This window comes from Natrinema ejinorense (assembly GCF_002494345.1).
Lineage (GTDB): Archaea > Halobacteriota > Halobacteria > Halobacteriales > Natrialbaceae > Natrinema > Natrinema longum.
Genome location: NZ_NXNI01000001.1, coordinates 3,690,021 through 3,746,260, shown reverse-complemented (window position 1 = coordinate 3,746,260; position 56,240 = coordinate 3,690,021). Strand labels below are relative to the sequence as shown.

Here is a 56,240-nt window from a genome sequence, read left to right as displayed (position 1 = left end):
GCAGCAGGACGCGTTCCGTCTCGATCGGGTTCGGATACTCCTCGGTATCCATGTATCGCAGGGCAAGTTCGTCGATATGTGCTCGAGCACCCGCGGTCGTTATCTCGTCGACTTCCCCGATCACCGAGAGATGCCGATAGGGGTCGTCCGGGTCGGTCATACTGACGCCGACGCCGGAGTTGTGCTGAGCGTTTCGCTCCTTCTGGCGGCCGCGTTCGGTGTTGACAAGGAGCCGGTTCTCGTCGGCGTCGTAGTCGATCCATACCGGCGTAACGTGGGGGAGCCCCTCCTCGGTTAACGTCGCGACGTGGGCGAACGTCTTCTTTTCGAACAGGTCGTGGAACTCTTCGGGTATCGATGCCATGTCCATCGTTCACTAGCCCCATTGATGTATCTACTGCCAAACGATAGTAGCAACTGAAACGATTCACACACAGATCGCAACGCTGTCGTGCGATCAGGTGTGCAATGACTTTCAGTTGCTACTAGACTGCTGACTACGATCGTACGGAAACGGAGACGATGCGGTCTCGGCCGATCGAGGGACAGCGACCGCCGATAGTGCCGAACGCCTCGTCGACCACGCATATGTCGGCTGACAGCTTATGCACATCGGCTGCGACTCCACCAGTATGACTGCACAGGAGCCGTCGACTCGCAGGCGAATGCTGACGCTAACAGGGACAGCGGTCTCGACCGCCCTCATTGCCGGCTGTGGCGGTCCGGGCGGCGGAAACGGTGGGACCGAAGAAGACAACGAAACCGAAGCCGAAGAGGGGACCGGCAACGGTCAGGATATGGAAAACGAGACCAACGAGACCGGAATGAACGAGACCAACGAAACCGGAACGAACGCGACTAACGAGACCGGAATGAACGAGACCAACGAAACCAACGAATCCGAGTGATTCGATCGGCCACTCACGGCTGTTCGCTCACGACTCGAGGCGAGGGCGAGGCGCTGGTGGGCCACATCGTGCTGGTCAGTGAAGCCGTCCGCGACGCGTATTTCGGCGTTCCTGACACCGGTAGGGGCCCCATCCGTTCGTCGTCACGCACTCGTCCGTCTCTACCGACGCGGTAATTTCGATTCACAACCGTTACTGGCGGTCAGTCCCTCTCGTGGACAATGACCGACGGACTCGAGGCGGACATCGAAGGAACGGACGTGATCGCACAGCGGCGAGACGAGTTGGCCGCTCGCGTCCGGACACACGCCGGCGAGATCGCGCGGGAACTCGCCGTCTTGCAGGGCGGCGACTACGGACAGGAAACGTTCAGTACCGACGGCGGGAGCTGGACGCTCAAGTACGAGGGCGGCGACGTCCAGTATCTCAAGTTCGACCCGAAATCCGGGTCGGAGACGTACGTCGTCTCGAGCAAACAGCCACCCGAACCCGACGCGCTCGAACGGGCACTGGACGACTACGGGGCGTTCGTCGCGGCCTACAACGAGTACGTCCGGTCGTTCGACGGAGTCCTCGAGGGCGTCACCGACGAGTTCCCCGCGGTCGAATCGACGGCCGAACTGGTCGCCGAACGGGATCGGATCGTCGACCGCATCCGCGACGTCGGCAACGCGATCGCGAGCCAGCTGCACCGGTACGACGGCGAGTACGGCACCTACGCGACGACGGTTTCGGGGACCCGCTGGGAGCTGAAGTGGGACGGTGACGTCGCCTCCTACCTGCGAGTCGGCGGCTCCGACGGGATCTACCTTCTTTCGCAGTACGGCCCGCCACCGGCCCCCGAGGTTCGACGGCTCGCCGAGGACGTCCCCGCGTTCGTCGCTGCGTTCAACGAGTACGTCGAGGACCTCGAGGCCGACCTCGAGACGATCGAGTTCGACGACTAGTCCATAGCTGCGGGCTGCCAGCGGTGTGTAACTCGGTGTACCGGTTCCCAGAGACGGCGAACACGGATCGCTGTCACCGACTCGGGGAGTGTACGGTGTCGTTTCGACCGTTTAGTACCCCGTCCGACTCCGTTACGGCCCCGACTCGATGGCTCGAGGGGGATCCGGATCGGTACCCACCGGAGGGGAGCGTTCTATATCGGAACTAGCAGCCGTTTTGTACCGTCTGTGCCTACGGGAAGGTGGCGACGGCGCTCGCCTGGACCACCTATGAACGGCCCTCCGAACAGAACTGACGATGGAACCGTCCACGACCGTATCGCCGGCACCGACGGGAACGACCCGGCGGACCCGGCGGCGTTCGATGCCATCGTCGTTCGCTACGAGTCCGGCAACGATCGCTGTACGTTCGTCCCCCACAACGGAACAACCGAGGAGAAACTAAACGCCTGGCTGACCGTGGATTTCGAGGCCGTCGTCGATCTCGACGATGTCCGCTGATGACAGCTGCGAGGCGTTCTCGGTACGATCTCGACCGGCGGCGACGGGAGCCCGGTGAACGACGCGCGAGAGAACAGGGCCAGAAGTCAGACGTCGACGTACTGGTCGACCCACTTCTGGCGGCGCTGCAGCGCGCGTCGGCCTTTCGGCGTCAGCGCGTAGTAGTTCGTCCGCCGATCGAGCGCGCCCTTCTCGACGAATTCTTTCTCGACGAGCGTGTCGAGGTTCGGATACAGCCGACCGTGGGTGACCGGCTGGTCGATATAGCTATTGATGTCGTCGAGAATGTCCTGCCCTGACGGCCGGTCTTTCCCTGCGATCACGTACAACAAGTCACGCTGGAAGCCAGTTAGCTGATCCATGGATCACCCTCTGAATGACGACCTTCACTACGCCGTGGCTTTGTTATAGGGCTGGTACGGGCACCTCGCAACCGGAACGCACCGCATAGGAGACGGCCGGTGGCGTCCCACGGCAGTCGACGTGTGAGAACGGACGAGCGGTCGTGTTTCCGAGAGTGCCGACGGAATCCACGCTCGAGACCGTGTATGACGCGGCGTTTTTGACGTTCACCCCCGTACCGACCGCTATGCCAACCGACCCACTCGCCTGGGAGACCGGCGGGCGCCGAGTAGCCTACACCTGTCCGGGATTCGACGTCGTTAACGAGTCCGTTCGACTCCCCGATGGGACCGAATCGGAGTTCGACTACCTCTCGGAGCCCGCGAGCGTCTGTATCCTACCGTTTACGCCCGACGGAACCGTCGTCTGTATCGAGGAATGGCGACAAGCCGTCTCACGGATCAGCCGCGGGCTCCCCGTCGGCGGGGTCGAACCGGACGACGAGGATCTCGAGGCCTCGGCACGCCGGGAACTCGCCGAGGAGACCGGTTACGAAGCCGACGAACTCGAGCCACTGGTGACCGTCGAGCCGGCAAACGGGATCGCCGACGCCGTCTTGCATTTCTTCGTCGCTCGTGGCTGCCGGCCGACCGCCGAACAGCAACTCGATCACAACGAGAGCATTCGGGTGACCGAGCGCTCGCTCGCGGACCTGACCGACGCGGTGGCCGACGGCGAGATCCGCGACGGCCGGACGGTCCTCGCCCTCTCGTACTATCGGTTGTTCGAGGAGTCGAGCGGCTCGGACGGCGGCTATAGTAGCCACTGAAACGAGTGACACACTGACCGCAACGCCGTCACGCAGTCAGGTCTGCAGTGACTTTCAGTGGCTACTAGAGACGGATCGTTGAAACGCCCCACTCGTCTCGGTCAGCCGAGCGCCGTCGTTTCGTTTTTGTTCGCCGTTTCGTTCATCGTTTCGTTCGCCGTTTCGTTCGCCGTTTCGTTCGCCGTTTCGTTCGCCGTTTCATTCATCGGTTCGTTCGCCGTTTCGTTACCTGGCGATGGCCGGGGCAGTTCCTGGATGTCCTCGGATTCACCGATCGTAACGGTGTCGGCAGAAACGTTGTCGATCGTCATCGACCCAGCCGAGAGCAACGGAATCGTCTCGCCCGTGGTCGTCTGGGTCTCGTTTTCGGTCGTCAGGGTTTCGTTCTCGGTCTCGTTTTCGGCCGTCTGGGCACCGTCTCCCTGACTCTCGAGGCTGCCGATCGTCATCGACTCGACCGTGATCTCGTCGACGTCGAACTGTTCGACGGTTAGCTCCTCGACCTCCTGCATGCTGGCGTTCTGACCGGCGGTTTCGTTCGTGCCGCCGCCGTCACCGTCGCCGCCGAACAGCCCGCCGATGAAGTCGGAGATGCCGGAGAGGACTCCCCCGCCGTCGTCTTCGACGGTCAGATCGTTGATCGTCAGCCGATCGGTCGTCATCGACTCGATCGTCATGTTCTGGACGGTGAGGTTGTCGGACTCGGCTTCGACCAGCTGGGCGACGCCGGCGGTCGACGACTCGTTTTCGCCAGCGTCCTCGCCTTCGGCGGCGGTTTCGTTGCCACCGGTCATGCCGTTCCCATCCTCGAGTTCCTCGATGGAAACGTTCTCGAGTGCTAGCGTCTCGAGGGAAACATCCGACAGCAGTACTCCGGAGGCTTGGTCGCCCGCGGATTCGTTCCCTGCGGACTGATTGCCCCCGTTGGATTCGCTCTCGTTTAGTTGCTGTCGGAGCTCCTCACCGCCCTGTCCCTCCAGTTGCTGGACGGTGAGTTCGTCGATCGTCGCGTTCTCGATCGTCACGTTCTCGAGTTCGAGCGTGCCGACCTGTACGTTCTCGAGCGTTGCGCTCGTGTCGCTCATGTCTCCGGCGTCGTCGTCCGCGGCCGTGGTCGCGCCACCGACGAGGGCGGGACCCCCCGCGAGAACGACCAACAGCGCGACGAACGCGACACCGAGTGTTCGCGATTGTGAAACCATACGGGCCGACGTACAGCCGTTGTCGGGCTAAAACGGGCCGACTGTTACGAGATTGTGCGTCCTCAAGAACGTGTTTTCTCGGGAAAAAAGAGTTTACGAGCGTTGAATCGATCGTTGATGGGGAAATCAACGTCGCGTCCGCTCCTCGAACGCCTGGCCCATGGCGGGCGGAGACATCGGTTACCCCGGATGATCACTTGAGGCGGAGTTCCCTCGTCTCGACGGCATCGCAGGTCGGGCAGACGAACTGGTATCGGACCCGACTGCCCGATGCAGTGACGCGCCAACCGCCGTCCGTGTCGACGTACCCACACGCCGGGCAGCGAAGCTCCGAGTCGTCGAACTTCTCTCGAAGTCGCTCGAACGGTGATCTCTGCACTGACATGTGTTATTATACACCATGATACTATATAACACTCTAGCCTGCTCGTCGACGGGTACCTGTCGTCCAATCATAACCGTTCTTAGGCAGCCGTCCGTAGGAACAACCATGGACGATGTCGACACGAAACGTGGTGGCACCATCGGGGACGCTTCGGGGGCGGTCCGGGCCCTCGAGCACGTCGTCGATCCGGTCGTGGCGGTTTCCGGGGGGACGATCACGTACGCGAACGAAGCCGCCCAGGACGCGTTCGAACTCGGCGACGCTGATCGGGATGCGGCAACCGCACTCGGCACGCACTGGGACCGGCTCCACACGATGATCGACGAAACGACGGTCGGTACCGCCCGGCAGGTCGACTTCGACGACGGCGGACGCGTCCGGATTCATCGGGGGGCAAACGGCGCAACGATCACGTTCGATGGCGGCGTGGCCGGTTCCGGGAGCGATACCGACGAGTCGCCCGCACCGACGAGCGTAAGCGATCGGCTAGTCAAAGATCGCGCGCTCGAGGAGGCACCCGTCGGGATCACTATTTCCGACCCGGACCTCGAGGACAATCCGCTCGTGTACGTCAACGCCGCCTACGAGGAGATGACCGGCTACGACTTCGACGAGGTCGTGGGCCGGAACTGTCGGTTCCTGCAGGGACCGGACTCCGAGGAGGAGGCCATCGCCGAGATGGCAGCGGCAATCGACGAGGATCGGCCGGTTACCGTCGAACTCAAGAACTACCGCAAGGACGGCACCGAATTCTGGAACGAGGTGACGATCGCCCCCGTTCGGGACGAAGACGGTCGCGTGACCAACTACGTCGGGTTCCAGAACGAGGTTACCGCACGCAAGGAAGCCGAAATCGCCCTCGAGCAACGGACCGATGAACTCGAGTACATCCTCGACCGCGTCGAAGGGTTGATCCAGGACGTCACCTCCGTCGTCGCCGGCTCCACCGACCGTTCGGAACTCGAGGCCGAAGTCTGTGCCCGGATCGCCGCCGAAGAGGCCTACGAGGGCGCCTGGATCGGCGAACACAACCCTGCGACCGGCGCGATAGACGTCCGCTCGAGCGCGGGCGTCTCACCCGAGGGGCTGCCGGCCGACGGGGATCACCCGGTCGCACGGACGCTGTCGACGAACGACCGCACCGTCGAAACGGTCGAGGGGACGACTCACGCTGCGTTTCCGCTGTCGTACAACGGGATCGAGTACGGCGTGTTGACGGTCTGTATGGATCGCAGCCGTCCAGTCGACGACCGGGAGACCGTCATCCTCTCCGCGCTCGCCCGCGCTGTCGCCAGCGGAGTCAACGCCCGTGAAACGAGCCGAATGCTCGCAACGGACGCGGTCGTCGCCGTCGAACTCGACCTGACGGATCGCACCCTACCACCGGTTGCGCTTTCGGCCGACGCCGACTGTCGGCTGGAGTACCGCCGCTCGGTCCACCGAACCGGCGACGAGACGGCGTCGCTGTTTACCGTCACCGGCGCGAGCGCCGACGAGATCGTCGCTGCCGTCGACGGACTGTCCGACGTCGACTGCAGCATCGTCGTCGAGCGCGACGAGGAGTGTCTGATCGAACTGACCGGTGCCGACGACTTCGTCGGCTGGCTCTCCGAGCGCGGCGTCCGCACGGAAGCCATCGAGAGCGAGAGCGGCCGAGCGCGCATCACCCTGGAGATCCCCCGCTCGGCGGACGTTCGCTCGGTCGTCGAGGCGATCGAAGATCGGTACGCGGGAACCGACGTCCTCTCGTTCCGGCAGCGCGAGCGCGACCCCGAAACCCGCCAGGAGTTCGCCGCTCGCCTCGAAGCGGCGCTGACCGACCGCCAGTTCGGCGCGTTACAGCGAGCCTATCTCGGCGGCTACTTCGAGTGGCCCCGACCGACGACCGGTGAGGAGCTCGCCCAGTCGATGGGCGTCTCGCGGCCGACCTTCCACGAGCACCTGCGGACGGCCGAGGCGAAACTGTGTCAGGCATTCCTGGGGGACGCCTGATCCGTCGCTCGACGACGTTCACGGGTCGAGACCTGTAGTCACGGCTTAGCCACGGGAACGGTTTCGGACGGTCACCGGTGTTTATATATCTCGTTGTGGGAGCGATTCGGTATGCTCACGCTCGCAACTCCGCTTCAGGCCGGCGGCGGACTTCTGTACTGGGCGATCATCTTTTTCGTCCTCGCAATCGTTGCCGCTGCCGTGGGTGCCCGTGGCGTCGCCGGTATCTCGATGGAGATCGCGCGGATCTTCGTGTTGATCTTTATCATCCTCGCGGTGGTCGCACTCCTCCTGTAGCCGGCACCGTCCGGAGTACGGTCGTGGAGTGCCATGCTGGGGACGACATTGACCAGTGGACGACGGGACGTGGCCGACGGGTCGGCGTGAGCGATGACGGTTACGCTTTTGCAGTTCTTGCCGGACTCAGCCGGAGGTACCCCAGAATTAACTGCCGTCTCATCCCGCGGTATTTCGAGTGACCGGAGCGCCGCTCGTACAACCGGTTTCGGTTACGTGGGGTTGGGAACGACTAACAGCCTGGAGGTCGTAGATAAGAACGAGCGTTTACCATGACTGAACTCGGCGGATTTCAAGACAGGGTCGCCCGCATCGATCTCTCGGATGGGGAGGTCGCCTACGAGTCGATCGACGACGAGGACGCGAAGAAGTATATCGGTGCGCGGGGGCTGGGGGTAAAGTACGTTTTCGACCAGGGGCCGGACGTCGATCCGCTCGAACCCGACAACCTGCTCGCGTTCATGAACGGGCCGCTGTCGGGCACACAGGTCACCATGAGCGGCCGGATCGCCGTCTGTACGAAGTCGCCGTTGACCGGCACCGTCACCGACAGCCACCACGGCGGCTGGTCGGGAGCCCGACTCAAGTGGGCTGGCTTCGACGGCCTCTGCTTCGAAGGGCAGGCCGACGACCCGGTCTACGCCGTCGTCGAGGACGGCGAGGTCGAACTTCGGGACGCATCCCACCTCTGGGGGAACGGCTTTCACGAGACGCGGGACGCGATCGAAAACGAAGTCGAGGGCTCCTACGGGAAGAATCTCAGCATCATGGGGATCGGCCCCGGCGGCGAGAACGGGGTCAAATACGCCTGCATCATGAACGAGGACGATCGCGCCTCCGGCCGGGGCGGGACCGGCTGTGTGATGGGGTCGAAGAACCTCAAAGCGGTCGTCGTCAAATCCACGACGAAGATGCCGAAGCCGGCCGATCCGGAGACATTCAAGGAGGGGCACCAGCAGGCGATGCAGGCCATCACGGAGTCGGAGGTCACCGCACCCAACGAGGGCGGACTCTCGATGTACGGCACGAACGTCCTGATGAACATCGGCGAAGAGATGGACGGCCTCCCGACGAAGAACGGGAAATACACGTCGACGAAGAGCATGCGCGAGGCCGAAGGCGTCGACATCGACGCCGAGCGCGTCTCCGGTGAGAACGTCCGCGAGAACATCCTCGTCGACGAGCCGACCTGTCACTCCTGTCCGGTCGCCTGCAAGAAGGAAGTCGAAGTGACGGCGATGCACAAAGGCGAGGAGATGAACGTCCGGACCGAGTCCTACGAGTACGAATCGGCCTACGCCCTCGGCCCCAACTCCGGCCACACCGACCGCGACAAGATCGCCCTCATGCTCGAGCGCTGTAACGACATGGGCCTCGACACCATCGACGCGGGCAACATGATGGCGATGGCCATGGAGATGACCGAGGAGGGCAAACTCGAGGGCGTCGGCGAACTCGAGTGGGGCGACACCGAGACGATGATCGACATGATCGAGCGGATCGCCCGCCGCGAGGACGAGTTCGCGGATCTGCTGGCCGAGGGGCCACGCCGGGTCGCCGACCGGAAAGACGCCCACGAGAACTCGCTTGCGGTCAAAGGCCAGACGATCGCCGCCTACGACCCGCGCTGTATGAAAGGCATGGGCATCGGCTACGCCACTTCGAACCGCGGTGCCTGTCACCTGCGTGGGTACACGCCCGCCGCGGAAATCCTCGGCGTTCCCGAGAAGGTCGACCCCTACGAGTACGAGGGCAAGGGCGAACTCACCGCCCAGTTCCAGGACCTCCACGCCATCAGCGACTCGTTCGACATCTGCAAGTTCAACGCCTTCGCCGAAGGCATCGAGGAGTACGTCCTGCAGTACAACGGCATGACCGGCCGCGACGTCACCGAGGAAGAGCTCCTCGAGGCCGGCGAACGCGTCTACAACCTCGAGCGATACTACAACAACCTCAACGGCTTCGACGGGGCTGACGACTCGCTGCCAGCGCGGTTCCTCGAGGACGGCATCCGCGGCCAGGGTGCCAGCGAGGGAGAGTACTGCGAACTCGACGAGATGAAGGCGGAGTACTACGAGCACCGCGGCTGGGTCGACGGCGTCGTCCCAGACGAGAAACTCGACGACCTCGGAATCGATATCGGGCCGGGCACGGGCGTCAGTGCCGACGATGGTGCTGCACCAGCACCCAGCGACGACTGATCGACGGTACTGAACGCCGATCGCGGAATACCGGGTTCCGCCAGGCCGATCGGTACCACTGCCGACCGATCCGCTCGCCGTGTGGCCATCGCTCTCCGTGAAACCCAGAACTACTTACGTCGGGAGAGTCGTTATTCTACTAACCGAAATAGGCGCCGTCCGTGGCGCAGTTGGGACTCCCCGTTCGATTCGGACGAGTGGAGCCCCACGCCTGCTGCAGAATCGACTCCGGCACAGTTTCCGGCACATTCCTGCAGTCAACGCGTGGAAGGGCACACCCACAACGTGATCGATACGTACTCACGTTTCGAGATGCCCCCCAGTAGCCGTTCTGGCTACACACTGTCCACAGGACTGCTATGATCGGCCCCAGCTATGGAAATTGAAATTGCAACGATTGGCGGTTACGAGGAAGTCGGCCGACAGATGACGGCTGTCCGCGCCGGTGACGACATCGTGATCTTCGACATGGGACTGAACCTGTCGAAGGTCCTGATCCACGACAACATCCGAACCGAAGGCATGCACAGCCTCGACCTGATCGATATGGGAGCCATTCCCGACGACCGGGTCATGAGCGACCTCGAAGGTGACGTCAAAGCGATCGTCCCCACTCACGGCCACCTCGACCACATCGGTGCGATCAGCAAACTCGCACACCGATACGACGCACCCATCGTCGCGACGCCGTTCACCCTCGAACTGGTCAAGGGCGAACTCGAGGAGGAGGGGAAGTTCAATACCGAAAACGAGCTCGTCGCGATGGACGCCGGCGAAACGATGTCGATCGGCGACTCCGGCGCAGTCGAACTCGAGTTCGTCAACGTCACCCACTCGATTATCCAGGCAATCAACCCGGTCCTCCACACGCCCGAAGGCGCGGTCGTCTACGGACTCGACAAACGGATGGACCACACGCCCGTCATCGGCGACCCGATCGATATGGAGCGCTTCCGCGAGATCGGCCGCGAGGGAGAGGGCGTCCTCTGTTACATCGAGGACTGTACCAACGCCAACAAGAAGGGCCGAACGCCGTCCGAAAACGTCGCCCGCGAACACCTCCGGGACGTCCTCTACAGCATGGAGGACTACGACGGCGGCATCGTCGCCACCACCTTCTCAAGTCACATCGCCCGCGTGAAATCGCTGATCGAATTCGCTCGCGATATCGATCGTACACCGATCCTCCTCGGCCGCTCGATGGAAACCTACTCCGGTACCGCAAAACAGATCGGGGTCGACTTCCCCTCCGACGTCGAAATGGTCGGCTACCGTCAATCCATCGAACAGACCTTCGAGCGAATCATGAACGAAGGGAAAGAGAACTTCCTCCCCGTCGTCACCGGCCATCAAGGTGAGCCTCGAGCAACGCTCACACGGATGGGTCGTGGCGAAACGCCCTACGAACTCGAGGACGGTGACAAGGTCGTCTTCTCCGCTCGCGTCATTCCGGAACCGACCAACGAGGGCCAGCGCTACCAGGCCGAAAAGCTACTCCGCATGCAGGGAGCGCGGATCTACGACGATGTCCACGTCTCCGGTCACCTCTGTCAGGAGGGCCACTACGAGATGCTCGATGCACTGCAACCCGAGCACGTCATCCCAGCCCACCAGAACATGAGCGGCTTTTCGGGATACGTCGATCTGGCAACCAATCAGGGGTACAAGCTTGGACGAGATCTCCACGTGACTTCGAACGGAAACGTCATCCAGTTAGTATAGACCGATCCGGTTGCGGTTATTTTACCTCTTGAAGACCTCGTAGTAGCAACCGGTGTGTCGCTGTCTCGAAACAAATACGAAAACCCACACAGCAGTTGCTGTGTGGGTTGAAATGAATGGAAGCGGCGAATCGAATTTCCCAGAGGGTCGCCCACTCCAGTACTCACCGAAACGTAGGCGAGCTTATCTTCCGTGTTCGGGATGGGTACGGGAGGTACCTCGCCACTGTGGCCGCTGTAATGCCGATCGGCGGAATCGAACCGCCGTCAGACCACGATCGGTCGACCGTATTGGTCGATATGAGTGGTGGCGGCGAAACGAGTTTCCCAGAGGGTCGCCCACTCCAGTACTCACCGTAACGCAGGCGAGCTTATCTTCCGTGTTCGGGATGGGTACGGGAGGTACCTCGCCGCTGTGGCCGCCGTAACGCCGATCAACGGAATCGAACCGTCGTCATTCCAATATCGGTCGGTGTGTCCAAGACCGTAGTATACGTGTAGTCCAGTTTGCGTCCGGACCCGTTCTCGCGTCACGGATCCAATGCGATGTAGTATGAATGTGTGGCTTGATCAGTTAGTGCTCGCGGGCTCAACACCTCGTTGCCTTGGTGCGTACACCCCGAGTCTATCGAACTCGTCTTCTACGAGTGATCTCAATGGTATCTCTTTTTCAGGTGGGTTTCGAGCTTAGATGCGTTCAGCTCTTACCCCGTGGTGCGTCGCTGCCCAGCACGTGCCCTTCCGGACAGCTGGTACACGAGTGGCACCCAATCGTAGTTCCTCTCGTACTATACGATCGTTCCCGTCAGATACCGTAACACCCCCAATAGATAGCAGCCGACCTGTCTCACGACGGTCTAAACCCAGCTCACGACCTCCTTTAATAGGCGAACAACCTCACCCTTGCCCGCTTCTGCACGGGCAGGATGGAGGGAACCGACATCGAGGTAGCAAGCCACCCGGTCGATATGTGCTCTTGCGGGTGACGACTCTGTTATCCCTAAGGTAGCTTTTCTGTCAGCAATTGGCCGCATCAAGCAGCCTAATTGGTTCGCTAGACCACGCTTTCGCGTCAGCGTCCGTCGTTGTGCCGGACACTGTCAGACTTCCATATGCTCTTGCGCTCTTTTCCGCGTCTCCGACGCGGATGAGGAAATCTTGGGGCGCGCCCGATATCTTTTCAGGCGCGTACCGCCCCAGTCAAACTGCCCGGCTACCAGTGTCCTCCGCCAGGAGTGAGAGTCGCAGTCACCATCGGGTAGTATTTCAATGCTGGCTCGGTGGCCCGCTAGCGCGGGTACCTGTGTAATGCCTCCTACCTATGCTGCACAATGGCGACCACGTCTCAGTGACAGCCTGCAGTAAAGCTCTATAGGGTCTTCGCTTCCCCTTGGGGGTCTCCAGACTCCGCACTGGAACGTACAGTTCACCGGGCCCAACGTTGGGACAGTGGCGCTCTCGTTGATCCATTCATGCAAGCCGCTACTGAAGCGGCAAGGTACTACGCTACCTTAAGAGGGTCATAGTTACCCCCGCCGTTAACAGGTCCTTCGTCCCCTTGTACGGGGTGTTCAGATACCTGCACTGGGCAGGATTCAGTGACCGTACGAGTCCTTGCGGATTTGCGGTCACCTATGTTGTTACTAGACAGTCGGAGCGCCCGAGTCACTGCGACCTGCCTCTTCGCGAGGCAGGCATCCCTTATTGCGAACGTACGGGACTAACTTGCCGAATTCCCTAACGTCGGTTGATCCCGACAGACCTTGGCTTTCGCCGCCATGAGTACCTGTGTCGGATCTCGGTACGGACAGTGTGCTCGCTTTTTCACGGGCTCTGGGTAGACCTGACTTGCGCGATCCTGCCATTCGAACGCTTCGTGCCATTACGGCTTCCACGCTCTTCGACAGTTCGACCGGGCGAAAGCCCGGCTCAGGCGGCCCCAAAGCGTCAGCTTTGAGTGCACACTGGCATAGGAATATTAACCTATTTCCCTGTTGTCTGCTTCGACTTACGGGCAGACTTAGGACCGGCTAACCCTCAGCTGATCAGCATTGCTGAGGAACCCTTACTCGTTCGGCCGTCGGGGTTCTAACCCGACTAACGCTGCTACTATGACCAGGATTTTCGTTACTGAACGGTCCACACGAGTTCTCACCCGTGCTTCCACCCGAACAGAACGCCAACCTACAAGATTGCGGTGTGAGCCGCACTGCTAGGTCTCGGTGGTAGACTTGAGCCCCGATCATTTTGGGCGCCTCAAACCTCGGCCGGTAAGCTGTTACGCTTTTCTTAGAGGGTAGCTGCTTCTAAGCTCACCTCCCGGCTGTCTAGGGCTTGAGACCACCTTCGATCGCACTTAGTCTACACTTGGGGACCTTAACCCAGCTCTGGGTTGTCTCCCTCACGGTACACAGGCTTACCCCGTGCACCGGACTCCCTGCGTCAAACGGCGTTCGTAGGTTCGGAGTTGGACAGGGGGGCGCACTCCTCTCGGAGTGCGGTCCCCCAATCCGTCGCTCTACCCCACGAACTACCTCGGCAGAGGTCATGCTTCGACATGTTTCGGTTGGAACCAGCTGTTTCCGGACTCGATGGGCCTTTCACCCCTACACAAAGGTCACGAGAGGGTATTGTAGGACACCAACTCTAACAGACTTCCACGTGCCTTTCGGCACGCTTCATCTTGCCCTTGCGTAGATCGTCCGGTTTCGGGTCGTGCCCGTTTGACTCCCCGCGCTTGAACACGGCGGCCCTCGCACAAAGTGCTGCGGCCATGTCGGTTTCCCTACGCCTTCCTCGATAATCGAGTTAGACTCGTCAAACAGGCACACTCCCTGGTTCGTTTTTCAAAACGTACGACAGAACACCGGCTTCCCAAACTTCCTACTGGAGGCTCGCGCCTCGTTCGTTTTGTCCGGGACCTTGTGTGCCCTGTCGCTCCATCGCCAACTGATTTCACGCCCTATTGCACCTCCCTTCGTGGGGTGCTTTTCAGCGTTCGCTCACGCTACTTGTTCGCTATCGGTCTTGAGGAGTGTTTAGTCTTCGCGGTCGATGCCCGCGATATTCACGAGGGATATCCAACCCCCGGTACTCTGGAACTGACTCGTTCCGTACTACTCGACGATACGGGACTGTCACCCTGTTTCGTGCTCTATTCCAAGAGACTTCGCGTCGCAGTTCGGGAAGTGATCGTCAGTCCGAACACCACATTGCCCGTAAGGGCTTCGGTTTGGACTGTGTCGCGTTTATTCGCCATTACTAACGACATCGCGTTTGCTTTCTTTTCCTGTCGATACTAAGATGTTTCAATTCTCGACGTTCCCCATTGCGCGAAGCAATTGCGGTGGGGATTCCCATTCGGAGATCCTGAGTTCTTCGCCTCCGTGCGGCTCCCTCAGGCTTATCGCAGCTTGGCACGTCCTTCATCAGCTCTCAAGCCGAGCGATCCACCAGCTGGCACAGTAGCCACGTTCATCGGATCGGCAGTCGTAACCAGAAGTTACGACCACGTAGTGACCCGGGAACGGGTCCAGTGGACGCCTGGACTACACGTACACACGGTCTCATCTGCATGCCGTAGACGCGGCATGCATTAACCCTTCCCACCCGCGTTTACACGAGGTGGTGCATCGGTTCGTTGTTCGGATTAGATCGAAGTCGTTTGCCCCACTTAAGGGGCACGATTCGATCGGCCTCCGAGACATGGACCCACAGGGATTCGAACCCTGGGCATCCTCCTTGCAAAGGAGGCACTCTACCACTGAGCTATGGGCCCACTCCCGTCGCGCCGTCAGGCGCGACAGGAATGTAAAGCGTTAACCTTGGTAGTTCAAAGGTGCCCGATCGGCCAGACGCTGGTCGATCGAACGCGGACTGCAAAGGTGGGCTGGGGCGACGCCCCAGTCCCGGTCTGTGGAGGTGATCCAGCCGCAGATTCCCCTACGGCTACCTTGTTACGACTTAAGCCCCCTTGCGGAGCCCAGATTCGACCGACGTTCCGTCGGCCTCATCCGGACCCCACTCGGGTGCTTTGACGGGCGGTGTGTGCAAGGAGCAGGGACGTATTCACCGCGCCCTTCTGAGGCGCGATTACTACCGAATCCAGCTTCATGAGGGCGAGTTTCAGCCCTCAATCCGAACTACGACCAAGTTTCGGAGATTAGCGTCCCCTTTCGGGGTTGCATCCCACTGTCTTGGCCATTGTAGCCCGCGTGTCGCCCAGCACATTCGGGGCATACTGACCTACCGTTGCCCATTCCTTCCTCCAGTTTGGCACTGGCAGTCTCCCTAATGTACCCAACCACCACAAGGGTGTTGCTGGCAATTAGGGACGTGGGTCTCGCTCGTTGCCTGACTTAACAGGACGCCTCACGGTACGAGCTGACGGCGGCCATGCACCTCCTCTCAATGGCTCCAGTAAGATCATCAATCTGACCTTCACTGCACATTGTCGATGCTGGTGAGATGTCCGGCGTTGAGTCCAATTAAACCGCAGGCTCCTCCGGTTGTAGTGCTCCCCCGCCAATTCCTTTAAGTTTCATCCTTGCGGACGTACTTCCCAGGCGGTCTGCTTCACGGCTTCCCTACGGCACAACACAGGCTCGTAGCCTGTGTCACACCTAGCAGACATCGTTTACAGCTCGGACTACCCGGGTATCTAATCCGGTTCGTGACCCGAGCTTTCGTCCCTCACCGTCGGATCCGTCTTTCCAGAGCGCTTTCGCCACCGGTGGTCCGTCCAGGATTACGGGATTTCACTCCTACCCCGGACGTACCCTCTGGATCTTCCGGTCCCAAGCCACACAGTTTTCACCGGACGCCTGCGCGTTAAGCGCGCAGATTTCCCGACGAACTTGCGTGGCCAGCTACGGACGCTTTAGGCCCAATAATAGCGGTCATCACTCGTGCTGCCGGTATTACCGCGGCGGCTGGCACCGGTCTTGCCCAGCACTTATTCTGCGACCACCTTACGGTCGCAAAAAGCGAGGACTATATGCCCTCGCACTCGGAGTCCCCTTATCGCACTCGCGTGCAGTGTAAAGGTTTCGCGCCTGCTGCGCCCCGTAGGGCCCGGTATCTTGTCTCAGATACCGTCTCCGGGCTCTTGCTCTCACAACCCGTACCGATTATGGGCACGGTGGGCCGTTACCCCACCGTCTACCTAATCGGCCGCAGCCACATCCTATAGCGCCTGAACGTTTCCGGTTCACGCCACTCCAGGCGTCGAACCGTATTGGCTATTAGCCTCAGTTTCCCGAGGTTATCGCCATCTATAGGGTAGTTTGGCCACGTGTTACTGAGCTATCTGCTACGAGTCTAAACTCGTGCAACTAGCATGGCTAAATCGGACTCCAATAGCAATGACCTCCGGCAGGATCAACCGGAATGCTATATTACTCCCCGTGAGGGGAGGGTCTGTTGGCGGTGAATGTTAGTACACACTCACACATAATGGGTCCACGTTCGATGACACAACGATCGCCGACCGATCGGGCGTCACCGAACTACCAAGGCTAACATCAGATCCCATCTGTACGGCGGACCGCAGGGGTGGAATCCTCATCTCTTGCGGATGTAATCGTACGCCGTCCGGGGTACATAACCCCTTTGGGTTCGATCCATCCGGGATGACGGAACGAGTTGAACGTCCCGTCGATCACACGTTCTTCGTGTTCACATCCGAATGCCCTCGTACATATAAGGGCGTCGGATCGATCCCGCGCCGAAAACCGCATCCGGCGGCGGGATGTACGATCACAACTGAACGCCCAGGCACGTATAAGGGCTCCGGATCGTCGTGGACGGTTTCTCCGGCCACGAACACATCCATAGTGGAGCCCTCGAGTACGGATAAGGCCGTCGGATCGAACCGACGGATTGTCCGAGAGCGGATGTGATGCCTACCTCCGTGCCGGGTTGCGGCCGGAGGGAACGTGGCGGGTGCGCCACGTCGTTCGCATTACAATCGAATGCCCGGTTCACATATAAGGCCGTCGAACGAGACTCGTATCGGAACCCGATACCATGGCACGGTTTTCCACGAGATAATCGTCGCGATGACAGTAATAAACGCAGCCGCTGCTCGAGCGATTCGGCTCGGCGGCGAGAGAATGTTACGCGGGCGGAGGTCGGCCGGTCATCCCACCCTCGAAGGTACGGTCGAGCCGGATGATACCCGCGTGGTGTCGCACTCGAGCGCGCACGCGCAAGAAGGCTTCGTGTTAGACGAGTGAGAGCGACGGGAGACGCATCGATGCCGATAAACCATGTGCGTCGTAAGGGGAACACGAATGGTCCGGGACCCGTTCGCTTCGGAGTCGACGACGTCCGCGGAGGAGATCTGCGCTGCGTTGGACGATCCCGACTGCCGTGAGATTATTCGCAATCTCGAGGAACCCATGACTGCTGCCGAGCTATCGAAGCAGTGTGAGATCCCCCAGTCGACGCTGTACCGTAAACTCGAGTTGTTGACCGAAGCGACGCTGCTCGAGGAGTCGACGGAGATTCGACAGGACGGGCATCACGCGAGCAAGTACTCGGTCGCGTTCGACGAGATTACGCTCGGGTTAGACGAGGACCGATCGCTGTCTGTCCAGATCGAGCGGCCGGCCCGGACTGCCGACGAACGGCTCGCAGAGCTGTGGTCGGAGGTACGAAAGGAAACATGAACGCGCTTCCAGCCGGTCCGACGGGGATGACACTCGCGCTGACGATCGTCAAGACCCTCGTGCTCGTGGTGGGTGGGTTTATCACGTATTTCGCGTTCAAGGCGTATCGTCGAACCCGACAGCGATCACTGGGCTATCTCGCGGCCGGCTTCGGTCTGGTCACGCTCGGGTTAGTACTCGCCGGTATGTTGTACGAACTGCTCGACGTCCTCCTCATAACGGGAATTTTACTCGAAAGTCTGCTCGTTTTGGCCGGCTTCCTCGTGATCGCATATTCGCTGTACGTTCAGTAAGCGGTCAGTGTCACCGTCTTTCGAACGGCTGCCTCGAGGGTGAATCGACACGAACAGCACGGACGCGTGTACGCGGGAAAGAGTGGGTCTAGGTGCCGTCAGGTTCGAAGGCGTACAGGCCTGTGAGGACCCCGCCGCGTGTAGCCGAGAAAATTACCAGGCGGACCAGGCGCTGCTCTGTTCGTCGTAGGCGTAGACGCGCTTGATGTCCTTCGCGAAGGCAGCATCCCCCTCCATATCGAAGCGATCCCGTCGGTAGCCGTCGGCGTCGCCGCGGACGACGAAGGCGTCGATCTCGAACTCGTCGTCGCCGAAGGAGTCGACGGCACCGACCTCGAACTCGTAGTCGCCGGGAACGTGGACCGTGATGCTCCGGCTGTCCTCCCGTGACCCGTCCTGTGGATGGACGGTCACGTTGACCCCGACGTTGTCGACCTCGCGGGTCCAGACGGTCTCGACCTCGTCGGCAGACGCTTCCTCGACTCGTTTTTGCCCGCCGAGTTCGAGACTCGTCACGCGAACCGTCGAGAGGACTTCCTCGGTCTCGAGGATGAACTCGTCGCCGACCTCGATGGTCTCGTCCTCGGGCGTGGTGACGTTCGCCGTGAACGATTCCCCGCCCTGGGAGACGACGACGTCGAGCGTGACTTCGCTCTCGCGTTCGGGGTGGATCTTGTGGACGTGACTACACTCGCTGCATCGAACGGTGAGGGTACCGCCGCCGTCCGTGAGTACCTCGTGGACCGTCTCGAGGTCCGGCGAGCACGAAGGACAGGGCGTCGGAACCCGATCCGGTAGTTCGCTCATACCCCCTGTACACGCTACGCACCTAAAAGCCGATTGAACCCGTCCTACTCCCGGTCAGATAACGACTGCTGGGTCGAACGCCCTGGAAATCAGTTCGTCCCTATAGCCGACACGGAAGAGAACACTAGTCTCGTTCCAACCGTCGACTGCAGGCGTGGACCGCCACTAGTTCCCCTGAATCGCGTCGATGACCATCGCCGCTGCAACGATGGGCTCTTTCGGGACGGTGCTGGCGTCGTCGATGGTGATCTCGTAGCGGTCCCGCAGCGAGAACTGCCCGTCGATGGAGCCGACGTGAGCGCCCTCTTGATCCGTGATTTCGTACTTGTGCGGGATCCAGCCGCCGAACGGAACGATGTTCCGGGCCAGCGTCACCATCGCACCACGGGAGTTGATTTCGGCCAGTTTCGCCTCCGTGGTCGCATCGCGAATCTTCCAGGTGTCCTGAAGCAGCGAGTAGTCGTTATCCAGAATAACGAGATTCTCGCCGGTCTCGGCGTCTGAAAGCACGTAGTTCCCTGCGACATCGATGATGCCGCCGGCTTTCACCGTGAACACCTCGTTGCCGTCGGCGTCGACGAACGGAAACTCCTCTTTCATCTTGAGCATCTTCTGTTTGCCCCTGAGAACGACGTTCCCGTCGACGTCGAGCGCTTTGTACTTGTTCCGAACGAGTCCCTGCTCGACAGTGTATCGGTCGTCCGTGAGCTCTATCCCCCGAATGTCGTATCCCTTCGTTCCGCTCATCGGTCCGAACTCACACTATCACCACTTGAAACCACTAGGTTCCCACACATACGGTGAAGATTTAATCGATCGACACAGACGGAATTTCCCCTCGAGATAGACACAAAACGGAGCCGAACCTTCGGGCGCTCCCAACCGATCAGGAACCGTCCGGCTGGGGAAGTTCGACGGGATCGCCGTCGGCGAGGACGGTCGGCTCCCGAACGATCCCGTCGAGGTGGATCGGCGCTTCCGTCTCGCCGCCGATGCCCGCGTTGTCGCCGATCGCGATGTGGACGGTACCACCGGCCTTCTCGTCGAGGAGGACCGAGCCGACGAGTTCGGTGACCGCCACGTTCGTCCCGATACCGAGTTCCGCGAGGTTGTACGCGGCGTCCCCGACCGCTTCGGCAGCGTTCTCGACCGTTTCGCGGATCTCGTCGTCGGAAATGTGCGTGACGAGGCCGTCCTCGACCTCGAACGTGAGCCGGTGGCCCTCCTCGAGCAGCCCGTGGGGACGCATCGTCCCGTCGACGACGAACGTTCCGTCCGCGGTCGTGGGACTGATGAATACCTCGCCGGCCGGGAGGTTCGACATTTGACCGGGTTCGTGGACGATACCGGTGTCCGAGAACCAGTCCCGTCCGCCAACGTCGAAGGTAATATCAGTTCCAGCGTCGGTGATGACGCGAATCTCGTCGGCGTCGGCGACCTGCTCGCGGACCGCTTCGCAGTGGGCCGCGATGGACTCGTAATCGGCGTCGAGGCCGGTCGTGAAGACGTCCTCGGTGATGCCGGGCAGCGTCGCAACCCGCGCGCCCGCCTCGTTGGCTTCGGTTCGGGCCCGAGTGTGGCTCAGGCTCTTGGTCGTCGGCGCGAGCACCACGTCGGCCCCGGCCATCGCAGCTGCAACCGGTGCCGGCGGCTCGCTACCGTGGGTCTCCCCCGGCGGATAGCGGACGAGCACGGCGTCGTCGGTGATCTCGGTCGCCACCTCGTAGATCGCCTCCCCGATGGGTTCGCGCTCGTCGTCGGTAACGACCGCACACGACTCTCCCGCCTCCAGACCCAGACACTGACGAACCGCTGTCTCGGCCGCGTCTCGAAGTGCTACCATACGTGCGTGTGTGGTGAGCGAGCCGATATGTCTTGCCTTCGGTCCCGCGGAGGGGTTCTCGGCCGGCCTCGAAGCAGGGAACCCGCTCGAGTGAAGGGACGAACGAATACCGCGATCGGTCTCGAGAGCGACCTGAACTCCGATCCGAGTAACAATCGGCTGCGAGGGCTCGAAACGATTATCCCGCTCGGTGGTTCACTCCCGAGTATATGCTACAGGTCGCCATCAACGGCTACGGCACGATCGGCAAGCGCGTCGCGGACGCCGTCCGGCAACAGCCCGACATGGAGGTACTGGGAGTTGCGAAGACGCGGCCGAACTTCGAGGCCGAAACAGCGATCGAGAAGGGCTTTGCCCTCTATGCGGCCGTCGAAGAACGCGAGGAACTGTTCGCCGAGGCCGGCCTCGAGATCGCGGGGCCGGTCGAGGACCTGGTGGCCGACGCGGACGTCGTCGTCGACGCCACGCCGTCGGGGATCGGCGCGCAGAACAAGGAACTCTACGAGGAGTACGACACGCCCGCGCTCTATCAGGGCGGCGAGGACGCCGACCTCACCGACGTGAGCTTCAACGCGCGCTCGAACTTCGAGGACGCCGTCGACGCAGACCACGTGCGCGTCGTCTCCTGTAACACGACCGGACTCTCTCGCGTCATCGCACCGCTCCGGGAGGCCTACGGCGTCGAGAAGGTCCGCGCGACGCTCGTCCGTCGCGGTGGCGACCCCGGCCAGACCTCGCGTGGGCCGATCAACGACATCCTCCCGAATCCGGTGACGATTCCCTCCCACCACGGTCCCGACGTCGAGACCATCTTCACCGATCTCGATATCGATACGCTCGGCATGAAGGTGCCCGCGACGCTGATGCACATGCACAGCCTCAACGTCACGTTGGAGGAGGAAGTCGACGCGGCCGACGTCCGCGAACTGTTCGCCGACGAGTCGCGCCTGTTCCTGATCCCCGAGCGGATGGACATCGACGGCAGCGGCAAACTCAAGGAGTACGCGCTGGACGCGGGCCGACCGCGCGGCGACATCTGGGAGAACTGCATCTGGGAGGAATCCGTCTCGACCGTCGGCCGGGACTGTTACCTGTTCCAGGGCATTCACCAGGAGAGCGACGTCGTCCCGGAGAACGTCGATGCCGTTCGTGCCGTGACCGGCGCTGCCGACGCCGAGGAAAGCATCGAAACGACCAACGAGACGCTCGGGATCGGGTTCTAGACGCGCTTCCGTCTCTCTCGCTCGAGTCGACTCGAGCGAGTGACTGTCCCGGACGACGATCCCCACGCCGGCCGACGATCGGCTCCCGGTCGTATAGCAGCGACAGAAAGTTTTTCCCACCCGCCACCCTACACCCGTCCATGCGCCGAGACGACCGCGACGAACCCTTCGACGACCTGTTTCGCGAGATCGAACGAATGATGAACGAGATGATGAACGGAGCCGATGCCAACGTCGATTTCAACTCCTCGAGTGCGGTCGATAACGGGTTCGGCATGGACACCCACGTCGACATCCACGAGACCGACGACGAGGTCCGCGTTGTCGCCGACCTCCCTGGCGTCGAAAAGGACAACATCGAACTCGAGTGCGACGGCGATACCCTGACGATTTCCGCGGAGAGCGACCACCGCCAGTACGACGAACGCGTCTCGCTGCCGACCCGCGTCAACGAACACAGCGCATCGGCGACCTACAACAACGGCGTCCTCGAAGTCGTCTTCGATCGGGCCGAACAGTCCTCCGATATCAGTCTCGAGTAATCGGACAGTCGCGGTCGAACCGATTCGTTTTCGGTCTTCTCATACGGACAACTGGACGTCAGTGCCGACGCAACCGCGAACTGCCCTGTGGTTGCGCCGGTAGAAGGGTACAACAGACCGTCTCAGTCCCCAACGGTGCGGGTCGCGGCCGCAAGTCGGTCGTAAAAGTCCGGTTCGTACTTCGTTTCCTCGTCGATCGTCGGTCGCGCGTTCGTCTCGTTGACCACTAGCCGGTCGTCCGTCTCGAGTACGTCCACGCCCAGAAACGGGATCTCGAGTTCGGCAGCGACCGATTCGGCGAGCTCGCGCCACGCGTCGGGGAGGTCGACGCCGGTCGCGTCCGCGCCGCGGTGGACGTTGTGCTTCCACTGGCCCTCGCTCACCGCCTCGTCGGGCAATCTGCGCTCGACCGCGCCGACGTACTCGCCCTCGAGTATCATCACCCGATAATCGGTCGCGTTCGGGAGATACTCCTGGACGAGAAAGGACTGGTCGCCGGTCGCCCGGTAGTCGTGGACCAGCGAGAGGTAGTCACAGATCCCCAGAAAGGAATCCAGATCGTGAGCCTTCGCGACCCCCACCCCCCGCGTCGTCGAGTTGGGCTTGACCACGACGGGCGGCTCGAACCGCTCGAAGACGTCGACAAGTTCGGTCTCGCCGACGTCGTTCGAGACGTAGACCGACTTCGGGACCGGCAGATCGGCCCGCTCGAGTCGTGCCAGCACCTCGGCCTTGTTGCGCGAGGTCAACACCGCTTCGTGGTCGTTGAGCCACGGAATCTCGAGCAGGGCATCCGCGACCCCGCCTTCCATGAGACGGCCGGGATAGACGAAGCCGACGTCGTACTCGTCGGGCCCCCACGGCGGTTCATCGAGCGGAATCGTGCGCTCGCGCACGGGTACGTGATGAACCGCTATCCCCCGCTCGGCCAGCGGCTCCCCCATCCGCTCGAACGTCTCCTGGTCGTTCGCGACCGCGAGATCGATCATACGCGGTACTCGGGAGGAGATGGGGAAAAAGGTGTCTCGTGGCTAGTGGAAAAACGGGACCGAAACGAGGAGGGCTCGACCACCGGCGCTACTCGTCGGCCGCCTTCGCTCGCACATCGTACGCTTCCCGCATGAACGGCCCGTCGAACGAGACGGTCTCGGTCGCGTCAGCGTCCAGTTCGAGCGTCCGCCGGTCGTCCGTCGATTCGCCGTCCGGTGACGTAAGCGCGACCTCGACGAGCCCGTCCTCGCCGTCGTTTCGGACGTCCGCCTCGACGCTCCCGATCTGCGCCTCGAGGAAGTAGGCGTCGTACCCCTCGGACGAAACGTCGTCGACGACGACATCGCGCCGTTCGCCCGCCGCGAAGTGGACGACGGTCACGCGAGCGGGAGCGCCGGCCGTGAGGACGTCCCCGTCGGTGTCGTCCGCCTCGAGGAGGTACAGCGAAATCGCGGCCTCGCCGTCGTCGCCGGCGTTTTCGAACGTCGCGGCGAACTCGTGGTCCGAGTCCGCGTCGATCGACTCGACGGGCGGAACGACGTCGCCGTCGACGTGCTCGACCGCCGGAACTCGAACGTCTTCGACGACCAGTTCCGGCGGGGCTTCGTCGTCGGGTTCGGACTCGAACGCGGTACATCCTGCGGCCGACGTCGCGAGCAGACTTCCCCCGGCGGCGAGGACTCCTCGGCGATCCATACGTAATATGCCATAGCGAACCCACGTTATTCTTTTCGTCTGATTGGCCACCAAACAAACTGATGCCGGCGTGATCCGGCATGCAGCACGGAGACGTGCGGACCGCTTACGTATCCGAATGTTCCGTGGCCGGGAGTGCGTCTCGAGCAGATGCGAGAGACGCACGATCCGGGGAAAGGCAGGCGGTTGACCGAACCGACCGCGAGTGAGTGCCGAAGGCACGAACGAGCGGGCCGACGACTGATGTGACCGAGTGACGATCAGGAACGAGGGAACGGAAGGAGGAGTGCTTTTGGTCCAGCTTTTACCGAGCGACAACGCACCGTGGAGCGGCATCGCCGCTCCCGGCGCGAAACGAGCGCAGAGTAAAAGGTGGTTTCTAGGCGATCAGCTGTTCTTCGCCGCGCTCGACGACGACGCGGCACGGCGGCGAGATCTTGTTGTAGGAGCGTCGAAGCGCGTCCTTGGCGAACTCGGCGTCGTCGACGTCACACCAGATGGTGAAGATACGCTCGCCGGCGTCGATGCGAGCGGCGGTGCCGACGATCTTCCCGAACGCCTGACGCATCCCGTCGGAAACACGGTCTGCACCCGCGCCCGTCGCCTGCTTGTTCTCCCGGATGACGTGGTGGGGGAACTTTCGCAGGACCATCTTGTAGTTGTTCTCGCCGGCGTTTTTCAGCATGTGCCGGTTGGCCGAGAGGCGGGAGGCCTCGAGCGAACCGTGACGGATCTGGACCTCTTCTTCCGTAATGAGGCTGATCTGGACGGGGTAGTCCTCGGCGTTCGCCTGGGCGTCGCCCATCTTGTGCTGTGCGATCTTCGAACCCGGGATGCCAGTAATGTACTCGCGGCGCGTGTAGGCCGGCTTACTGATCTCCCGGTACATGGAGGCAGGCTTGTCTGACATGGTTGTGATTACTTACGAGAACGGAGGCCCACCGCGCGGATAAAGGCTTCGAAGCACCGCGTCGGGCGGGATTGAGCGGGCCCTCAGTTGGCGATGACGTACTCGGACTCGCTTTGCTCGATCAGATCCTCGCCCTCGAGCGAGGACAGCACGCTCAGAACGGACAGTTTCTGCATGTTCAGGAGTTCGGTGAGATCCGTCGCCGTCGCCCCGCCGGTTGCCTCGAGCGTGAGGTAGACGAGCTTGCTCTGTGCGGAGCCGAGCTCTGCGGGGACGTGGCTGAGTCGATCGGTCGTTCGTGCGTCTTGTTTCATCATATACATATCAACCACGATCCTCCATATAAATCTGTGGTGTAGAGAATATAGATGGACTAGTAGATAACAATGTGACTAAATACCAATAAGGGCACGGACTCGAGCGCAGGACGGTGAGACGGGACTACCGACGCTATCTCAGTGGTCGCCTCGCGGCCCGTTCGGGCCGCTCTAGAACTCGTTCCCGGGATAGTAGCCACTGCAACGAGTGACACACGAACCACGACACTGTCATGCGGTCAGGTGTGCAGTGATTGTCAGTGGATACCACAGGAGTACAGTCGGAGGCAACGGATGGGCCCGACCCTCTTTGGGGCCGAGCGAGCTCGCGAACTGTAATCCCGCTCGAAAGAACGATCCGTTTTTCCACCGCTTCTCGGCTCCCCGTCCGGTCGTGTGGCGTCTCGATCGAAGCCACTTAGTGATATTACCCACTGGTTTCGGCCGTGAATCCCTCGAATTGGCGGGTCTACCTGGTCACGCAGGCGTCGCTGTCGGGCGACCGATCGACACTCGAGATCGTCGACGCGGCTATCGACGGCGGTATCGACGCCGTCCAACTCCGCGAGAAGGAGACGACCGCCCGATCGCGGTACGAACTCGGCCTCGAGTTGCGCGAACGCACGGCGGCGGCGGGCGTCGACCTGATCGTCAACGATCGGATCGATCTCGCCCGGGCGATCGATGCCGACGGGGTCCACGTCGGGCAGTCGGATCTTCCGGTGTCGGCCGTTCGTGACCTGCTCGGGCCGGACGCGATCGTCGGTTGTTCGGCGTCGACGGTCGCGGACGCTCGGGAGGCGGAAGCCCACGGCGCGGACTACCTCGGCGTCGGGGCCGTCTACGGGACGTCCTCGAAGGACGTCGACGAAACCAAAGACGGGATCGGTCCGGATCGGATCGCCGAGATCGCCGACGCGGTCTCGGTTCCGATCCACGGGATCGGCGGGATCACGGCCGACACCGCCGCACCCGTCGTTACAGCGGGCGCAGCCGGGGTAGCCGTAATCAGCGAGATCACGACGGCGTCGGATCCACGAGCCGCGACGGAATCGCTTGCTGCCGCCGTCGAAACGACAAAGGAAGTCGGTCGCGGAGGACGAGGGGAATGAGCGTTACTGACATCGCCGCCGCGGACCTCGCGGAATCGGTTCGGACGATCCGGGAGACGGAGCCGCTCGTCCAGCACCTGACGAACACGGTGACGATCAACGACGTGGCGAACCTGACCCTCCACTGGGGTGGGCTGCCGGTGATGGCCGATTCGTTCGGGGATGCCGGCGAGATGGCCGCGGCCGCGCGTGCGGTCGTGATCAACATCGGGCAGGTACCCGACGGCCGCGTCGAAGCCATGCACGAGGCCGGCCAGACGGCCAACGAGCGTGGGATTCCGGTCGTTCTCGACCCCGTCGGCGTCGGCTCGACGCCCTCGCGCGACGCGGTCGCGGAAAGCCTCCTCTCGGAGGTCGAGTTCGCCGCGATCAAGGGCAACTACGGCGAGATCAGTGCGCTCGCGGGCGTCGAGGCGGAGGTCAAAGGCGTCGAGTCGATCGGTGACTACGGGCAAATCAAGAAGACGGCCCGTTCGGTCGCCGAGTCGACCGGCGCGATCGTCGTCGCCTCGGGCGTCGAGGACGTCGTCGCGGACGCCGACGGCGCGGTCAGAGTGGCCGCGGGCCACGAGATGCTCGGCGAGGTCGTCGGGACCGGCTGCATGCTCGGTGCGACCGTCGGGACGTTCTGTGGCGCACTCGAGGAGGCTCACGAAGCTGCCGTCCACGGCGCACTCGCCTTCGGTATCGCCGGCGAACGGGCCGCCGACCTCGAGTACGCGGGGCCGGGGAGCTACCGGACGAACTTCCACGATGCCGTCTACGGAGTCACCGGCGACGCCGTCGAGGAGCTCTCGCTCGGGGATCGGATCGAACAGGCCCTCTGAGACGGGACTGGCTGAAAGTCCAGTCGACGCCCCGGTACTTCCAGCGACTCGGAACGTACTGAAACCGTTTTAATACCGCCGGGAGAAGCGTCAGCCATGGCTCGAGAGGAACTCGAGAACGCGGCCGAGTCGATCGGAGACGCGGCAGGGGCCGCGTCCGACGACGAGGCACGGGAACGACTACAGAATCAGGCAGCGAAGTTCGAGGACTACGCCACGGCCGACCACGGGCCGGACCACGGACAGCTCGCGCGCCACGAACACATTCTGAACGACATCGCGGACGACGAGGGCGGCGACGTCGCCGATCACCTCGAGGACGCCCTCGAGGCGATCACGGAGTTCCGGTCGACGCTCGAGGGCGTCTAGGGGTTCCGGAACCGTTGTTTTTCGCGGTCCAGGAGGATGGCGAGGACGGACCCGACAGTCCTCGAGCCGTGACGCCGATCCGTGAACGGAGGCAGGCAGATCCGGCGGTGAACCACCGACGAGCGTCCTGCTCGCGTGGCGACAGGGAACCGCCACGTCCTCCCCAGCCGATTCGCTCGTAGTACTCGCTCATCCCTCGCGTGCGTTCGAGCAACGGGTCGCCATCGGCGACCCGTCGCTCAGCACGCGCCACCGCTCGTCGCTCAGCACGCACTACCACCCGTCACTCAGCACGCACTACCACCCATCACTCAGCACGCGCTATCACGCCATTGTCAGTCGGAGTGGAGTGAGCGGTGGCTCCTGTAGCTGTACTGCCGACGAGTTCCATGAGGGGGTTCGAACGCGGAATCGGGGCGCTGTTCGCTCGTTAGCAGACCGGTTTGGGGTTCGCGCCCATCCCTTCGAGCGTCTCGACGTACTCGTCGTAGGCGGCCTGGATCGCGCCCGTCGCGGCCTCCTCGGCGCGGTCCCAGTCCTCGTCGTCCTCACAGACCGTCTCGAGGAGGGTCGTCGCGCGCTCGAGTTGGTCGTCTAAGTCCTCGCCGAAGCCGCGGAACAGGCTGGCGGTCTGGGGGTCGGCGTCGCCGACGAAGTAGCCGACGACCTGATCCTTCGAGCGCTGGCTCGCGAGGATGCGGCCGACGAGCGCGCCGACGCGGGAGACGGTGTCCTCTCGGTCGCGGAGGTACTCGTGGAGCTGGGGCGTCTCGGTCGGCTCGTACTCGTCGTCGGCGAGTTTGTCGTCGACGGTCTCGTAATGGTCCTGTTCCTCCTCGGCCGTCGTCTCGAAGGCCGCGCGGGCCCCCTCGTCAGCCTCGTCGTCGGCCCACTCGAGGAACGTCTGCCAGGCGGCGTACTCGGCGTCGGCGGTGGCCTCGAGGACGGGTTCGGTGTCGATCTCGCCGCCGGTCTCGGCGTACAGCGACTTCGAGGAGCCGAGTCGTGAAAGGGCGGTCTGGTTTTCCTCGCTGACGGTTTCGACGAACGTCTCCGGATCGGTCATGGGAACGCATTCGGACGGGGCCGGGTTATGTTTATCGTGACGGCGCTCGCCTCGATGTCCGATCGAGGTCGCGACGCCGGCCGGTATTCACCTGTTACTGTTCGAAAAGCGAACTCCAACGACGGCATAACAATTACCACTCCGGGACTGTCCACGAGCGAAATGAAACGACGAGCGTATCTGGTGACGGCTGCCGCGGCGACGCTCGGTGGCTGTTCCGCGCTGAGTGGTTCTGACACCTCGGACGATCCAAACGAAACGGACGGGAACGAGTCCGATGGCTCGGATACGATCGACGAAGAACCCGGGTCGTTCGATCAGTTCGACGACCTTTCGATGTGGGAGGTAATGGACGGCTCGCTCGAACTCGACGAGAACCGAACGTACGTCGGCGAGCAGTCCGGTCGAATGGAAGCCGGGATGCGCGAGGATCGGGTCATGATCAAACGGCGGTTCGACTCGGTTCGGGACCTCTCCAACGAGTTCCCCGCGGTGGCGTTCATGACTGAGGACGACGTCGATCCGATCATTCAGCTCACCGATACCGACGGCAACCGGCTGCTCCTCCAGTGTACCACCGTCCCGGGACTCCCGTTTGCACGCCACGATTTCAGTGTGTTCGACACCGACGGCGATCCCGACCTGAGCGCGATCGAGCACGTCAAGATCTCCGCGTGGGCGGGCGAAGGGCGGTCCGTGACGGTCTGGGTCGACGACCTCCACTTCGTCTCTCGACCGGAGACGGGCAAGGTCCTCCTCCAGTTCGACGGCGGTGCCGAGTCCGTTTACACCCGCGCCCGCTCGACGCTGTCCGAACACGACCTCCCCGCGACGGTGTTCGTTCCCACCGACTACGTCGGCGGGAGCGGCTACCTCAGTCGCAGCCAACTCGAGACCCTCCAGAGCGACGGCTGGACGATCGGCAGCCAGGGCATGTCCGCGAGCGATCTCGCCGGCGAGAGCGAGTCGTCCCAGCAAGACCAGATCCAGGGAGCAATCGAATGGCTCGAGGACAACGGCTTCGAGGACGGTGCGAGCTACTTCGCGTACCCGCTCAACCGGTACGACGGGACGACGATGGCGGCCGTCGAGGAGCACCACGACATCGGCTTCGTCGGCGGCTACGCCGGCCACGGAAACCTGTCGAACCCCGCACTCGCGCCGCGGGCGGTCAGCCCGTCGGCCGACGAGGCGACGCAGTTGCTCGATCGGACGGCCCAGTTCCGGACCATCACGACGCTTACGTACGGGGACCTCACCGGCGAATCGCGATCGGCGTTCGAGGAGACGGTCGCCGCTCTCGCCGACCGCGAATCGGCCGGCGACCTCGAAGTCGTGACCCCGGGCGATATCGCGTCGAATCACATCCACGAGGAGTAATCCGGTCGGGCGAGCGATCCGTCCCGCGACTGGTCGGACGGGAGTTGGGACGGCGGGAGAGGAGCGACGCCGCTCGCTGGCTCGGTGGTCGACTCGAAAAATCGTCGGCTTCGGAGACGGTGTGGTGTTCGTCACGAACGAGCGCGGCCCGTTCGCGCGACTACGCTTACTCGCCGCTACCGGTCTCGATCGGTGCGTTGACGAGGTTGCCCCACTCGGTCCAGGAGCCGTCGTAGTTGACGGTGTCCTCGTAGCCGAGCAGTTCGTGAAGCGCGAACCAGGCGACGGAGGAGCGCTCGCCGATGCGGCAGTAGGCGACGGTCGTCTCGTCGCCGTCGATGTCTTCCTCGGCGTAGAGCTCCTCGAGTTCGTCGTAGTCCTTGAAGGTGCCGTCGTCGTTGGTCACGGCGGCCCACGAGATGTTCTTCGCGCCGGGGATGTGGCCCCCGCGCTGTGCGGTCTCCTGCAGGCCGGAGGGTGCGAGGATCTCGCCGGAGAACTCCTCGGGCGAGCGAACGTCGACCAGCGGGACGCCGCGGTCGATCGCGTTCTCGACGTCCTCTCGGTAGGCGCGGATGCTCTCGCGCGGACCGGCGGCGTCGTACTCGGTTGCCGAGAAGTCCGGCTCCTCGTCCGTGGTCGGGTAGTCGTTCTCGAGCCAGTATTCGCGGCCGCCGTCGAGCAGATAGACCTCGTCGTGACCGTAGTACTTGAACTGCCAGTAGGTGTAGGCGGCGAACCAGTTGGAGTTGTCACCGTAGAGGACGACCGTGTCGTCCTCGCTGATGCCGTGGCTGCCGAGGAGTTCCTCGAAGTCCTCCTTCTCGAGGATGTCTCGCTGGGTCTGGTCCTGAAGCTGGGTCTCCCAGTTGAACCCGATCGCGCCGGGCGCGTGGGCGTCTTCGTACGCTTCCGTGTCGACGTCGACCTCGACCAGTCGGTGGTCGGAGTCGTCGTCCTGGAAGTCGTCGAGTCGGTCAGCGACCCAGTCGGCCGTGACGAGTACGTCGTTGGCGTAGTCGGTTGCCATACCCGTTCCCACGATGGCGACACACAAAGGGACTTCTTAACCGGTCAATTCGGACACCAGTCGACTCTTTCGGGAATATTTGCCGATTCTCACAGCGCCGGTTCTCGTACCCGTCGGGACAGGCGCTGCTATCGCCGCTTTCGAGGGATCATCGATATGTGCGAATCGGAACAGGTCAGCACCCCCACTAAAAACAAGCAAGAGTTGCCACTGTCCCGGAAGCCGAAATCGACCCGAAACCGGTGCGTACTCGGGTCTCCGTTCCGAACGTCGGCGTAATGGACGACTCCGTCGTCGTTTCCCCCGACTGGCTCGCATCGCGTCTGGACGATCCCACCGTACGCATCGTCGACGTCAGGGACGCCTGGGAGTTCGACGGGATCGGTCACCTGCCCGGTGCAGTGAACGTTCCCTTCGACAGCTACCGCGACGAGAGCGACGTCGACCGCGGGACGCTGCCCGGTGCCGAGGCCTTCGCGGAACTGCTCGGCGACGCGGGTATCAGCCCCGACGACACGATCGTCGTCTACGACGACACCCACGGCGTCTTCGCCGCCCGCTTCGTGCTCACCGCCCTCGAGTACGGCCACGAGGACGTACGCCTGCTCGATGGCGACTACAGCGCCTGGAATCGGGAGTACGAGACGACCAGCGAGACTCCCGAGGTCGAGCCGACGGACTACGAACCCGACCCGCTCGCGCCCGAGGAGAGCCCGCTCGTGAGCTACGACGCCGTCGCGGACGCCCTCGAGCGCGACGCCGCCCTCGTCGACACGCGCGAACGTGACGAGTTCGAAGAAGCCCGACTCCCCGGTGCGGTGCGGTTCGACTGGCGCGAGGTCGTCGACGACGAGACGCGTCGGTTGAAGCCAAAAGCGGAACTCGAGGCGCTGCTGGCCGATCACGGCATCACGCGGGATCGAGAGATCGTCCTCTACTGTAACACCGCGCGACGGATCAGCCACACCTACGTCGTGCTGAAAGCGCTCGGCTACGAGAACGTCCGCTTCTACGAGGGCAGTCTCACGGAGTGGCTCGCCAACGACGGCGAGATCGAAACGGGACCGGTTTCGGCGACCGAGGACGACTGAACCCCTTGTAGCCGCAGTACGTCCGCTCACGCAATACCTGCGAACGGATGGGTTTCGTCGATACCGAATCGATAGTTTTCAACTAATAATGACCGTGTCGGCGATGTCCTCTGTTATGATCCCAAGGGAGTCTGCCGGAAGCGTACGTTGGACGCGGAAACGATTGCGCGATATTTAACATCGGTTCCTGGTTGTTCGATCCGGTACCTCCCACGCATGACCAACGACAATTCAGATCGATTCGACCTCGGTCGACGACCCGTCCTCGGCGGCCTCGCCGGAGCGCTGACGACAGGCGCTGTCGGCACTGCAGCGGCGTCCGAAGACGGAGACCACGACGAAACGGCCGACGAATCGGCACAGGATCAGCCGGCGGATACACCGCCCGACGCGGTCCCCGACGAATTCGGGAGCGACGTCGAGATCCTCAATTACGCGCTCACCCTCGAGTACCTCGAGGCGACGTTCTACACTCGCGGGATCCAGAACATCGACGAAGCGGCCTTCGAACAGCAGTTCGAGGGGTGGGGACCGATTCAAGACAGGGTCGTCAACCGACTCCGCATCGTTCGCGACCACGAAATAACCCACGCGGAAGTCCTCAGGCAAACGGTGGAAACGCTGGGTGGCCAACCGGTTCAGAGTCCGGAGTTCGACTTCGGGACGGCCGTTCAGGATCCCGCGGAGTTCATCGCCACCGCTGCCACCCTCGAGGATATCGGCGTCTCGGCGTACGCCGGTGCGGCGCCGTATATCGATACGTTCGAACTCGTTCCGCCGGCGCTCAGCATCCACAGCGTCGAAGCGCGACACGCCTCGTTCCTCCGGGAACTCAACGGCGAGGTCGGATTCCCCGAGCCGTTCGACGATCCACGCTCCAAATCGGAGGTCTTGGAGCTGGCAAGCGGGTTCATCGTGGAATAGGGAGCGGCGCACGTTCACTCCCCTGCGCGGTATTTTTCCGCGGGTCCGAAATCGCTCGATCCGCCGTCCGTGCTGATCGCCAGTGATACCTTCAGTCCCGTCCGTTCACGTCTCGCCAATCGGGCGCCGTCGAGTACTTCGCGTCCGAAAGGTCGTCGAACGCCGCGTAGACGACCTCGTTCAGCGCGGGATGGACGTGGACCGGGTCGGCGACGTCCGCGACGGTGCCGCCGCCGTCCATCGCGACGACGACCTCGTGAATCAGCGTCGACGCCTGCGGGCCGACGACGTGACAGCCCAGAATTTCGCCGTTCGGTCCGGCGAGCGCCTTCACGAATCCGTCGTCGGCCTCGAGGATCATCCCCATCGGCGCGGCGTCGTAGGGAACGGTTACGGTCTCGTACTCGCGGCCGTCGGCCGCGAGCTCGGCTTCCGTCCGGCCGACGCTGGCGACCTGCGGTTCGGTGAAGATCGCGTGGGGCATCGCCCCGTAGTCGACCGTCCGACCGGCGTCGTCGAGGACGTTTTCCGTTACGATACCGGCCTCGTAGTCGGCCGTGTGCTTGAACGGCTGGTCGCTGAGGACGTCGCCCAGCGCCCAGACGCCCTCGGCGGTCGTCTCGAGATGCCCGTCGGTCTCGACGTACCCCGTCTCGTCGGTCTCGACACCCGCGGTCTCGAGGTCGAGCGTGTCCGTATTCGGTCGTCGGCCAGTCGCCACCAGGAGTTCGTCGGCGGTGAGTTCGACCGCGTCACCGTCGTCGCTCGGTTCCGCAGTCACGACGACCGTCCCGTCGTCCTGACTCACCGCCGTGGCTTCGTGGCCGGTGTAGACGTCGCAGTAGGCCCCCATCGAATCCGTGACGACCGCACTGACGTCGCCGTCCTCGCCGGGAATCAGCCGGTCGCTGCGACCGACGATCGACACCTCGGTCCCGAGTGCGCCGAAGAAATAGCCCAACTCGACCCCGATATACCCACCGCCGACGATCACGAGTTCGTCGGGCCGCTCCGCGAGAAAGAGCACGTCGTCGCTCGTGTGGAAGTCGACGCCCTCGAGCCCCTCGATCGGCGGGACCATCGGTCGACCGCCGACGGCGACGACGACGGTGTCGGCGCTGATTTCCTGCGGTTCGTCTTCCGCAGCGTTCGGCTCGATTTCGATCGTTCGATCGTCGACGAACCGTCCCTCGCCGCGATAGAGCGTCACGGTCTCGCTGTTTCGGAGGGTGGATTCCTGTGCGTCTGCCTTCTCGAAGACGGTTTCGTGAATCGAGGCCGTGATTTCGCCGTAGTCGACGCCGTTCAATCGTGCGTCGACGCCGAATTCGTCGGCGCTCCGGACGTCCGTGACCACGTCAGCCCGATGGATGAGCGCCTTCGAGGGCACACAGCCGCGGGTAATGCAAGCCCCGCCGAGCGGGCCGGGCTCGACGACGGCCGCCTCGAGACCCTGCTCGGCGGCCGCGGTCGCGACCTGACTGCCCGAACCGCCCCCGAGCACGACGAGATCGTAGCGTTCCATACCGATTCCGACGAGGGACGGACGCCTAAAACGAGCGCCTGCAGTTCGAATGGCCGTACCCGCCACCCGCCGTCACGCCGGCCGCCTAAAGCCAGTCGTCTCCGGTATCGTCGGCCGTCGCTTCCCGATACGACCGGACGGCCGCCGCGAGGTTTTCGAGGGCATCTTCGGGCGTCTGTCCCTGGCTCGAGACGCCGGTTTCCTCGTCGTCGGCGATGTGGAGGCCGTGATCGTTGACTCGCATGGTCACGTCCGCGTCCTCGAGCCCCTCGTAGTCGGAGGGGTCGACGTCTGCGTCGGAACTCATACGTGGGTCTTCTCCCGGTCGAGTAAAATACGCATCGACGCGGTCTCGGCCGCGCCCGATCAGAGTTCGGATCGTTTGACCAGCGCGTAGACGAGCAGGGCCGCGAGGATCGTACTGAGGTAGGCTTCGGAGCCGGCGAGAAACCGGGCGACCGGACCGATCGGCCCGATGTCGCCGTAGCCGATCGTCGTGTAGCTGATGTAGCTGAAGTAGATGGTTTCGTAGACGCCCTCCGCTCCCGTTTCGAACAGCGGCCCGTCGAACAGGTAGGGGATCGCGAACGCCATCGGCGCGATGGCGAACATGATGCCGATCCGCATCGGTCGCATGCCGTGCCCGCAGGTGACCCCGAGGAAGAAGTTCTCCGCGGCCCGCCCGAGGTTCTTGGTCCGGGTCCAAATTCCCTCCTCGGAATCGCGGACGGTCTCGAGGTTCTTCCGACGGCTGTAGCGCTGCCGTTTGACGCGGAACTCGCCGGCGGTTTTCATGTCGCCGTTCGCGCTCGCGCTCTGTTTGGCTTTGAGATACGTCGTTTCGATCACTTCCGGCGTCATCGCGAGGGCGTACTCCCGGTCGACCGCGTCCGCTGGCGGCTCGTCGAAGTCGTGGATGGACCAGCTGTTTCGGTCGAGGTACTCGCGGTGGCCGCTGAAGTCGAACGTGTGTCCGTCGAACTCGTCGAACTCCGTCCGGCAGAACCGGAAGTAATCGAGGAGTTGGCGGCGGTCCCGCGTTCGCTCGGCCTCGAGATCGACGTCCCCGACGCTCGCGAGCGTCAGGTCGTATCGCACCCAGCCCTCGGCGGGCTGGACGATTCGGCCGCTGCGGATCTTGCCGCGAGTGAAGTCGACGAACGCGTCGGCGTCGGTTCCGTGTGCCTCGAAGTCGATCCGTTCGGAGACGACACAGCGGCTGAAGTCGATCGTCCCGCCGAACGCGGTCCCGACGAAGTTCGCGGACGTGATCTCGGCGTCGTGGAAGTCGACGTCGTCGGCGAATCGGGCATCCTCGAAGGAGACGTCGTCCTTGAGGTGATTCGCGCCGCCGGTGAACTCGCAGCCGCGAAACACGCAGGGGCCGTCGAACCGAGCGTTCGAGAAGTCGGCGTCCTCCCGGAACCGGGCTTCGTCGAAGTCGACCTCGCCGTCGAACGACGCGTCGGGGAAGTCCGCGTCGCCGTCGAACGCCGCCGACTCGAAGTGCGCGATCCCCTCGAAATCGGCCCCCGCGAACGTGACGAACCGAAACGACGCGTGGCGGTACGTAACGTCGTCGCCGAAGGTCGCGTTCGCAAAACTGGCGTCGTCGACCAGCGCGCGAGCGCCGCCGGAAAACGTCGCCCCGCGGAAGTCCGCTCGGCCGTGGAACGCGACGTCGTCGAAGGCGGTGTCGCCCCCGAACCGGACCTCGTCGAAGTCCGCGAGCGCGCCGAAAGCGGTCTCCCGAAACTCGGCGTCGCCGGTGAACGTCGCCTCCTGGAAGACCGCCTCCGCCCGGAAGTCGACGGCATCGAACCGCGTGAAGCCGAACTCGGTCTCCCGGAAGGTCGCGCTCGCACGGAACGTCGCCCCCGAAAACGTCGTGTTGTCCTCGAGGTGATTCGAGTCGCCGTGACACTCGGCCGCGCGGAAGGTCACCTCCTCGTCGAACGTCGCGCCGTCGAACCGGACGTCGTCGCGGAAGGTCGCCTCGTCGCAGTCGAGGGGCCCCTCGAAGGTCGTCCCGTCGAAGGCGACGTCGTCGTCGAACTTCGCCTCGAAGCAACTCGCGGGACCGGTAATCGTCGCGTCCGAACACGACAGCGGCGCCTCGAGGTGGGCCTCTTGCAGGCGAAGCGATCCGATCGTCGCCCCGTCGAGGACGATCGGCAGCGTCACCCGCGTGTGCTCGAGGGAGAGCCCCTCGATGGTCGCGCCGCTGAGATCGATCGGGTGCCGGTCGACGCTCGTCAGGGTCGTCCGATCCAACGAGATCTCGGGCAGCGTGACGTCACCGAGCTCTTTCTGGGCGTCGGTCCCGTAGACGAGGACCGAGCGAAACTTCTCACGAACCTCGTCGTCGGAGATCCCTCGAGCCTCCCGCTGGGCGGGCGAGAGGTGCAATATCGAGGGGTCGACGTCCACGGACGTCTCTGCCGCGAGACGCGAATCCGACTCCGTTAGCGGGTCGCTGCCAGCGCTGGCGACGGGACGTTCGCCGTCGGTCCCCGTTCCGTCGTTCGATTCTGATTCATTAGTCATCCGTGTGAATGTCACTCATCGATGGGTGGGTGTCGTTCAGGTCGCCCGCCGACGTCGGGCGGGGAGCGGCGGAGTCGAGCGCCGACGAGTCTCGTTCCGTCGCGAAGACCGTTCGGGTGTACAACGCGAGGTCGTATTCGGGATAGGTATGATAGGTCTCGTAGCCGTTCGCGTCGATCTCGATCGTCGTGACGGCCTCCGGGGGTCCGTCGAAGGCGTACGCGAGATCGAACGATCGGGGACGAGAGCGATACCGGGTGCGGGGAAACGCCGACAGCGGCCGGTGTTCGATCTCCGTCACGCACTGTATCGCGTCGTTCTCGAAGGTGAGCCGCCGCGACGACCGGTCGGGCTCGAGCGGAACCGTCGTCGCCCCGCGATCCGCTGTCGAGACCGACTCACAGGTCGAGAGCTCGTAGAATCCGTACTCCGGGGCGCTGACGTAGTGTGAGCTCCCGATGATTCGGAAGGTAAACTCGGTTCCCAGGAACCGTCGCGTCAGCGAGTCGAAGACGCGAACGTCGTCGGTCGCCGGCGGGCGGTCGGCGTGCACGAACTGGAGGGTTTCTCTGGGCATGATCAGTCGACGATGATGTCGTAGTTCGGGTGCAAGACGCTGTTCGGTTCGACGCCCCGGTACTCGGGAAGCGATCGCCACTGCCACTCCCCGAACGTCTCGGCGTTTGCGTGGACGTAGTCGCTCTCGGCGCGCTCGAGGTCGGGCGTCGGCGTCGGACCGTCCGAAAGCACGTAGAAGCGCTCGCCGGGCTCGAGCCCCCCGTCGCCGTCGAGGTCGTCGTAGACGTAGTAGGGGAGATACTGGTCGAAGCCCGCCGCTCGAACCGTGTTGGCGTAGACCTTGCTGTGGGTCGGGTGGTCGCCGCTCGTGTAGACCCAGGAGACGACGAGGCCGTCGTCGCTGAGGTGCTCGCGGAGCAGCGTGTAAAACTCCGTCGAGTACAGCGACATCGTCTCGTCACTTCGGACACCCGGCACGTCGAGGAGGACGAGGTCGTACGTCTCGTCGCTCTCCTGGAGGTACGTGAAGGCGTCCTGAGTCGTCGTGTTCAAGCGGTCGTACTCGTAGGCGTCGTCGTTGTACTGCCGGAAGAACTCCCGCTCCCGGGCCATCTCGAGGAACTCGCCGTCGATGTCGACCTGATCGACCGACACGTCGTACTGGCGGAGGTGATCGACGGCGATGTAGTCGCCGCCGCCGATGAGCAATACGTCGACCGAGGACGGGTCGTCGAACGTCGTCATCGGGATGTCGACGAGCCCGCTGTGATAGGAGTCGACCCAGCGATCACAGAACTGGATCGCCCGATCGAGGTGGAGGCACGTCTCCGTGCCGGTATGCCCCTGAACGTCGCGTTCGTAGGTGAGCACCGTCTGGTAGGGCGTTGTGTCGTAGCTGCGCGTCTCGACGTCTGACACGCCCGGGGGGTACTCCCGCTCGATGGTCCGCTCGAGGTAGGTCGTCGTCACCGCCCGGTCGACCGCGTTCGGATGCGCGACGAGCCCCCCATAGGTGCCGGTCAGGAGGACGCCGACGAGGACGACGGCGCGCCACTGTCCGACGGTCGGTCGCGAGAGCGTGCGGGCCGCATTCGAGAACGTCCAGGCGGCAAAGCCCAGCGCGGCGAGTGCGTTCAACAGACCAAGCGCGAAGACGCTCACGACGAGTCCGTATCGAGGGTACAACACCAGCGCGTAGACGACCGTGCCAGCGAGGCTCCCGAGGTAGTCGACACCGAGGACCTCGGAGAAGGACCGGTCGTCGGGTTCGTCGATCGTAAAGAACGCGCCGAGGATCCCGCGGACGATCCGTCGCGGGTAGAGCCGCCCGAGCGACGCGAAGACCGTCTCCTCGCGGTTCTCGACGAGATCGGTCAACAGCGGCACCTCGAACCCCGAAAGCACGCCCACGACGAGGATCGGAACGTGCGAGAGTACGAGGATCGTCGGTCCCGCGCCGGGAACGTCGATCGGGGGCAGCGAGTTGATCGCGACGATCGCCAGCGCCCCCGCCGGTCCCGCGATCGCGAGGTAGACCTCGGTCCGGAAGAAGTTCGATTCGGGCTCACCGAGTTGTGCCGAGAGGACCGATCCGATCCCCAGCGAAAACATGTAGAGCCCGATCGTGATCGAGTACCGCAGGACGGTTCCGCCGAAAAACACCGTGAGCAACTCCGAGTAGACGAGCTCGTAGGCGATCGAACAGAAGGCGACGACGAACGTCACCGACAGCGCCACCCGCCGATCGGTAACGAAGTGCCGGGACGACACTCCCCCCTCGGGTCGTCCGCGTGCTCGCGCCGACGGCTCCGGTTGGACTGAATCGGACCGACCGCTCCCCGCACCGTCGGTTGACTCGGACCCACTCGTCTCGGTCCCGTTAGTCGTTCCATCCTCGGCCATACACTGAACACCCCTCGATCGAACGTCACAGCACTCTCATCGCACTCGAGTCGCGAGCGCGGCGACTACACCCGGGGACGAACGTGCCAGGCCTCGTCGACGGCCAGCCCATCGCTCGCCCGCTCGAGTCTGAAGTCCGCCGCTTGCCACTCGAAGTCGGTATCGCCGTCGGGGGACTCGAGGCGCGTGCCGACGCGGTACCACCCTTCCCTCGCGCTCGAGGCCGGATCCGACGCCGATTCGTTCGCCGTGGTCGACACGGATTCGTTCGCCACACTCGATGTCGATTCGGAGCGGGGCTCCGACGCGATGGCGGCCAGATCGGCTTCCACCGTCGTTCCCGGCTCCGGATCGGACCACTCCTTCTCCCAGTCGGCCGGATCCGGGCCCGGGGACATCGCCTGGTACTTCGTGTTCGAGCCCATGTAGGCGACGCCGAGGGCGGCGACGCTTGCGCGATACATCCGGATGTCGTCCTCGTGGTCGTCGCGCCAGTGGTGCCCGGAAGTCCCGCCGTAGATGGCCCAGCCGTGGCGGCCTTTGGGAGCCGACGAGTGACCGCCACTGCCACGACCGGTCGAGCCGCTCGGGCGCGAACTCGACGACCGCGAGCCTGCACGAGCAGTGCCGACCGGGACGAGCGAGCCGACGGCCGCGGCGTCGACGGTCCCGTCTCGGGATTCGACTTTCGGCTCCGAGACGAGGTCGATTTCCATCGCTCCGTCCGTGATCGAAACGTCGTCGAACACCACGGCTTCGCGTGGCGGTGGGGTTTCGTCGTCACTTCCCAGACAGCCGGCGAGTCCGCCAACCGCGATCGCCAGTCCGCGTCCGGACGTGCGGAGGAGACGCCGTCGGTTCATACGCTCCCGTGAGCGTTCTCCCACAAAACGTTTTATGATTTTATGTGTCTCGTCTTCATCCACCCTCCGAACCGTTGAAGTGAACTGACTGAGTAGCTCGAGCGTAGGATGACCGGAAACGAGAACGCGGTGCGGCGGGAGCTCTCGGGCGACGTACGCGTCGGTGAGGGCGAGACCGCACCCGTCGAACTCCGCGGTGCCGAAGACGTCTACGTGAGCGCCGAGAGCGTCTCGGGGCGGCTCACGATCCACGATCCGGAGTACGTCTTCACGGACGTCCCGGCCGGTGACGAACCCGCCGATTCGGACGACGCGCGGACGGTGTTGACCGGCGATCTCGACGACGGCTACGTCGACGGCGTCGACGGCGACGTTCACGTCACCGGGGCCGAAGACGTCTTCGTCGAACACGGGGCGGCCGAGACGCTCTCGACGATCGGTGCCGAGCAGGTCTTCTACGACGACGCGGCCGCACCCACTCGATCGCCGGAGGACTACGGAGTCTCGGTCTCGGGGTGGCGACAGACTCGAGACGTCCGCGATCCCCGCGACGGCGTCTCGATCAGGGGCGCGAAGAACGAACTGACCGTGACCGACGCACGACACGACCTCACCCTCTACGTCGCGGGTTGGGGGAACGAGGTCCGCATCGAGGGGCAGGCCGTCGACGTGACGGTCTACTTCGTCGGCCGCGACAACCGCGTCAGCGTCGGCCCGTACGTCACGGCGACCACGGGTGCCGAGAGCGGCTACGACAACGACCTCGAGTCGGATCCGCTCCCGCCGGAGGCGCTCGTCGAGCAGACCGAAGCGGAGGCATACGAGGGGAACCTGTTCGGCCGTCACAAGGTGACCTACCAGGAACCGGCCTCGGGGAAAGAGTGGTGTCCCAACTGCGGTGAGACCGCCGACGCCGTCATCACGCGCAAGCAGCGCGACGCCTTCTTCCTGCTCGGGAAACCGATCCACACCTACGACAGCGGCGACGGGGCCTTCGAGTGTGAACACTGTACCGCCGTCGCCGTCGGCCCCGTCGAGCTCACGCCGGCGGAACGCAAACGGATTCTCGGGTGACGTTTTCCCCGCTGAAGAGGGGTGCAGCCGTGCACCGCCCACAGCAGGGTAGGGGTGGCTCCGTCTCGACTTCCACCCCGGTCGCGCCCCGGTTCCGGTATGACTCGAGTCGGAATTCGCTCCCGCTCGCACACCGTCAGGACCCTCGAGGCAACTCGACGGACTGGCGACGAGAGGTGCCACTGAAACGATTTGACGCACTGATCGCACCGCTGTCGTGCGATCGGGTGTGCAGTGACTGCCAGAGGTACCTATAGATAAAACCTTTAACGCCGTCGCCCCGTAGACCGAGCAAATGGTACTCGACGATCTCGGGAGTTCTCTGCGGGGCACCCTCGACAAGCTCCGCGGGAAGTCGCGACTCAGCGAAGAAGACATCGAGGAGATCGTCAAGGAGATCCAGCGATCGTTGCTCTCCGCCGACGTCGACGTCTCGCTCGTGATGGAGCTGTCGGACAACATCAAAGAGCGGGCCCTCGAAGAGGAACCCCCCGCCGGCACCCCCGCGCGGGACTTCGTCCTCCGCATCGTCTACGAGGAACTGGTCGATCTCATCGGCGACTCGACCGAGTTGCCCCTCGAAGAACAGACGATCCTGCTGGCGGGGCTGCAGGGATCCGGTAAAACCACCTCGGCCGCGAAGATGGCCTGGTGGTTCTCGACGAAGGGGCTTCGCCCGGCGGTCATCCAGACGGACACATTCCGACCCGGCGCGTACGATCAGGCCAAGGAGATGGCCGAGCGCGCGGAGGTCGACTTCTACGGGAATCCCGACAGCGAGGACCCCGTCGAAATCGCCCGGAAGGGACTCGAGGAGACGAGCGAGGCCGACGTCCACATCGTGGACACGGCGGGTCGCCACGCCCTGGAGGACGACCTGATCGACGAGATCGAGCAGATCGAGGGCGTCGTCGACCCTGATACGTCCCTGCTCGTCTTGGACGCCGCGATCGGCCAGGGTGCGAAAGACCAGGCCCAGCAGTTCGACGAGTCGATCGGGATCGACGGTGTCGTCATCACGAAACTCGACGGGACGGCGAAAGGTGGCGGTGCGCTGACCGCCGTCGACCAGACCGACTCCTCGATCGCTTTCCTCGGGACCGGCGAGGAGGTCCAGGACGTCGAGCGGTTCGAGCCCGACGGCTTCATCTCGCGGCTGCTCGGCATGGGCGATCTCAGCCAGCTCGCCGAACGCGTCGAGCGCGCGATGGAGCAGACGGAGATCGAGGAAGACGACTGGGACCCCGAGGACATGCTCCAGGGGCAGTTCACCCTCAACGACATGCAAAAGCAGATGGAGGCGATGAACAACATGGGGCCCCTCGATCAGGTGATGGACATGATCCCCGGCCTCGGGGGCGGGATCAAGGATCAGCTCCCCGACGACGCGATGGACGTCACACAGGAGCGGATGCGCACGTTCTCGGTGATCATGGATTCGATGACCGAGGCCGAAAAGGAGTATCCGAAGGCCATCGGCGCGAGCCAGATCGAACGGATCGCCCGTGGCTCGGGAACCGACGAAGAACAGGTCCGGCAGCTACTCCAGCAGTACAAGATGATGGAACGCACGATCAAGCAGTTCCAGGGGATGGGCTCCGAACAGGAGATGCAACGCATGATGCAACAGATGCAACAGGGCGGCGGTGGCGGTGGCGGCGGCATGGGCGGTATGGGACCGTTCGGCTAACGTCGCGCCCGCAATCAGACCGATCGTCACGAACGGCGACCGACGCTCGTTTTCGCTCCGTCGTTCGCTATCGGGGACGGTCACGGCAACACTACGTTAATACACTTCTAGACGTACCCTCGAGTAGGAATGAACCGTCGACAGTATCTCGTTCGAGCCGGGTCGACCGCCGGAGTGCTCGCGACAGCTGCCGGCTGTCTCGACGGCGACGGCGAGTCCCCCGAAACCGACGAGGGCGACGCCGGCAGTCGAACCGGGGAACGCGCGCTCGACCGCGCCGCCGGCAGACTGAACGCGACCGCCCAGTCGCTGGACGAGGTGGAGGGCCTCGAGAACCCCGGCGAGGTCGAGTTCGATCCCGAGGGCCCCCAGGCCGATCTCTCGGCGGCGCGTGATTACCTCGAGACCGCCGAATCCGAACTGAGCGGGGATCGTCAGCGTGACGTCGAGACGCTGCGCTCGTACGCGGACGCCCTCGAGGGGCTGGTCGCGGTCACGATCACCGTCACCGACGAGGGGCTCACCGACGATATCGACACCGTAACGACCGCACTCGAAACGGAAGACGACATCGAGGAAGCGAACGAGACCGTCGGTGATCGCCACGCCGAACTCGCCGAGGCTCACGGGCGGTGGGACGAGGCGGATACGACCATTCAGGGCCTCGATGGCGACCGACTCGACGAGTTGGCCAACGTCGATCTCGCCGACCTCGAGGAGGGGGCGGCGACGCTCGGCGACGTGGTGACGTCCTTCGAGGCTCTCGCCGGGGCATACGACGCGACGCTCGACGAGGAGGGGTACGGCGCGCTCGAGCGGGGGCGAGCGCACATGGAAGACCGAGCATACGAGGAGGCGCGGACGGCGTTCGAGACCGCCGAATCGACGTTTTCGGGCGCCCGCGAGGACCTCGAGACCGGGAGGGAGACCGCACCCGAGGGAGTGACCGGCTACGTCGAGACGGCGGACTGCCAGACGCGTCACCTGCGGCGGGCTGCCGGGGAGTTCGGCGAGGCGGCCGCTGTGGCCGCCGACGATCCGCTCGCTGCCAAACGCCGTCAGGACGACGGCGAAGCCGCCCTCGATGCGGTCGGGGAGTGTACCGAATAAACTGGCCCAACTACGGGGTCGTTGTCGCTTCCTCCCGGGCCGCCATCGGCGGCAGGGGGTCGACGAGGACGACCGCATCCCCCTCGAGGACCACGGTACCGTCGCCGTCCGACACGGTCGTCTCGATCCGGTATTTCTCCCCGCCGAGATCCTCGACCACCTCACAGACGGCGCTGACCCGCTCGCCGATCGCGAGCGGTGCACGGAAGCTACTCTCCTGTGAGAGGTAGATCGTCAGTCCCGGGAGTCGCGCGAGCGCCGCGCTGATCAACCCGTTCGCGAGGACGCCGTGGACGATTCGTTCGCCAAAGCGGGTTTCGGCGGCGTAAGCCCCATCGAGGTGGACCCGGTTGGTGTCGCCGGTCACCGCTGCGAACGCCTCGACGTCGTCTTCGGAGACGGATTTCGAGAAGCGAGCGCTATCGCCGACCGAGACGGTCGACTCGTCCTCGCCACGGTACTCGAACTCCCAGTCGTCGCGCTCGTAGAGGGTATCGGACCGTACCCGTCTCCGGGGTGGTTGCTCGCGCGGCTCCGTGGGACGGTGGGCGAGTTGTGGAACGTAGTAAGAGAGTTCGATCGTCGTGACGATGCCGAGCAGCTCCGTCGCACCGTCGCAGTCGCGCTCTCGTCGGCCTCGGTCGTCCGTTCGTCGCTCGAGACGACCGGCAGGTGTTCGACGTCCGCCGACCGACACAGTTCCACGGCGTCGACGATCGACGCCGTCGGTTCGATCGTCGTCAGGGGCGTCGACATGACCGCCGACAGCTCGTGGTGGCCGAGGTCCCGTCGGTCACAGAGGTGTGTCGCGAAGTCGCCTTCAGTGACGATACCGACCGGGTCGCCGTCTCGAACGACGAGTACGGAACTGACGCTCTCGTCGCGGAGCACCGTCGCCGCCTCGGTCACGGTCGTGTCCGGCGAAGCGGTGACGACGTCTTCGATCATGATTTCGGTGACGGGTATCGTGTCGTGCATTCGACAGCCCTACGTTGTCGATGCCCATCAGTCGTTGGGGGACCACTCCCATCGCCCGCTGTGAATCGTCTCGAGAACGGGCGATCTGCGGACGGAATCTCGATTTCTCGTCTCCGTCCCGACCTCGGAGCATCGGTCCGCGAAATCAAAACGGAGACGGACGAACCGCACACGGCGACCTGGAGAGTGATGAACGAACCCGAGAGCAACGGCTTCCGTGTGAGGACTAGCCCACGACTCCGCCGTCGACGGTCCGACGAACCGACGGGACGGTCAGGCGTCGACCGGCCGCCCGTCCTCCGTCGGCGGCGCGATGTGATCGACGTACTCCTCGAGGCTGGGCTCTTCGACGCGGACGCGAACGGCGATCTCGCCGAGTTCGTCCGGTTTGCCGACCGAGAAGTTCACGTAGTCCTCGAAGGCCGCCTGTTTCTTCAGCGCGAAGGTGAAGGTGTCGCCCTCGCGGTTGGCGAAGAACTCGCCGCGGGCGGTATCGAGGATCTCCTGTCGGTGCAACAGCTCCGAGAAGTGATCGAGCGCGTGGGCCTCGCCCCTGACTTCGCCGAACGATTCCTCGAGGTCGGCGGTCGGAAAGACGTTGGCCACGGCGTCGATCACGCGATCCGTGACCTCAGTGTCGTAGACCGGTGCCGTGATTTCGACGTCGACGCGGTAGATCTCGCTCATGATTTCGATTCCGCCCGGGCACGGTTCACGTCGTCGGTTTCCCCGATGATCGATCGGATCCGTTCGTGGAACGCCTCGAGCGAGTCCGTGTTCTCGACGACGACGTCCGCTCGCGCCATGGCGTCGTCCATTCCGAACCCGCGTTCGCGCTCGTCGCGCTCTCTGAGCCCTTCGCCGCCCTCGGCCTCGCTCGCGTCCCGGCCGCGTTCGTCGATCCGCTCGACACGGACCTCGAAGGGGGCCTCGATACTGACGAGCGTGAACGCGTCGTCGAACGCCGCCTCGAAGACGTCGACCTCGGTCCCCGACCGGATGCCGTCGACCAACACCGTGTCGTGTTGCTCGAGGCGGTCCTCGATCATCGGCAACGATCGTTCGGCGATCGCCGTCGGACCGTTCTCCTCGCGCAGCGCCTGCGCGACCGTGCCATGATCCGTCGCGGGGTCGAGCCCGCGGTCGGCCGTCTCCTGGCGGACGACGTCGCCCATCGTCACCACCGGGATCCCGTCCTCGCGTGCGACGGTCGCGGCCTCGCCCTTGCCGCTTCCGGGGAGTCCCACCGTTCCGATGACGTGCATTGACTCAACGTACCGGCGAGGCGTGCATAAACGCTGTGTTCGCCACACGGTCTACACTGGCGGCTCCGTTCGACGTGGGCCCCCTCACCGTTGTTGCCCTGCAACGGTTTTAGCACCGGTATTTCCCGCTTGCATCCCGGCTCGCTGTGCTCCTCGAGACGCGGTCAGTTCGATCCCCCCTGCTCGAATCGGGACGACTTATGAATGCGATATCGGTCCGTTATCTCACATGGAAACGACGAACTCGACGGTAACAGCTCACTCAACCATCCGAATTCTCGATAAGTCAGTTGAACTCCGACTGATCGACGAAACGGAAATTGGGCATTATATGGATGTCCGTTACAGGGACAAGCGCCGTACCATGACAGATCCAATCGTCAACAGGCGTCGATTCACCGCCGGAGTCGGCGCTGGGCTGCTCGCTGCAGTCGCGGGTTGTATGGACGACGGCGAAACCAGTGACGAAACCTCGAGCGACGACGGAGCGAGCGACGGTTCCGACGGCCTCGATTCCGATGCGAACACGAACACCGAGTCCGAGGACGGTGAGCTCGGGAACGAATCCGAGGGCGACGGGGTGGACAACGAATCCGATGGCAATGAGTCCGGTACCGAGACCGACACCGAAACGGGCGACCACGAGCACAACGAGTCGGACACCGAAAACGAGAGCGGCGACGATTCGGAGGTCGAGTTCTAACGTCGGTCACTAACGGCGTCGGCGTCATGTCGTTTCAGGGATGCTTCTCCCTTTTCGGGCGACTCACCGGATCGCGTGGAGTGGTGCTTCGTCGTTCGACCGTGGTCCGAAGAGAGCGATCGACCGCGATCGGAAATCCCAACTGCTTATACCGTTCCGTCGTGGATTCGGACTCGAGGGCACGTAGCTCAGTCCGGAAAGAGCGTCGGACTTCTAATCCGACGGTCGTGGGTTCAAATCCCATCGTGCCCGTGATTCTGCGACGAACGGACGTGAGGGACATCGATCAGTTCGATAGATTAAATACAGATATGAAGTAAAATATAGTGTCGGCAGATCCAATCGAGACCACCACAGGGGATACGGGAATACCTGATCATCGCCACACGACGATCATCGTCCCGCTGCCGACGCGTGTGACTTTTCGATAGGGTGATATTTATCAGCCGCTGCCGAGGTGTGCCGGGAAGTGGATGGCGAACCGCGACGACCCCACCCATTCGGGTACCGCTATCTCGAGGGAATCGGCACGCGGCGCTGCCAGCACGACGCCCGGCTGATCGCTCGCCGACTCCCTACGGTAGCTGAAAGTCATTGCACACCTGATCGCACGACAGCGGTGCGATCAGTGCGTCAATCGTTTCAGTGACTGTAGTCCACCAGCGATGCCAGCGGGCCCCGTGAGGTGTCGACGGAATCACGAGTCACCTACAGCCATCGAGAACGACTGCTCGCGGACTGATCGCTGTGCCGTCCGGACGGCTAACACTGATGTCACGTGGTGGCTCCAGGGTTGCTAGTGGGTTGATATTCCTGTGGTGACAGTATGTAACTACATGAGCGACGAACCGACTGCGGACGATGCGACAGTGATCGTTGTCGGCGGCGGCCCCGCCGGACTGAGTGCGGCCCTCTTCACCGCGAAGAACGGCCTCGAGACGACCGTCTTCGATACGGACAGGACGTGGATGCACAAGGCCCACCTGTTCAACTACCTCGGAATCGGCTCGGTCGGCGGCAGCGAGTTCATGGCGACGGCCCGCCAGCAGGTCGACGACTTCGGCGTCGATCGGCGACAGGGCGAGGAAGTGACCGCGGTCAGCGAGGCCGGCGATGGCTTCGCAGTCGAGACCGAAGACGGCGAGTACGAGGCGGACTTCGTCGTGCTCGCGACGGGTGCGAACCGCGAACTCGCCGAGGACGTGGGCTGTGACTTCACCGACGAAGACGTCGTCGACGTCGGCGTCGACACGGAGACGAGCGTCGAGGGCGTCTATGCGACCGGCGCGATGGTCCGCCCCGAGGAGTGGCAGGCCGCGATTTCCGTCGGCGACGGAGCCGCCGCGGGACTCAACATCCTGACGACCGTCCGTGGCGAACACTACCACGACTTCGACGTGCCCGCGGACGCCGAGCGCGTCTTCGGAGACCTGGTCGCGGAGTAACCCCCTCAACCGAACCCACAGCGTCACCCGACTCCGCCGAATCGACCGACCCAACCGACCCCACGGAATCCAGTACGATGCCTAACGAATCACAGAACCCAGTTACAGCAGAGCGACCCGACAGCCCCGTCCATACGACGGGGACCGACCACATCACCATCTGGGGGAGCAACGAAGCAGACACGATCGAGTTCTATCAGGACCTCCTCGGAATGCCGCTGGTCCTTCGCCAGCCGAACCTCGACGACCCCTCACAGACGCACCTCTTCTTCGACACGGGCGACGGTCGCATCCTGACGTTCTTCGTCAGCGACGACCGCCCGTCGAACCAGCGGGGCCAGCGCGGCGGGACCGGTGCCGTCCACCACCTCTGTTTCAGCGTCGATCCCGACGACTACGAGGACACCATGCAGGCACTCGAGGACGCGGGCCACCAGTACAACGTCTTCGATCGGGGAATCTTCCACTCGATCTACACCACGGACAACAACGGCCTCGTGATCGAACTCTCGACGGACAAGTACGAGGTACCCGACGACCGCCGCGGCGACGTGCTCGCCAAGGCCCAGGAACTCCGCGAGGCGGACGGTGCCGAGTACGCCAAAGACGAACACCTCCGCGGTGCGATCGAGGCGCTGGGCCTCGAACTCGTCGAACACGATCTCCCCGACGCCAGCGCCGGCGTCGGTGGTGTCGAATGAGCGCGGACGACCGCGTGGACGGCCCACATCAGGACCAACAACTCGTCACGGGCGGGACCGATCTCGCGGACGCCGAGGCGGCGCTCGTGTGCACCCACGGTCGCGGTGCGACCGCCCGCGGAATGGTTCAGATGGCCGAGGAGTTCCGTCGGGACGGCGTGGCGGTTCTCGCCCCGCAGGCGGCCCGCCAGACCTGGTATCCCAACTCGTTTCTCGCGCCCGTCGAGCGAAACGAGCCCGGCCGGTCGTCGGGGCTACGGGCCATCGGCGACGCGATCGGCCGGGCCAACCGGGCCGGGGTCCCGACCGAGCGGATCATGCTGATCGGCTTCTCACAGGGCGCCTGTCTGGCCAGCGAGTACCTCGCCCGAAACCCGCGACGCTACGGCGGGCTGGCCGCATTGAGCGGCGGCCTCATCGGCGAGGAACTCGACGACGAGTATCCCGGCGATCTCGAGGGGACGCCGGTCTTCCTCGGGTGTAGCGACGCGGATCCCCACATTCCAGAAGAGCGGGTTCACGACACCGCCGACGTCCTCGAGTCGATGAACGCCGACGTAACGAAGCGCCTCTACGAGGGGATGGGCCACGGGATCAACGACGACGAGATGGCGGTCGTCTCCGAGATGGTCGCGGCGCTGCTCGAGTAACGGTTAGTCGTCCGACGGTGCCGCCGACTCCTCGGCCGTCGGGGTCGGCGCGGACTCGCCCTCTGCGAAGGGGTACCACGACTGTTTGGCGTCGGCCATGTACGGTGCCTCGAAGTCGGTCTCCTGGGGTTCGCAGAACTCGACGAGCTGTTCGGTACCGGTCGCATCGACCCACTGGCGGAACGTCTGCCCGTCGTCGCAGTGGGCAGCGTAGGCCTGGAGGAGGTTCCGGATCGCGCCGGGGGCTTCGTCGGCCGGGACGCGCTGTTGGACCCAGTCGATGAACGAGGGGTCCTCGCCGACGCCGCCGCCGACGCCGATGTCGAACGCTTCGACCATCTCGCCGTCCTTGCGGGCGCGCATTCCTTGCAGGCCGATGTCGGCGGTCATCGCCTGTCCGCAGTCCGCAGTGCACCCGGAGTAGTGTATCTTGATCTTGCCGACGTCGTCGGGCAGTTCGACGTTCTCGTTGAACCAGCGCAGCATGCGAGCCATCCGCCCCTTCGTTTCTGTCAGCGCGATTGAACAGAACTCGGTGCCGGTACAGGCCATCGCGCCGCGCTCGAACGGGCTGGGTTCGGCGGGGTACTCGGAGAGCAGTGGTTCCGCGAGCAAGCTCTCGAGGTCGTCGTCGGCGACGTCGACGATGACGGGGTTCTGGCGGCGGGTCAACCGGACCTCGCCGGAGCCGTACTCGTCCGCGAGGTCGGCCAGTTCGATCGCGTCCTCGGCGGGCAGGCGACCGACGGGGACGCTCAGGCCGACGTAGTGCTGCCCGTCTTTCTGGTCGCCGACCCCGACGTGGTCGTGCTGGCCAGCCTCGACGGGTTTCCCGGCGTTGTAGGTGTACTCCCCCCGGAAGTCCTCGCCCGCCGTGTGCATTTCGAACTCGACGTACTCGTCCTGGAGCGTCTCGCGGATTTTCTCCATGCCCCAGTCCTCGGCGAAGAACCGCGCGCGGTTCTTCGAGCGGTTCTGCCGGTCGCCGTAATCGTGGTAGAGTTCGACGAAGCCGCGGCCGACCTCGTAGGCGTTCTCGGGGCGGACGAAGATATCGAGCGGCGTTGCGGCGCGGGGCTGGCGGCCGCCGAGGCCGCCGCCGACGCGGACGTTGAACCCGCGGACTTCCTCCCCCTCGATCTCCTTGGTCGCCGGCTCGAACCCGATGTCGTTGATCGAATCCTGCGCGCAGCCGACCGTACAGCCCGATGCGCTGATATTGAACTTCCGGGGCATGTTCGCCAGCGCGTCGTCCTTCCGGAGTTCCTCCTCGAAGCGCTCGAGCAGGGGGCCAGCCTCGACGAACTCCTCGGCCTTCCCGTGGAGCGGACAGCCCGAGATGTTGCGCATCGTGTCGCCGCCCGCAGAGCGAGAATGGACGCCGACCGACTCGAGTTTCTCCCAGATCTCCGGGACGTCCTCGAGTTTGAGCCAGTGTAGTTGGACGGACTGGCGGGTCGTCAGGTCGATCCAGCCGTTGCCGAACTCGGGGTTTGCGACGGGTCCCGTCGCGTAGTCACGTGCGACCTCACCGATCGTCCGCAGTTGGTCGGGCTCCAAGATACCGCTGGCGTTGGTCAACCGCATCATGAAATACGATTCCTGCCCGTCGCGCTGGTGAAACAGTCCCCAGAACTTGAACCGGGTGAACCACGTTTCGCGTTCGTCCTCGGGAATCGCCTCGTAGCCGCCGTTTTCCGCGAACTCGAGGATGTGGTCGCGGACCTCGTCGCCGTAACAGCCCTCCTTGAGTGCCTCTTTCTTATGCGCCATCGGGAACCACCCCACAGACCGAACGATCGGACTCGAATTTTCGAGTTACTGCTCCAAACATGTCGTAATTCACATTCTATCCACATGTTCCTAAATTATATAACAGTAATCGTTTACAAATATTGTATTTTACTCCGGATACGGTAGCGGGCGTAGAATATCCAATGACATATTGTCTGTATTAGGACGTATATCACGAGTGGACGGGGTGGAGAATTGGTGATTCCAAACGCGATCGACGCGGTTCGATGCCGCGTTGTGCCAGAACGATCTCCGATTTGGTGACGGACGATGCCGTGCGGGACGTTCGAAAACGGACGTACCATCGCGACGACGACCGCTGGCGAACCGGAACTCGCCGAATGGACACAACAGCGGGAGAAACGCGGACGGGTCCGATCGTCAGTCGGAGCAGGCGTCTTCGACGTCGGAGCTACTCGAGTCCGAGACGACCCGCCGTCGAGACCGATCACGAGCGGGATGCGTCGAGCCAGAATCGCCGCAGTGATGCCGACGACGGAACTCGCGGCCACGACACCTCGCTTCAGGAACCACGTCTCTCGAGTGTGCCGACGCTCGCCGGTTCGGGGAGCGATGTCGCGGTCATGGATGCTCATACGGTCTCCTGTCCGTCAGTGTCGGTGGGACCGGGACCGCCCTGCGGTCCCACCGGTTAATCGGGCCGGTAAACCGTCTCAGGCACCCGCTTCCGCGACTGCCCTGACGTCCCGGTCGCGGGGTGGTTCGAGGCGCACCGCGCACTGTTTGAAGTTGGGTTCGTTCGAGCGCGGATCGGCATCGGGGAGCGTGAGATCGTTGACGTCGGGGTGGTGGATCGGCAGCCAGACGACCCCGTCGGGGATCGCCTCGTCGACCTCGACGCGGGCCGCGACCGACGCCCGACGGGAGACGACGCGGGCGTACTGCCCCTCGTCCCCGTCGGCCATCGTCTCGAGTTCGTCCGCGAAGGCAGCCGCCGTCGCCGGGCTGACCCGAGCCGTCGGCGGCTCGTCCTCACGGGTTCGAACCCCGGTGTTGTACGCGTCCGGGCGGCGCGCGGTCGTCAGCGTAAACGGGTACGATTCGTCCGTCGGCTCCGGAAGCGGCCGGGCCTCGCCGGACGAGAACCGCGCGCGGCCCGAGGGGGTGTGGAACGACCACGATTCGTCGACCGGCTCGGGGGCGGATTCGTCCCCGTCGTCCGCCGGGTCGTTGCCGTCGGCCTCGTAGTACCGGTAGCCGCCCGACACGTCGGGTTCCGGTGCCGGCCAGCGAACCGCGGTTTCGGCCTCGAGGCGGTCGTAACTGATCCCCGAGAGATCGGCAGGGGTGCCGGCCGTCAGCGCGACGAACTCGTCGAAGGCTGCCTCGGGCTCGAGTCGGTCGTCGAACAGCTCCGGACGGAGGCGATCGGCCAGCTGGTCGATCAATTCGAGGTCCGTCCGGACGCCCGACGGCGTCTTCGTCGCCGCCCGGACGCGGGAGACGGTCCGTTCCATGTTGGTCGTCGTTCCCTCGGACTCGCCCCACGTCGCGGCGGGCAAGACGACGTCGGCGTACTCGACCGTCTCGCTCCGGAAGGCGTCCTGGACGACGAGAAACGAGTCCTCGAGTTTGTCGCGGACGTGGGTGGCGTCGGGCATACCAGCGACGGGATTGGTTGCGACCGCGTAGACGGCATCGACATCGTCGCCGATCGCGTCGACGATACCGACCGGTCCCGGCCCGGGATCGTCGGGGAATCGCGAGACTGGAACGTCCCACGCCTCGGCGATCTCCCGCCGGTGGTCCGGATCCCCGAAGGGACGGTGACCGGGCCAGCTCCCTTTCGAGGAGCAAACCCGGGTCCCCATCGAGTTAGCCTGGCCGGTCAGCGAGAACGGTCCCGAGCCCGGCCGGAGGTTGCCGGTCGCGAGACACAGATCGATCAGCGCGCCCGCGGCTGCAGTCCCGTTGACGCTCTGATTGATTCCCATCCCCCAGTAGAGCACGGACGGATCCTCGAGCGCCGCCGCGAGGCGGTCGACGTCGGCCATCGAAACGCCCGCCATCTCGGCGGCAGCCGCCGCGTCGGGGAGTTCCGCGCGGAGTTCCTCGAACCCGGTCGTCGCCCCGTCGACGAACGCCTCGTCGACGCGGTCCGTCTCGACAACGCGGGCGAGGACGGCTCGAGCGAGCGTGAGGTCGCCGCCGGGCTCGAGTGGCACGTGGTGGTCGGCGACCTCGGCGGTCTCGCTATGGACGGGATCGACCACGACGAGCTCGGAATCGTCCTCGTCTGCGGACTGCCGAATCCAGCGGAACATAACCGGATGGGCGGCGGCCGGGTTCGCTCCCCAGACCACGTGTGTTTCGGCCTCGGGAATGTCGTCGTAGGTCGGCGGCGGCGCGTCGCTGCCGAACGCGTCGTAGTAGGCCGTGACGGCCGAGGCCATACACAGCGTCGTGTTGGCGTCGTAGTATCGGGTTCCGAAGCCGCCACGGGCGAGTTTACCCAGCGCGTAGGCGGCCTCGTTGGTCTGCTGCCCGCTCCCCAGTACGGCGACGCTATCGTTCCCCGCCTCGAGTGCGGTGCCGAGCCCTTCCGCTGCGCGCTGGAGCGCCGACTCCCAGGTCGTCGGGACGAGTTCGCCGTCCTCGCACACGAGCGGCCGGGTCAGCCACTCGCCGGCCGGCTCGGCGGTCTCGCTGACGCCGCGCTGACACGCCAACCCCTGGTTGACCGGATGGCTGGGATCGCCACGGACGGTCTCGAGGCCGTATCCCCGCTCGGGGGTCCGCTGGACGTGTCCACAGCCGACTGCACACCGCATACACGTCGTCGGGACGAACTCGGTCACGGCCCCCACCTCGCCGTCTCGGAACGGATGGCGCAATGCAGTTTACAATCGCGCCCCTCGAAGAGATATTTGCGAAATACCATTCAGAGTTTCACGGGTTAGCAGAACATACACAACCACTAAACGATTATCTTTTACGAACCGTGGCTTTTCTCCTGATATCGAGCGGAAGTACCTAATATCCGGACGGATGAATACAGTATAAGGCCATTATATTATGGATTCCGCGGGTGGAAAGCAAACGAGCGTCCACGAATCCGAACGCGGTGTGAGTGTGTGACGGCTGGCCGTCACGGGAACGAACGGGAGCGAACTCGAGTGGTCTACTCTCGGCCGACCCACTTGAGGACCAGCAACGTCCCCTCGAACAACAGGATCATCGTGACGGCGACGAGGATGGGAGCCATCATCGTCGGGTCGATCGTGAACATAAAGGAGAGCCCGGCGAAGGCCGCCCAGAAGTACAGCCGCTTCTGGGCGAGCCAGCGGCGGGTCGTCACGCCCATCATGATCGCCAGCATGATAAAGAGCGGAATCTGGAAGACGATCGCGAGGAAGCCGGTCAGCGTGATGATCAGATTGAACGTTTCACCCAGCGCGTACGCGATCTCTGCGCTTCCCTCGGCGTAGTACGTGAAGTACTCGAAGAGGATCGGCAACACGAGCACGTACGAGAACAACATCCCGCCTGCCGCCAGCACGACGCTCGTGGGCACGGCCGCGAGGTAGTACTTGCGCTCGTTGGGGTACAGCCCCGGCCGCATGAACAGGTAACACTCGTAGACGAACGCCGGCAACGCGACCATGATCCCCAGCAGCGACGAGAGTTTGATCCGGGTGAGCCACAACTCGAGCGGATTGTAGAGGTGAGGTGGCGGAGCGTTACCGCCGGACGGGAAGACGCTAAACCAGATCTGTGTGATGGCATCGGAGGCCCACAGCAGTCCGATCGCCGTCCCGCCGGCGCCGAACAGGAGGACGACCGCCAGTCGGAGGACCATCTCCTCGATGTGGTCGGCCAGGGGCATCTCCTCGTCGTCGGGCGGCGTCGAAATGCCGCCGATATCGTCGTCGGAGTCGGGATAGGTCGGCTCGGGACTGTGCCGGTCGCCGACGACGCCCTCGCCGTCGGTCTCGAGGCTGGGAGTCGCTCCGTCAGCAGCGGCTGGCTGTCGCCCGTCGGGACCCTCGCGTGGCTCCGTGGGCCCCTCGACCTCGCGGTCGTCCACCGGCTCGTCC

Annotated in this window: 50 protein-coding genes, 2 tRNA genes, 4 rRNA genes and 1 pseudogene (2 of these 57 cut by a window edge); 26 read left to right on the top strand and 31 right to left on the bottom strand. The window is 63.7% G+C overall.

Annotated features, from left to right (window positions below; all coding sequences use genetic code 11):
* Positions 1-364, bottom strand: partial view of a PPOX class F420-dependent oxidoreductase gene (locus CP557_RS18325; protein ID WP_097381712.1) — the 5' portion only. 26 nt of this gene lie to the left of the window's left edge; 364 of the gene's 390 nt are visible here — the first part of the coding sequence; the start codon lies at positions 362-364; its stop codon lies off the left edge, out of view.
* Between the two features lie 268 nt (positions 365-632).
* Here CP557_RS18325 and CP557_RS18320 point away from each other — a divergent pair, with 268 nt between their 5' ends.
* From CP557_RS18320 to CP557_RS18310, 3 genes are all read left to right on the top strand, one after another.
* Positions 633-908, top strand: coding sequence for a hypothetical protein (locus CP557_RS18320; RefSeq protein WP_097381711.1), 276 nt, complete (start codon positions 633-635; stop codon positions 906-908).
* A gap of 221 nt (positions 909-1,129) precedes the next feature.
* Complete coding sequence (locus CP557_RS18315) at positions 1,130-1,855, top strand: hypothetical protein (protein ID WP_097381233.1); 726 nt, start codon at positions 1,130-1,132, stop codon at positions 1,853-1,855.
* A 270-nt stretch (positions 1,856-2,125) separates the two neighbouring features.
* Positions 2,126-2,356, top strand: coding sequence for a DUF7511 domain-containing protein (locus CP557_RS18310; protein WP_097381232.1), 231 nt, complete (start codon positions 2,126-2,128; stop codon positions 2,354-2,356).
* A gap of 86 nt (positions 2,357-2,442) precedes the next feature.
* On the opposite strand, the gene CP557_RS18305 is transcribed toward CP557_RS18310, so the two are convergent.
* Positions 2,443-2,718, bottom strand: a complete 276-nt coding sequence (locus CP557_RS18305) for a PadR family transcriptional regulator (RefSeq protein ID WP_097381231.1) — start codon at positions 2,716-2,718, stop codon at positions 2,443-2,445.
* A gap of 227 nt (positions 2,719-2,945) precedes the next feature.
* Here CP557_RS18305 and CP557_RS18300 point away from each other — a divergent pair, with 227 nt between their 5' ends.
* Positions 2,946-3,527: an NUDIX hydrolase gene (locus CP557_RS18300; RefSeq protein ID WP_097381710.1), complete on the top strand. Its 582-nt coding sequence runs from the start codon at positions 2,946-2,948 to the stop codon at positions 3,525-3,527.
* Between the two features lie 101 nt (positions 3,528-3,628).
* On the opposite strand, the gene CP557_RS18295 is transcribed toward CP557_RS18300, so the two are convergent.
* Both CP557_RS18295 and CP557_RS18290 read right to left on the bottom strand, forming a co-directional pair.
* Complete coding sequence (locus CP557_RS18295; RefSeq protein WP_097381230.1) at positions 3,629-4,729, bottom strand: hypothetical protein; 1,101 nt, start codon at positions 4,727-4,729, stop codon at positions 3,629-3,631.
* A 193-nt stretch (positions 4,730-4,922) separates the two neighbouring features.
* Positions 4,923-5,114 carry an HVO_0649 family zinc finger protein gene (locus CP557_RS18290; RefSeq protein WP_097381229.1) on the bottom strand — a complete coding sequence of 64 codons (192 nt, stop codon included), beginning with the start codon at positions 5,112-5,114 and terminating at the stop codon, positions 4,923-4,925.
* Between the two features lie 105 nt (positions 5,115-5,219).
* Here CP557_RS18290 and CP557_RS18285 point away from each other — a divergent pair, with 105 nt between their 5' ends.
* From CP557_RS18285 to CP557_RS18270, 4 genes are all read left to right on the top strand, one after another.
* Positions 5,220-7,106 (top strand): bacterio-opsin activator domain-containing protein, encoded by a 1,887-nt coding sequence (locus tag CP557_RS18285; RefSeq protein WP_097381228.1) that lies wholly within the window; start codon positions 5,220-5,222, stop codon positions 7,104-7,106.
* A 111-nt stretch (positions 7,107-7,217) separates the two neighbouring features.
* Positions 7,218-7,403 carry a DUF1328 family protein gene (locus CP557_RS18280; protein ID WP_097381227.1) on the top strand — a complete coding sequence of 62 codons (186 nt, stop codon included), beginning with the start codon at positions 7,218-7,220 and terminating at the stop codon, positions 7,401-7,403.
* A gap of 272 nt (positions 7,404-7,675) precedes the next feature.
* Positions 7,676-9,604, top strand: coding sequence for an aldehyde ferredoxin oxidoreductase family protein (locus CP557_RS18275; RefSeq protein WP_097381226.1), 1,929 nt, complete (start codon positions 7,676-7,678; stop codon positions 9,602-9,604).
* Positions 9,605-9,979: 375 nt separating this feature from the next.
* A complete protein-coding gene (locus CP557_RS18270) occupies positions 9,980-11,326 on the top strand; it encodes a ribonuclease J (protein ID WP_097381225.1) in 1,347 nt (448 codons plus the stop codon).
* Positions 11,327-11,443: 117 nt separating this feature from the next.
* Here the strand turns inward: CP557_RS18270 and rrf (CP557_RS18265) are convergent.
* From rrf (CP557_RS18265) to CP557_RS18245, 5 genes are all read right to left on the bottom strand, one after another.
* Positions 11,444-11,565: ribosomal RNA gene (rrf, locus tag CP557_RS18265) — 5S ribosomal RNA — on the bottom strand.
* 65 nt (positions 11,566-11,630) lie between these two features.
* Positions 11,631-11,752, bottom strand: a 5S ribosomal RNA gene (gene rrf / locus CP557_RS18260).
* A gap of 129 nt (positions 11,753-11,881) precedes the next feature.
* Positions 11,882-14,802: ribosomal RNA gene (locus CP557_RS18255) — 23S ribosomal RNA — on the bottom strand.
* 229 nt (positions 14,803-15,031) lie between these two features.
* Positions 15,032-15,103: transfer RNA gene (locus tag CP557_RS18250), tRNA-Ala, on the bottom strand.
* A 138-nt stretch (positions 15,104-15,241) separates the two neighbouring features.
* Positions 15,242-16,715 (bottom strand): 16S ribosomal RNA (locus CP557_RS18245).
* The 16S, 23S and 5S rRNA genes sit together here with 1 tRNA gene alongside, the layout of an rRNA operon.
* 903 nt (positions 16,716-17,618) lie before the next feature.
* On the opposite strand from CP557_RS18245, the gene CP557_RS18240 reads away from it, so the two are divergent.
* Positions 17,619-17,996: a winged helix-turn-helix domain-containing protein gene (locus tag CP557_RS18240; protein WP_097381224.1), complete on the top strand. Its 378-nt coding sequence runs from the start codon at positions 17,619-17,621 to the stop codon at positions 17,994-17,996.
* Positions 17,993-18,289: a DUF7521 family protein gene (locus CP557_RS18235; protein WP_097381223.1), complete on the top strand. Its 297-nt coding sequence runs from the start codon at positions 17,993-17,995 to the stop codon at positions 18,287-18,289. Before CP557_RS18240 ends, CP557_RS18235 begins: the two co-directional genes overlap by 4 nt.
* Positions 18,290-18,442: 153 nt before the next feature.
* Here the strand turns inward: CP557_RS18235 and CP557_RS18230 are convergent, their stop codons facing one another.
* The 3 genes from CP557_RS18230 to CP557_RS18220 all read right to left on the bottom strand — a co-directional run bounded on the left by CP557_RS18230 (position 18,443) and on the right by CP557_RS18220 (position 20,939).
* A complete protein-coding gene (locus CP557_RS18230) occupies positions 18,443-19,096 on the bottom strand; it encodes an HVO_0476 family zinc finger protein (RefSeq protein WP_097381222.1) in 654 nt (217 codons plus the stop codon).
* Between the two features lie 165 nt (positions 19,097-19,261).
* The gene (locus CP557_RS18225) at positions 19,262-19,843 is read right to left on the bottom strand and encodes an LURP-one-related/scramblase family protein (protein ID WP_097381221.1); all 582 of its coding nucleotides are present in this window, start codon (positions 19,841-19,843) and stop codon (positions 19,262-19,264) included.
* Between the two features lie 139 nt (positions 19,844-19,982).
* Entirely contained in the window at positions 19,983-20,939 is a 957-nt protein-coding gene (locus tag CP557_RS18220; RefSeq protein ID WP_097381220.1) for an aminopeptidase, read from the bottom strand.
* A 209-nt stretch (positions 20,940-21,148) separates the two neighbouring features.
* Between CP557_RS18220 and CP557_RS18215 the strand changes: the two genes are divergently transcribed.
* Positions 21,149-22,162, top strand: a complete 1,014-nt coding sequence (locus CP557_RS18215) for a type II glyceraldehyde-3-phosphate dehydrogenase (protein ID WP_097381219.1) — start codon at positions 21,149-21,151, stop codon at positions 22,160-22,162.
* Positions 22,163-22,302: 140 nt separating this feature from the next.
* Positions 22,303-22,704 (top strand): Hsp20/alpha crystallin family protein, encoded by a 402-nt coding sequence (locus CP557_RS18210; RefSeq protein ID WP_097381218.1) that lies wholly within the window; start codon positions 22,303-22,305, stop codon positions 22,702-22,704.
* 122 nt (positions 22,705-22,826) lie between these two features.
* Here CP557_RS18210 and CP557_RS18205 read toward each other — a convergent pair whose 3' ends face one another.
* The 4 genes from CP557_RS18205 to CP557_RS18190 form a co-directional block, all read right to left on the bottom strand.
* Positions 22,827-23,693, bottom strand: coding sequence for an ATP-grasp domain-containing protein (locus CP557_RS18205; protein ID WP_097381217.1), 867 nt, complete (start codon positions 23,691-23,693; stop codon positions 22,827-22,829).
* Between the two features lie 88 nt (positions 23,694-23,781).
* The gene (locus tag CP557_RS18200; protein ID WP_097381216.1) at positions 23,782-24,390 is read right to left on the bottom strand and encodes a hypothetical protein; all 609 of its coding nucleotides are present in this window, start codon (positions 24,388-24,390) and stop codon (positions 23,782-23,784) included.
* Positions 24,391-24,769: 379 nt separating this feature from the next.
* On the bottom strand, positions 24,770-25,300 hold the full coding sequence (locus tag CP557_RS18195; protein WP_006182876.1) for a 50S ribosomal protein L16: 531 nt from the start codon (positions 25,298-25,300) through the stop codon (positions 24,770-24,772).
* Positions 25,301-25,383: 83 nt separating this feature from the next.
* Positions 25,384-25,617: a MarR family transcriptional regulator gene (locus CP557_RS18190; RefSeq protein WP_097381709.1), complete on the bottom strand. Its 234-nt coding sequence runs from the start codon at positions 25,615-25,617 to the stop codon at positions 25,384-25,386.
* A 446-nt stretch (positions 25,618-26,063) separates the two neighbouring features.
* On the opposite strand from CP557_RS18190, the gene thiE reads away from it, so the two are divergent.
* From thiE to CP557_RS18175, 3 genes are all read left to right on the top strand, one after another.
* The gene (gene thiE, locus CP557_RS18185; protein WP_097381215.1) at positions 26,064-26,729 is read left to right on the top strand and encodes a thiamine phosphate synthase; all 666 of its coding nucleotides are present in this window, start codon (positions 26,064-26,066) and stop codon (positions 26,727-26,729) included.
* Positions 26,726-27,556, top strand: coding sequence for a hydroxyethylthiazole kinase (thiM, locus tag CP557_RS18180; protein WP_097381214.1), 831 nt, complete (start codon positions 26,726-26,728; stop codon positions 27,554-27,556). Before thiE ends, thiM begins: the two co-directional genes overlap by 4 nt.
* 96 nt (positions 27,557-27,652) lie before the next feature.
* Positions 27,653-27,925 (top strand): DUF7553 family protein, encoded by a 273-nt coding sequence (locus CP557_RS18175; protein ID WP_097381213.1) that lies wholly within the window; start codon positions 27,653-27,655, stop codon positions 27,923-27,925.
* A 430-nt stretch (positions 27,926-28,355) separates the two neighbouring features.
* Here the strand turns inward: CP557_RS18175 and CP557_RS18170 are convergent, their stop codons facing one another.
* Entirely contained in the window at positions 28,356-28,991 is a 636-nt protein-coding gene (locus CP557_RS18170) for a rubrerythrin family protein (protein WP_097381212.1), read from the bottom strand.
* A 162-nt stretch (positions 28,992-29,153) separates the two neighbouring features.
* Between CP557_RS18170 and CP557_RS18165 the strand changes: the two genes are divergently transcribed.
* Positions 29,154-30,371 carry a polysaccharide deacetylase family protein gene (locus CP557_RS18165; RefSeq protein WP_097381211.1) on the top strand — a complete coding sequence of 406 codons (1,218 nt, stop codon included), beginning with the start codon at positions 29,154-29,156 and terminating at the stop codon, positions 30,369-30,371.
* Between the two features lie 166 nt (positions 30,372-30,537).
* Here CP557_RS18165 and CP557_RS18160 read toward each other — a convergent pair whose 3' ends face one another.
* Entirely contained in the window at positions 30,538-31,401 is an 864-nt protein-coding gene (locus tag CP557_RS18160; protein WP_097381210.1) for a sulfurtransferase, read from the bottom strand.
* A gap of 278 nt (positions 31,402-31,679) precedes the next feature.
* Here CP557_RS18160 and CP557_RS18155 point away from each other — a divergent pair, with 278 nt between their 5' ends.
* Together CP557_RS18155 and CP557_RS18150 are read left to right on the top strand one after the other, a co-directional pair.
* A complete protein-coding gene (locus tag CP557_RS18155) occupies positions 31,680-32,492 on the top strand; it encodes a sulfurtransferase (RefSeq protein ID WP_097381209.1) in 813 nt (270 codons plus the stop codon).
* A gap of 216 nt (positions 32,493-32,708) precedes the next feature.
* The gene (locus CP557_RS18150; protein WP_097381208.1) at positions 32,709-33,416 is read left to right on the top strand and encodes a ferritin-like domain-containing protein; all 708 of its coding nucleotides are present in this window, start codon (positions 32,709-32,711) and stop codon (positions 33,414-33,416) included.
* A 91-nt stretch (positions 33,417-33,507) separates the two neighbouring features.
* On the opposite strand, the gene CP557_RS18145 is transcribed toward CP557_RS18150, so the two are convergent.
* The 6 genes from CP557_RS18145 to CP557_RS18120 form a co-directional block, all read right to left on the bottom strand.
* Positions 33,508-34,941, bottom strand: coding sequence for a dihydrolipoyl dehydrogenase (locus tag CP557_RS18145; protein ID WP_097381207.1), 1,434 nt, complete (start codon positions 34,939-34,941; stop codon positions 33,508-33,510).
* A gap of 85 nt (positions 34,942-35,026) precedes the next feature.
* Entirely contained in the window at positions 35,027-35,248 is a 222-nt protein-coding gene (locus tag CP557_RS18140; protein WP_097381206.1) for a type II toxin-antitoxin system HicB family antitoxin, read from the bottom strand.
* A gap of 59 nt (positions 35,249-35,307) precedes the next feature.
* Entirely contained in the window at positions 35,308-37,488 is a 2,181-nt protein-coding gene (locus CP557_RS18135; RefSeq protein ID WP_097381205.1) for a pentapeptide repeat-containing protein, read from the bottom strand.
* On the bottom strand, positions 37,481-38,065 hold the full coding sequence (locus CP557_RS18130; protein WP_097381204.1) for a DUF2617 family protein: 585 nt from the start codon (positions 38,063-38,065) through the stop codon (positions 37,481-37,483). The genes CP557_RS18135 and CP557_RS18130 overlap by 8 nt, the downstream gene beginning before the upstream one ends.
* A 2-nt stretch (positions 38,066-38,067) precedes the next feature.
* Complete coding sequence (locus CP557_RS18125) at positions 38,068-39,909, bottom strand: spermidine synthase (RefSeq protein WP_097381203.1); 1,842 nt, start codon at positions 39,907-39,909, stop codon at positions 38,068-38,070.
* Between the two features lie 65 nt (positions 39,910-39,974).
* Positions 39,975-40,772, bottom strand: coding sequence for a hypothetical protein (locus CP557_RS18120; protein ID WP_097381202.1), 798 nt, complete (start codon positions 40,770-40,772; stop codon positions 39,975-39,977).
* Between the two features lie 108 nt (positions 40,773-40,880).
* On the opposite strand from CP557_RS18120, the gene CP557_RS18115 reads away from it, so the two are divergent.
* The 3 genes from CP557_RS18115 to CP557_RS18105 all read left to right on the top strand — a co-directional run bounded on the left by CP557_RS18115 (position 40,881) and on the right by CP557_RS18105 (position 44,646).
* Positions 40,881-41,846, top strand: coding sequence for a hypothetical protein (locus CP557_RS18115; RefSeq protein WP_097381201.1), 966 nt, complete (start codon positions 40,881-40,883; stop codon positions 41,844-41,846).
* A 295-nt stretch (positions 41,847-42,141) separates the two neighbouring features.
* The gene (locus CP557_RS18110) at positions 42,142-43,536 is read left to right on the top strand and encodes a signal recognition particle protein Srp54 (RefSeq protein ID WP_097381200.1); all 1,395 of its coding nucleotides are present in this window, start codon (positions 42,142-42,144) and stop codon (positions 43,534-43,536) included.
* Positions 43,537-43,665: 129 nt separating this feature from the next.
* Positions 43,666-44,646 (top strand): hypothetical protein, encoded by a 981-nt coding sequence (locus tag CP557_RS18105; RefSeq protein WP_097381199.1) that lies wholly within the window; start codon positions 43,666-43,668, stop codon positions 44,644-44,646.
* 10 nt (positions 44,647-44,656) lie between these two features.
* On the opposite strand, the pseudogene CP557_RS18100 reads toward CP557_RS18105, so the two are convergent.
* From CP557_RS18100 to CP557_RS18090, 3 genes and pseudogenes are all read right to left on the bottom strand, one after another.
* A pseudogene (locus CP557_RS18100) lies at positions 44,657-45,624 on the bottom strand (CBS domain-containing protein).
* A gap of 273 nt (positions 45,625-45,897) precedes the next feature.
* A complete protein-coding gene (locus CP557_RS18095) occupies positions 45,898-46,311 on the bottom strand; it encodes an RNA-binding domain-containing protein (RefSeq protein WP_097381198.1) in 414 nt (137 codons plus the stop codon).
* A complete protein-coding gene (locus tag CP557_RS18090) occupies positions 46,308-46,889 on the bottom strand; it encodes an AAA family ATPase (protein WP_097381197.1) in 582 nt (193 codons plus the stop codon). Before CP557_RS18090 ends, CP557_RS18095 begins: the two co-directional genes overlap by 4 nt.
* 364 nt (positions 46,890-47,253) lie before the next feature.
* On the opposite strand from CP557_RS18090, the gene CP557_RS18085 reads away from it, so the two are divergent.
* Together CP557_RS18085 and CP557_RS18080 are read left to right on the top strand one after the other, a co-directional pair.
* On the top strand, positions 47,254-47,592 hold the full coding sequence (locus CP557_RS18085; protein WP_097381196.1) for a hypothetical protein: 339 nt from the start codon (positions 47,254-47,256) through the stop codon (positions 47,590-47,592).
* 177 nt (positions 47,593-47,769) lie between these two features.
* A tRNA-Arg gene (locus CP557_RS18080) sits at positions 47,770-47,844 on the top strand.
* A 190-nt stretch (positions 47,845-48,034) separates the two neighbouring features.
* On the opposite strand, the gene CP557_RS22705 is transcribed toward CP557_RS18080, so the two are convergent.
* Positions 48,035-48,187 carry a hypothetical protein gene (locus CP557_RS22705; protein ID WP_169924408.1) on the bottom strand — a complete coding sequence of 51 codons (153 nt, stop codon included), beginning with the start codon at positions 48,185-48,187 and terminating at the stop codon, positions 48,035-48,037.
* A gap of 241 nt (positions 48,188-48,428) precedes the next feature.
* On the opposite strand from CP557_RS22705, the gene CP557_RS18075 reads away from it, so the two are divergent.
* The 3 genes from CP557_RS18075 (at position 48,429) to CP557_RS18065 (ending at position 50,388) form a co-directional block, all read left to right on the top strand.
* Positions 48,429-49,037, top strand: a complete 609-nt coding sequence (locus CP557_RS18075) for an NAD(P)/FAD-dependent oxidoreductase (protein ID WP_097381195.1) — start codon at positions 48,429-48,431, stop codon at positions 49,035-49,037.
* Positions 49,038-49,114: 77 nt separating this feature from the next.
* Complete coding sequence (locus CP557_RS18070; RefSeq protein ID WP_097381194.1) at positions 49,115-49,738, top strand: VOC family protein; 624 nt, start codon at positions 49,115-49,117, stop codon at positions 49,736-49,738.
* Positions 49,735-50,388 (top strand): alpha/beta hydrolase, encoded by a 654-nt coding sequence (locus tag CP557_RS18065; protein WP_097381193.1) that lies wholly within the window; start codon positions 49,735-49,737, stop codon positions 50,386-50,388. Before CP557_RS18070 ends, CP557_RS18065 begins: the two co-directional genes overlap by 4 nt.
* Positions 50,389-50,391: 3 nt before the next feature.
* On the opposite strand, the gene CP557_RS18060 is transcribed toward CP557_RS18065, so the two are convergent.
* The 3 genes from CP557_RS18060 to tatC form a co-directional block, all read right to left on the bottom strand.
* Complete coding sequence (locus tag CP557_RS18060) at positions 50,392-52,161, bottom strand: nitrite/sulfite reductase (RefSeq protein WP_097381192.1); 1,770 nt, start codon at positions 52,159-52,161, stop codon at positions 50,392-50,394.
* Positions 52,162-52,856: 695 nt separating this feature from the next.
* Positions 52,857-54,974, bottom strand: a complete 2,118-nt coding sequence (gene nasA, locus CP557_RS18050) for an assimilatory nitrate reductase NasA (RefSeq protein ID WP_245853090.1) — start codon at positions 54,972-54,974, stop codon at positions 52,857-52,859.
* 350 nt (positions 54,975-55,324) lie between these two features.
* On the bottom strand, positions 55,325-56,240 hold the 3' portion of the coding sequence (gene tatC, locus CP557_RS18045) for a twin-arginine translocase subunit TatC (RefSeq protein WP_097381190.1). The gene runs 5 nt beyond the window's last position; 916 of the gene's 921 nt are visible here — the last part of the coding sequence; its start codon lies beyond the right edge, outside the window; its stop codon occupies positions 55,325-55,327.

What these genes read in the sequence shown, in the direction of transcription:
- CP557_RS18210 (WP_097381218.1), top strand. Translation starts at nt 22,303, where the DNA reads ATGCGCCGAGACGACCGCGACGAACCCTTCGACGACCTGTTTCGCGAG.
- CP557_RS18310 (WP_097381232.1), top strand. Translation starts at nt 2,126, where the DNA reads ATGAACGGCCCTCCGAACAGAACTGACGATGGAACCGTCCACGACCGT.
- CP557_RS18285 (WP_097381228.1), top strand. Translation starts at nt 5,220, where the DNA reads ATGGACGATGTCGACACGAAACGTGGTGGCACCATCGGGGACGCTTCG.
- CP557_RS18075 (WP_097381195.1), top strand. Translation starts at nt 48,429, where the DNA reads ATGAGCGACGAACCGACTGCGGACGATGCGACAGTGATCGTTGTCGGC.
- CP557_RS18315 (WP_097381233.1), top strand. Translation starts at nt 1,130, where the DNA reads ATGACCGACGGACTCGAGGCGGACATCGAAGGAACGGACGTGATCGCA.
- CP557_RS18320 (WP_097381711.1), top strand. Translation starts at nt 633, where the DNA reads ATGACTGCACAGGAGCCGTCGACTCGCAGGCGAATGCTGACGCTAACA.
- nasA (WP_245853090.1), bottom strand. Translation starts at nt 54,974, where the DNA reads ATGCGGTGTGCAGTCGGCTGTGGACACGTCCAGCGGACCCCCGAGCGG.
- CP557_RS18095 (WP_097381198.1), bottom strand. Translation starts at nt 46,311, where the DNA reads ATGAGCGAGATCTACCGCGTCGACGTCGAAATCACGGCACCGGTCTAC.
- CP557_RS18065 (WP_097381193.1), top strand. Translation starts at nt 49,735, where the DNA reads ATGAGCGCGGACGACCGCGTGGACGGCCCACATCAGGACCAACAACTC.
- CP557_RS18070 (WP_097381194.1), top strand. Translation starts at nt 49,115, where the DNA reads ATGCCTAACGAATCACAGAACCCAGTTACAGCAGAGCGACCCGACAGC.
- CP557_RS18170 (WP_097381212.1), bottom strand. Translation starts at nt 28,991, where the DNA reads ATGACCGATCCGGAGACGTTCGTCGAAACCGTCAGCGAGGAAAACCAG.
- CP557_RS18140 (WP_097381206.1), bottom strand. Translation starts at nt 35,248, where the DNA reads ATGAGTTCCGACGCAGACGTCGACCCCTCCGACTACGAGGGGCTCGAG.
- CP557_RS18235 (WP_097381223.1), top strand. Translation starts at nt 17,993, where the DNA reads ATGAACGCGCTTCCAGCCGGTCCGACGGGGATGACACTCGCGCTGACG.
- CP557_RS18150 (WP_097381208.1), top strand. Translation starts at nt 32,709, where the DNA reads ATGACCAACGACAATTCAGATCGATTCGACCTCGGTCGACGACCCGTC.
- CP557_RS18105 (WP_097381199.1), top strand. Translation starts at nt 43,666, where the DNA reads ATGAACCGTCGACAGTATCTCGTTCGAGCCGGGTCGACCGCCGGAGTG.
- CP557_RS18110 (WP_097381200.1), top strand. Translation starts at nt 42,142, where the DNA reads ATGGTACTCGACGATCTCGGGAGTTCTCTGCGGGGCACCCTCGACAAG.
- CP557_RS18175 (WP_097381213.1), top strand. Translation starts at nt 27,653, where the DNA reads ATGGCTCGAGAGGAACTCGAGAACGCGGCCGAGTCGATCGGAGACGCG.
- CP557_RS18160 (WP_097381210.1), bottom strand. Translation starts at nt 31,401, where the DNA reads ATGGCAACCGACTACGCCAACGACGTACTCGTCACGGCCGACTGGGTC.
- CP557_RS18200 (WP_097381216.1), bottom strand. Translation starts at nt 24,390, where the DNA reads ATGGATCGCCGAGGAGTCCTCGCCGCCGGGGGAAGTCTGCTCGCGACG.
- CP557_RS18225 (WP_097381221.1), bottom strand. Translation starts at nt 19,843, where the DNA reads ATGAGCGGAACGAAGGGATACGACATTCGGGGGATAGAGCTCACGGAC.
- CP557_RS18190 (WP_097381709.1), bottom strand. Translation starts at nt 25,617, where the DNA reads ATGATGAAACAAGACGCACGAACGACCGATCGACTCAGCCACGTCCCC.
- CP557_RS18300 (WP_097381710.1), top strand. Translation starts at nt 2,946, where the DNA reads ATGCCAACCGACCCACTCGCCTGGGAGACCGGCGGGCGCCGAGTAGCC.
- CP557_RS18155 (WP_097381209.1), top strand. Translation starts at nt 31,680, where the DNA reads ATGGACGACTCCGTCGTCGTTTCCCCCGACTGGCTCGCATCGCGTCTG.
- CP557_RS18215 (WP_097381219.1), top strand. Translation starts at nt 21,149, where the DNA reads ATGCTACAGGTCGCCATCAACGGCTACGGCACGATCGGCAAGCGCGTC.
- CP557_RS18090 (WP_097381197.1), bottom strand. Translation starts at nt 46,889, where the DNA reads ATGCACGTCATCGGAACGGTGGGACTCCCCGGAAGCGGCAAGGGCGAG.
- CP557_RS18115 (WP_097381201.1), top strand. Translation starts at nt 40,881, where the DNA reads ATGACCGGAAACGAGAACGCGGTGCGGCGGGAGCTCTCGGGCGACGTA.
- CP557_RS22705 (WP_169924408.1), bottom strand. Translation starts at nt 48,187, where the DNA reads ATGACTTTCAGCTACCGTAGGGAGTCGGCGAGCGATCAGCCGGGCGTC.
- CP557_RS18220 (WP_097381220.1), bottom strand. Translation starts at nt 20,939, where the DNA reads ATGGTAGCACTTCGAGACGCGGCCGAGACAGCGGTTCGTCAGTGTCTG.
- CP557_RS18120 (WP_097381202.1), bottom strand. Translation starts at nt 40,772, where the DNA reads ATGAACCGACGGCGTCTCCTCCGCACGTCCGGACGCGGACTGGCGATC.
- CP557_RS18230 (WP_097381222.1), bottom strand. Translation starts at nt 19,096, where the DNA reads ATGAGCGAACTACCGGATCGGGTTCCGACGCCCTGTCCTTCGTGCTCG.
- CP557_RS18195 (WP_006182876.1), bottom strand. Translation starts at nt 25,300, where the DNA reads ATGTCAGACAAGCCTGCCTCCATGTACCGGGAGATCAGTAAGCCGGCC.
- CP557_RS18135 (WP_097381205.1), bottom strand. Translation starts at nt 37,488, where the DNA reads ATGACTAATGAATCAGAATCGAACGACGGAACGGGGACCGACGGCGAA.
- CP557_RS18280 (WP_097381227.1), top strand. Translation starts at nt 7,218, where the DNA reads ATGCTCACGCTCGCAACTCCGCTTCAGGCCGGCGGCGGACTTCTGTAC.
- CP557_RS18275 (WP_097381226.1), top strand. Translation starts at nt 7,676, where the DNA reads ATGACTGAACTCGGCGGATTTCAAGACAGGGTCGCCCGCATCGATCTC.
- CP557_RS18205 (WP_097381217.1), bottom strand. Translation starts at nt 23,693, where the DNA reads ATGATCGATCTCGCGGTCGCGAACGACCAGGAGACGTTCGAGCGGATG.
- CP557_RS18130 (WP_097381204.1), bottom strand. Translation starts at nt 38,065, where the DNA reads ATGCCCAGAGAAACCCTCCAGTTCGTGCACGCCGACCGCCCGCCGGCG.
- CP557_RS18290 (WP_097381229.1), bottom strand. Translation starts at nt 5,114, where the DNA reads ATGTCAGTGCAGAGATCACCGTTCGAGCGACTTCGAGAGAAGTTCGAC.
- CP557_RS18165 (WP_097381211.1), top strand. Translation starts at nt 29,154, where the DNA reads ATGAAACGACGAGCGTATCTGGTGACGGCTGCCGCGGCGACGCTCGGT.
- CP557_RS18305 (WP_097381231.1), bottom strand. Translation starts at nt 2,718, where the DNA reads ATGGATCAGCTAACTGGCTTCCAGCGTGACTTGTTGTACGTGATCGCA.
- CP557_RS18125 (WP_097381203.1), bottom strand. Translation starts at nt 39,909, where the DNA reads ATGGCCGAGGATGGAACGACTAACGGGACCGAGACGAGTGGGTCCGAG.
- CP557_RS18060 (WP_097381192.1), bottom strand. Translation starts at nt 52,161, where the DNA reads ATGGCGCATAAGAAAGAGGCACTCAAGGAGGGCTGTTACGGCGACGAG.
- thiM (WP_097381214.1), top strand. Translation starts at nt 26,726, where the DNA reads ATGAGCGTTACTGACATCGCCGCCGCGGACCTCGCGGAATCGGTTCGG.
- CP557_RS18270 (WP_097381225.1), top strand. Translation starts at nt 9,980, where the DNA reads ATGGAAATTGAAATTGCAACGATTGGCGGTTACGAGGAAGTCGGCCGA.
- CP557_RS18145 (WP_097381207.1), bottom strand. Translation starts at nt 34,941, where the DNA reads ATGGAACGCTACGATCTCGTCGTGCTCGGGGGCGGTTCGGGCAGTCAG.
- CP557_RS18240 (WP_097381224.1), top strand. Translation starts at nt 17,619, where the DNA reads ATGGTCCGGGACCCGTTCGCTTCGGAGTCGACGACGTCCGCGGAGGAG.
- CP557_RS18085 (WP_097381196.1), top strand. Translation starts at nt 47,254, where the DNA reads ATGACAGATCCAATCGTCAACAGGCGTCGATTCACCGCCGGAGTCGGC.
- CP557_RS18295 (WP_097381230.1), bottom strand. Translation starts at nt 4,729, where the DNA reads ATGGTTTCACAATCGCGAACACTCGGTGTCGCGTTCGTCGCGCTGTTG.